This window comes from Microbacterium sp. NPDC056057, assembly GCF_042266945.1.
Lineage (GTDB): Bacteria > Actinomycetota > Actinomycetes > Actinomycetales > Microbacteriaceae > Microbacterium > Microbacterium trichothecenolyticum_C.
Genome location: NZ_JBHJWS010000002.1, coordinates 112,130 through 169,503, shown reverse-complemented (window position 1 = coordinate 169,503; position 57,374 = coordinate 112,130). Strand labels below are relative to the sequence as shown.

Genomic DNA, 57,374 nt, shown 5'->3' with positions numbered 1-57,374 from the left:
AGGGATCGATCGAAGGGTGTCGCACGCTGATGGGCCGTGATTCGCAGGCGGAGAGACCGACGCTGCTCATCCTGTCGTTCTCGGCGATCGCCGGCGACGCACGTGTGCTCAAGCAGGTCGAGGCCTTCCGCGGCGACTACGCCGTGACGACGGTCGGGTATGGCCCGACTCCGGACGGCGTCGCAGAGCACATCCGCATTCCCGACGACGTGCTGCACAACGTCCTCGACGACCGGTACATCACGCGACGCGCGTACCGTCGCGCGTATTGGACGCTCTGGTCGGTGGACTGGGTGCGCAAGAACGTGCCGAGGCGGCGATGGGACGTCGTCCTCGCCAACGATGTCGAGGCCGTGCCGATCGCGCTGCGCCTCCGGCCGAGAAAGGGCGTGCACGCCGACCTCCACGAGTACTCGCCGCTGCTCCACGAGGACTGGGAGGGGTGGCGCGAGCGCATCACCCCGTACGTCGAATGGGTGTGCCGGCGTTACCTGCCGAAGGCGTCGTCGTGGACGACCGTGAGCAAGGGACTCGCCCGCGAGTACGAGAAGAACTTCGGCATCCGGGCTGAGCTCGTCACGAACGCGGCGCCGTATCGCGAGGGCGAGCCGACTCCCGTTCACCACCCCGTCCGGCTCGTGCACTCAGGCGCCGCGATGGGTGACCGCCGGCTCGAGAGCCTCATCGCGGGCGTCGCCGGAGCGTCGATTCCTGTCACGCTCGATCTGTATCTCACCCTCAATCAGCCCGCCTACGTCGAACAGCTGCGCGAGCAGGCCGGGGCTACGAACGGGCGCGTGCGCGTGCTCGATCCGGTGCCCTATTCACAGTTGATCGAGACCCTTCGCGACTACGACATCGGCGTCCATCTGCTCGCGCCCACCAACTTCAACAACACCTGGGCGCTGCCCAACAAGCTGTTCGACTACGTGCAGGCGCGGCTCGGTGTGATCGTCGGCCCGACGGCCGAGATGGCCGAGTACGTCGAGCGCCACGGCCTCGGTGCCGTCGCCGACGGGTTCGAGCCCGACGACCTTGCACGCCTGCTCGACGCGACGACGACGCCCGACGTCGAGCGGTGGAAGGATGCCTCGGCCCGCTCCGCACGCGAACTGTCGGCCGAGTCGCAGGTCGAGATCTGGAAGACCGCGATCGCAAAGCTCGCTCCGCCCGCGGTCTGAGTCAGGCCCGATCGGCCTCGCGCACGACCGCGGCCGGCGCCTGAAGCGCGGCGCGCATTGCCGCACGGCTCGCCGACGCCGAGGCGTGAGTCCTCGCCCATTCCCATCCGCGATCGGCCTGCGCCGCGAGCGCCTGCGGGTGTTCGAGCAGTCCGGCGACGGCGTCGTGCAGCGAATCGACGTCCGCGACGACCCACGCTCCGCGCGACTCCACGCCGAGGTCGGGCTCGTCGTCTGCGGAGGCGCTCGTCACGACGACGCATCGCCGGGCCATCGCTTCGACACCGAAGACGCCGGGCACCGACGAGTAGAACTCGTTGAGCGCGATGTGCGCCTCGTCGAGCGCGGCGAGCACCTCGCTGTGCGGCACACCGATGAGTTCGCGATATTCGACGTGCGGATGAGCGGCGGTGATCCGTGCCATCGCGGCGCGCACGGCATCCGTCCCCTTCAGCACGGGGCTGGACGGCGCGTGCACGATGACGATCGTCGAGAGGTCGTCGAACGTGGCGGACCGGGGAGCGAACTGCTCGTCGGGATGGAAGTAGAGGAACGGATGCGTCGGCGACCGCAGGTACGACAGCTGATCGTTCCTCGCGTTGAAGATGACTTCGGCGTGGCGATCCGCGACGTCCGCGCGCAGACGCCGCGACTCGTCGTAAGCGTCGGTCGCGAAGAGGGGGTCGACCTCGAGCAGCCGTGTGCCGAGATTCGGCCGCCCCGTGCGCGCCGCGAGCTCGGCCATGAGCTTGGGCGAGCGGATGTCGTTACCGGTGAAGTAGCACACGAGTCGCCGGCGGTGCCGGCGGAGGAACGTGAACTCGAAGTCGCGCTCGTCGTGATGGCCTTCGAGGAACGCGCCGCCGCCGACGTAGATGAAGCCACGCGCGCGGTTCGCGAGCCATGCGAGCAGGATCGGCCCGCCGTACAGGCGCCGCCAGGTCGCCCAGCGCCCGCCCAGCGCGGTGCTCGTCGTCTGGATCACCGCGTCGTACGGCACGTCGTAGAACCGGTTTCGCGCGTGGATCGCCGTGTACGAGCGGGGGAGCGCCGACGCGATGTTCGTCGCCATGAGCGCGATGTCCTCAGGACCGACGACCCAGTCGATGCGGCGCGCGAAGAGCGCGAACGGCTTCAGCATCCAGTACATCACCCGCAGGATCAGCTTTTGACGCGAGAAGACCGTCGTGTCGCTCATGACGTGCGGCGAGGGATGCAGAACTTGACGTAGAAGCTCTTCGGGACGCGGTCCAGCTTCCACATGAGCCAGAAGAACGGGCGGAGCAGCTCGAACCGGCGCTTGTACGTCGGATAGTCGGTGTACATCTTCTTCGGCATCGTCATGACGCGCTCGAACTCGGCGTCGTCGAAGCCCATGCGCTTCTTGACGAGCGCGATGAGCTCGGGATCGCCGACCCGTGGCTCGATGAACTGGCCTGCGGCCACGGTGCGGTCCATCTGGCCCGAGCGCACCAGAGCCGACAGCTCGATCTGGCGGAAGTTGATTCCGAACCGTGTCGGCAGGAAGTGCGTGTGGTAGAACGCCGTGAAGCGGTTCTCAAGGTGATGGCCGCCGTACCACTGCCATCCGAATTCGTCGTGCAGGAACGTCTTGGCCGCTTCCTTGTTGTAGTCGATCCAGTACAGCGGTCGTGCGCGCTGTATGCGGCTGAACGCCGACCACTTGACGAAGTTGGCGAAGTCGAGGTTCGGGTACGTCTTCATGGGCACGCGGCCGAACTGCTCATGGACGCCTTTGACGTACCCGCCGTCCATGTAGAGCCAGCCCATGGGCGACACGCCCTCCGTGCGGAACGAGTGGCCCTCGACGATGTGCCGGATCCCGTGCTTCTCGGCCGCGCGGTAAAGCACGCCCATGAATCCGATGTCGGTCGGCGCCTCGATGTCCTTCACGCCGGCCAGCATGAAAGAGCGGTAGATGTCGTCGTACTCGACGTTGTCGACGACGTAGGTCTCGAGGTCGACGCCCAGCTTCTCAAGCACGGCGAAGATGTTCGATGTCGCGGTGGGGGAGTTCCAGGTGTTGTCGAAATGCACTGCGAGCGGGCGTACGCCCTTCGAGACGAGCAGGTGCGCGAGGTACGACGAGTCGGTGCCGCCCGACACTCCCATGATGCAGTCGTACTTCTTGCCCTTGCCCGCGGCCTTCAGCTCGGCGACGAAGCGATCGAGCGCTTCCTCGCTCTCGGGGCCGATCGGGTACTGCTGATCGAGCGAGTCGTGCAGGTGGCAGTAGTAGCACACGCCGTCGGGGTCGAAGTCGGCGCCCGGGACGTCGGCCGTGATGATGCAGCGTGCGCAGATGTCGGCCGTCGCGAGGAAGTCTGCGGCAGCGGCGAGGTCGACATCGTGCGCGACGCCCACCGAGGCCGCCATGTCGCCGCGGCCGGCGAACAGGTGGGCGAACAGCGCGTCGATCCGATCGCGCGTCGGGTAGTTGATGAGCACGCTGTCGCGACCCGCCTGCATGACGAATGCGGTGCCCGCCGCAACGGCGGAAGCGCCGGAGTGCTCGATGGGTGCTACGAGGTCTTCGCGCGTCCCCGCGCCGCCGTGTCCGATGACGGGCACCGACACGGTCTCGGCGACGCGTCGTACGAGCTCGAGGTCGATGCCTTCGCGCGAGCCCTCGCGGTCGATCGACGTGACCAGGATCTCGCCTACGCCGACATCCTCGGCGCGGCTCAGCCACTCGTCGAGGCCGAGGCCGGTATCCCGCTTGCCGCCCTCGACGAACACGCGATAGCCCGTACTCGTCAGGCGCACATCCACCGCACCGACGACGGCCTGCGACCCGAGGGTGGCGACCATCGCCCGCACGGCTTCGGGGTCTTCGACGAGGACGGTGTTGACGACGACCTTCTCGATGCCCGTCGCGATGATCTGCTCCGCCTGCGCGGCATCCGTCACGCCGCCGCCGTAGGCGAGGGGGATGAACGCCTCCGAGACGAGGCGCTCGAGCAGCGAGATCGGAGCAGCCTCGCGCGAGCGCGCGCCGCCGATGTCGAGGAGCATCAGCTCGTCGACCTCGAGGTCGTTGAAGATGCTGATGACGTTCACGGGGTCGCCGACATAACGGGGGTCGCCGAACTGCCGCGTCTTGACGAGCCGTTCGCCGTCGAGGAGGAGCACCGGGATGATGCGGGGGTAGACGTGCATCAGTGGCTCGATCCAGCGAAGTCGCGGAGGATGGCCAGGCCGTAGCGGTGGCTCTTCTCAGGGTGGAACTGGATGCCGAGAACGTTGTCACGCTCGACGGACGAGGCGTACCGGCGGCCGTAGTCGGTCCACGTGAGCACGTCGTCGGCCTCGTCGGCGTCCACGGCGTAGGAGTGTACGAAGTAGAAGCGGCCGCCGTCGCTCAACGCGGGTGCGAGGCGCGACGGCTTGGCTGCGACAGCGCTGCTCCAGCCCATGTGGGGAACGAGCAGGCGATGGCCGTCGATCGTCGCGGGGAATCGGGTCGCCTTGCCGGCGATCAGGCCGAGCCCGGGTAGCGCGCCCTCGTCGCTGCCGTCCAGGAGCAGCTGCATGCCGAGGCACACGCCGGCGAGAGGCGTGCCCGCCTTGGCGGCGGCCGTGATCGCCTCCGCGAGCCCGGTCTCGGAGAGCCGCCCGACGGCACGGTCGAAGGCGCCGACGCCGGGCAGGATGATGCGCTCGGCCACCGCGACGGCGTCGGGGTCGCCCGTGATGTCGGCGGTACGACCGACCTTTGCGAGCGCGTTGCGCAGCGAGCCGAGATTGCCGACGCCGTAGTCGACGATCGTCACGTCCGCGCGCGTCATGCCGTCTCGCGGGTGCTCGTCGCCACGCTCTCACGCAGGGCACGTGCGACGACGTCGAGGTCGTCGTCGGTCAGCTGCGGGTAGAGGGGGAGCGTCAAGGCCTGGTGGTGGGCATGCGTCGTCTCGGGCAGAGCCGAGTCCGGTATGCCGAATCGCTCGCGGAAGTAGGGCTGCAGGTGCATTCCGTACGTCCCGAGCGTCGTCTCGACGTCGCGGTCGCGCATCGCCCGGATGACCGCATCCCGATCGATGTCATCGTCGAGAAGCACGACGTAGGACTGGTACGTGTGCTCGACGCCATCGGGTGCTGACGGCGTGTGCACGCCGGGGATGTCGGCGAGACGCGCCGTGAGCGACGCGGCCGCACGGCGGCGGCCGTCGAGGATCGCGGCCAGCTTCTGCACCTGGGCGAGCCCGATGGCGGCGTGCACGTCGCTCAGCCGGTAGTTGAATCCGGCATCCACGAACTCCATGAACAGCTCGCCCCGCACGGCGCCGTGAGCACGCAGCACCGCGATGCGCTCCGCGAGGGCATCGTCATCCGTCGTGATCATGCCGCCCTCAGCGGTCGTGATGATCTTGCGCGGGTGGAACGAGAAGACGCCGGCGGTGCCGAGCGAGCCGGCGGCTCGGCCGCGATAGACGCCGCCCAGGGCGCAGGCTGCGTCCTCGAGGACGGGAAGCCCATGGCGTCGCGCGATCTCGTTGATCGGGTCCATGTCGGCGCACAGACCGAAGGCGTGCACCGGCATGATCGCGCGCGTGCGCTCGGTGATCGCGACCTCGAGGTGCGTGGGGTCGAGGTTGAACGTGTCACGACGGATGTCGACGAAAACGGGGATCGCGCCCTGCTGCACGACGGCGTTGGCGGTCGCGGGGAAGCTGAATCCGGGGATGACGACTTCGTCGCCGGGGCGGACTCCGAGCCCCACGAGCGCGAGATGGAGTCCCGTGGTGGCAGAGCTCACCGCCTGCGCATGACGGGCGCCTGTTACGGCCGCGATCTCGGCCTCGAACTGTCGCGTACGAGCACCCTGCGTGAGGTAGCCCGACTCCAGCACCTCGGCGACGGCGGCGAGCTCGGCTGCGTCGAGTACGGGGACGTTGAGCCTCATCGCAGGACCGACAGGTACCAGTCGACGGTCCGCTGCAGCGCGTCGTCCGTGAGCGACGGCGTCTCGTGGCCGAGGATGCCCTTGAGCTTCGAGACATCGGCGAGATGGCGCCGCACGTCTCCCGGGCGCTCCTCCGAGTGGAAGGTCGGGTGGTCGGGGCGACCCATGATGCCGAGAATGCGTCGGACGAGCTCGTTGACAGACGTCTCGACGCCGGTCGCGACGTTCAGCACCTGTCCACGGCACTCCGGAGAGTCGTGGATCTGCGCGATCAGGTCGGCCGTGTCTCCCGCGTAGATGAAGTCGCGGGTCTGCTCGCCGTCGCCGTAGATCTCGATCGGCTCGCCCGCGAGCACGCGCCGCACGATGATCGGCACGATGCCGGCGTACGAGCCCGGATTCTGGCGCGGACCGATGTTGTTGAATGGGCGGATGACGGTGGCGTCGATGCCGAACGTCTGCACGTAGGACTCGATGATGTGGTCGGCAGCCGACTTGCTCGCGGCATAGGGGGTGATGGCGTCGTGGGGGTGGCCCTCGTCCATCGGGATGTAGCGGGCGGAGCCGTACGCCTCGGAGCTCGAGACATGGACGAGGCGCTCCACGAGGCCTCGACGGGCGATCTCGCAGAACGTCGTCGCGATGCCGACGTTGGTCTGCACGGTCCACGCGGGATACGTGAGCGATGTGGGCAACGGGATGACGGCGAGGTCGAAGACCGTGTCGACGTCGTACTGTGTGATGACGTCCTGCATCGCGGCGAGGTCCGCGGCGTCGAGTCGGATCACGTCGATGTCGGGCCGAGCGCGCAGGGCCGAGGACAGGTTTTCCATGCTGCCCAGGAAGAAGTTGTCGACCACGGTGATGCGGGACGGCTCGTCGGCGATGAGCCGGTCGACCAGGTGGCTGCCGATGAAGCCGGCTCCGCCGGTGACGAGCACCGATTTCGCGCGCACAGACATGCGTGATTCTCCCGATTCGGTGGGCGGCGGCAGTGAAGGCCGCAGGACCCACCCATCCTAGGCGACGGCTCCTGAGTGCCGAGGCACTGGTGTCAGGACAGGCGTCCGCCGCGCACGCCGATCCATTCCTCGTCGCGCTCGATCCGCAGACCCGTGCCGTGGCCGCACGCGACGACGAGCGCCTCGTCGTCGCTCAGCACCACCTGACCGGGCGCGCCGAAACACGCGAACTCGGTCGCGGTCGCCCGCCATACGCGTCGGGTCTCGCCCTTGGCCTCGGTGAACGCGCCCGGGTATGGGCGGGACTGCGCGCGGACGAAGCGCTCGACTTCGCCTGCGGCCCGAGTCCAGTCGATGCGCCCGTCGGAGGGGAGGCGGGGCGCCGCGTAGGAGGCCCCTTCGCGCGGCTGCGGGAGGAACTCGGCGGTGCCGTCGAGAACCCCGCGCGCCACCCCCACGAGTGCGGGGACGGCCGCGGACGTGAGTCGGTCGAGCGCCGGGCCGATGTAGCCGTCGCCGCGCGGAACCCGCCCCGAGGCCGCGATGGGTCCCTCGTCCATGCCGGACGACAGCCGGAACACCGAGTAGCCGAGCTCGGGGTCGCCGTTGAGGAGCGCCCAGACGACGGGCGACGAGCCGCGGTAGCGCGGGAGCGGCGAGTAGTGCAGGCCGATGAAGCCCGCGGGTACGGCTTCGAGCACATCGTCGGAGATGAGCCAGTACCAGCCGGCGACGAGCACGGCCGCGGGCTGCTGGGAGAGGGCGATGCGATACGCGTCCCGCGGACTCTCGGCGACGATCGCGCGCGCCGCGCGGAGACGCTCGAGCTCGCTGCGCACGTCCGGCGTGTCGTCGACAGTGACGGCCGTGAACGGCAGGCCCGCGCCAGAGAGGGCGCCGACGAGCCGGACGCAGAGCTCCTTCGTGCCGAGGACGACCAGCCCCTGTGTCATCGATCCCTCGCTTCCGGCCTGATGGCGTCCCTTCAGGATAGGGCGACGCCTGCTCGGCTCCCGGCGCCCGCCTAGACTCAGGAACCGTGAAGGTGCTCAGCGTGGTCGGTGCGCGTCCGCAGTTCGTCAAGCTCGCCCCCGTCGCCCGCGCCTTCCGCGAGAGCGGCGTCGAGCACGTCATCGTGCACACGGGCCAGCACTACGACCCGATGCTGTCGGACGTGTTCTTCGACGAGCTCGGGATCGGAAGCCCCGACATCCATCTCGGCGTCGGATCGGGCTCACATGGCGTGCAGACGGGAGCGATGCTCGGAGCGCTCGACGCCGTCATCGAGGAGCACGCGCCGGACTGGGTGCTCGTCTATGGCGACACGAACTCGACGCTCGCGGCAGCGGTGAGCGCCGTCAAGCTGCACGTGCGCGTCGCGCATCTCGAGGCGGGCCTGCGGTCGTTCAACCGCCGCATGCCCGAGGAGCACAACCGGGTGCTCACCGACCACGCGGCCGACCTGCTGCTCGCCCCGACCGAGACGGCCATGGGCCATCTCGCATCGGAGGGCCTCTCGGCACGGTCGGTGCTCGTCGGAGACGTCATGACAGACGTCCTCCTCCGCGTCCGCGCCGGCGTCGGCGACCGCATCGGCGACGCGGCGGCCCGCAACGGCCTGGAGGAGGGCGGGTACTATCTCGCCACGATCCACCGCGCCGAGAACACCGACGACCACGCGCGGCTCCGCGAGGTGGTGGAGGCCCTCGCGCATCTCGACCGGCCCGTGCTGCTCCCCGCGCACCCGCGACTCGCGGCCCGGGCGGCCGCCGCGGGGATCGACCTCTCCGTCGGCACGCTCCGCCCGCAGTCGCCGCTCGCATACGCCGATCTCATCGCGGCGGCGCTCGGGAGCGCGGGCGTCGTGACGGATTCGGGTGGACTCCAGAAGGAGGCGTTCCTGCTCGGTGTCCCGTGCACGACGGTGCGCACCGAGACCGAATGGGTCGAGACGATCGACCTCGGCTGGAACATCCTCGCGCCGGATGCAGCCGACATCGCATCGGCCGTGCGCCGCCCCCGCCCCTCCCCGACGACCGCGACGCCGTACGGCGACGGACACGCCGCACGGCGCGTCGTCGAGGCGCTCAACGCGGCATCCTGAGGCTGCTCCCGCGGCGCAGAGCCGGGGTAGTGGGCCGCATAGAATTGCCCGATGCGCATCGCAGTCGTCGCACTGGGCAAGATCGGTCTGCCCCTCGCCGTCCAGTTCGCCACCTCGGGGCACGATGTGGTCGGCGTGGACACCCAGCAGGCGACGGTCGATGCCGTCAACTCGCTCTCACGCTCCTACCCGCTCGAGGCAGGCCTCGATGATGCGCTGCGTGCGGCCATCGGCGACGGGCGTCTGCGCGCGACCACTGACTTCGCGGACGCGATTCCTGGCGCCGATGTCATCGTCGTCGTGGTGCCGCTCATCGTCGACGAGGCGACGGGCGAGCCGGATTTCACATGGATGGATGCCGCGACCCGCGACATCGCCGCCTCCATGACGCCGGGCGCGCTCGTCGTGTACGAGACGACTCTTCCCGTCGGTACGACGCGAACGCGATGGAAGCCCATGCTCGAGGCGGGCTCGCATCTCGTCGAGGGGTCCGACTTCCACGTGGCCTTCTCGCCCGAGCGCGTGCTCACGGGCCGGATCTTCCAGGACCTCCGGCGCTACCCCAAGCTGATCGGTGCGCTGTCGGACGAGGGCGCTCGACGTACTCGCCGGTTCTACGAGTGTGTCCTCGCCTTCGAAACGCGCGACGACCTCGCGCAGCCGAACGGTGTGTGGGATCTCGGCAGCGCCGAGGCGGCCGAACTCGCCAAGCTCGCGGAGACCACCTACCGGGATGTCAACATCGCGCTCGCGAACCAGTTCGCGACCTTCGCGGCGGCTCACGGCATCGACGTCCACCGCGTCATCGAGGCCTGCAACTCGCAGTTCTTCAGCCACATCCATCGGCCCGGCATCGCGGTGGGCGGACATTGCATCCCGGTCTATCCCAGGCTCTACCTCGCGACCGATCCCGGCGCCACGGTCGTCCGTACCGCTCGCGAGTACAACGAGACGATGCCCGAACGCCTCGTCGCCCAGGCCGAGGCGCTCCTCGGATCGCTCGAGGGCCTGTCGAGCGTCGTGCTCGGGGCGTCGTACCGAGGCGGCGTCAAAGAGACGGCGTTCTCGGGTGTCTTCCCCACTGTCGCGGCGCTCGCCCAACGCGGGGCGACCGTGCGGGTGCACGACCCGCTCTACGCGCCCGATGAGCTGCGCGCGCTCGGCTTCGAGCCCCATTCGCTGGGCGATGCCGTCGACGTCGCAGTGCTGCAGACCGACCACGCCGAATACCGAGCGCTCGTCCCGGGCGACTTCCCCGGCATCAAGGTGCTCGTAGACGGCCGCAACGCGACGGACGCCGCAGCGTGGAGGCACACGCCGCGGCTCGTCATCGGGGTGGGCTCGGCGGCCTGATCGCGCCACGACGCCTTCGATCGGCCAGAGGCGGCGAGCTTGCTTCGGCGCCTGCGCAGACGGGCGGAGTGAGGCTCACTTCTCGCTGAGCCGCCATACGGTCACATCCTGCCCGGGGTTGTCGCTGGGGTGCACGGCGACGACCCCGAAGTCCTCGGGGAACTGCACGCCGCATCCGTCGAGTCCCTCCTGCACCTGGTCGTAGATCGTCACGCCGGGCTCCTGGCTCTCAGACTGGATCACGAAGAAGTCCTCCGGTGCCTCACCTTCGCACGCCCGCGTGATCGCCTGCGCCCAGTCCGGCCCGGGCCAGGGGTTGACCCACCCGCTCGCGTTGAACGCCAACAGGGAGCCGGGGGAGGACATGGAGAGGGCAGGCACGCCCGCGGCGTCGAGTTCCTCGCCGGTCTCGGACAGCCAGGTCACGAGTTCCGCCTCGTCCGCGAGGAGCCTCAGACCCCGGAAGTCGGCGACCGTCACCTCCGTCTTCTGAGCGAGATAGGGGGCGGTGCGATACGGGTGCGTGAAGACATCCCCCGCGACGGCGAGCCCGCCGGCGGCGACGACGGCGCCGGCCAGCAGGAGCGGGATCATGCGCACGGCAGGCGACGCCGTCGAGCGCTCCCACAGGGCCACCAGTGCCACCGCGGCGCCGACCGCCCAGAGCGTCGCGGAGAACACCGTGTGACCCATGATCGAGTTGCTCGTGCCTGCGCCGCTCACGAGGGGGATGAGTGCGAAGAGCCCGATCACGACGCTCATCGTCACGGTGCGGTTGCCGACGATCTCGCCCGGTGCAGGTGTCCCCGGGAACATCACCGCGAGGGCGAGGAGGGCGGCGAAGAAGGTGAAGGAGATGCTCATGCCGAGCGCATCCCAGATGTGGGCACCGCCCGGCGGGAACATCGGGATGAAGACCACGATCAGGAGGAGGACGGCCGCCAGCACCAGCGTCACCTGCTCCAGTCGCGCGACGACCCGCGCCTCTAGCGCGACGCCACGGCCGCGGGGAAGGCCGAAGCTCACCAGCAGTGCGACGGCGGCGAGGATGATCGGCACCGCGAGCGCGCCGAGGGTGGTGGATGCGGACCAGAGGTACAGCTGCGGAAGCCCGCCGACGGAGTAGCCGGTCGCCTCGCGGGCAGCCGGATTGATCAGGAGTTCGATGACGGATCGGGTGTACGCGACGAGCGGCACGCCGATGATCAGCATGACGAGAGCCGCGACGGCCACGCCCGCTGCGAGGAAGCCGATCCTCGGCCAGCGACGACCTGCTCGAGAAGGCATCAGGGCGACGATCACCGCGAGCGTGCCGAAGACCATCGCACCGGTGATCTTGGCCACGAACAGCGTGCCGACGACGAAGCCCACCGCGGCCCACAGCGCGTAGAGAATCCACCGCTCGCGCGTCGAGGGCGCGTCGGGTCGAAGTCGACCGCGGACGATCAGAAGAATGAGGAGCGCGCCGCCGACCAGGGTCAACCACGAGGAGAGCTCGTTATAGCCGAGGTAGCGGGGCGGATAGCTCCACGCGGCGAATGTCCCGGCCTGCGCCACCAGAAGCACGAGGATCCAGCTCGAACGCTTGAGCCGGAAGCCGACCGCCTCCAACGCACTCCTCGCGATCACCACGAGAATGATCGACAGGGCGATGTAGCCGAGGAGGCGGAGCACTCGGAACGCCAGGATGCTGTTCCCGAACAGGACGTAGACCGGGTGCAGCAGAAGCTGGAAGCCCCAGAACTCGCCGCTGGCCTGTCGGCCGCTCGAGTTCATGACGTGGACGAAGCCCTCGTCGCTCCAGTCGAAGCCGCGATTGAGGGTGTACGCGATCACCGCGAGGGTGATCGCCACGACTGCGGCGATACCACCGGTGATGATCCAGAACGCCAGGGTCGTCTGTCGACCGCCGTGCGGCATCGGGCCGCCTGCAGTTCGGGACGCCTTCGTGGCGATGGCCTTCGTCCGCGGGTGCTGGGAGGACACTCGGAATCCTTCGGTCAAGGTCGTTTCTCGGGCCCGCCCGCGCGACACCTGCCGAGCGAGCGCTCCCTACGCCGCTGCACGCCGGTCCGGGGCCTCACCGCGCCGTCCTACTCCGGCAGGCGGACACATCGCGAAAGCTCTCGCTGGAGTGCGGCACGGTGCACCGCACGATTTCGAGATCACGCGCACCGGGTGCAGTGCGGGGCCGAGGAATCGGCCTCGACAATCATATCCGCCGGCCCGGCTCGCGCCGTTCCGGGGAGACCCCACCGGATTGGTAGGGTGAATCGACCCCGAGACCAGGAAACCAGATGTCCCTCACTCAGCCGACGGAGCTCGGTTCGGAGCCCCGCTGGCGCAGAGCGATCTACCCTGCGGCGGCCGTTCTGATCACCCTCGTGCTCGGCGCCGTCCGCCTTGTCGGAACCCGGGCCTTCTACTTCGCTGACGACACGCAGACCGGCGCCTTCGGTCAGTGGTGGGAGCTCGGCCGTCGGATCCTCGACGGGAGCGTCACGATTCTGAGCCCTCAGGCGTGGCAGGCCGGGAACTACCTCGCCGAGGGACAATGGGGCCTGCTGAACCCCGTGGTGTGGCTCATCGCCGTCGGCGCGCATCTGAGCAGCGATGCCGCGATCTACAGCACTCTGGTCAAGCTGGCGTTCCTTGCCGTGATGGCACTGGGCGTGTACCTGCTCGCCCGATCGTTCGGCGCCGATGCGAAGTGGGCCGCGGTCGCAGGCGTGCTCGCCCCCCTCGGCGGGTTCACGGTCTACATGGACGCAGCCTCGTGGGCGACCGGCCTGTTCAATGCGGCGCTCGTCCCCTGGGCGTGGTGGGGTCTGCGGCGCTCGACCGAAGACGCGAAGTCGCCGCTGCCGTACCTGGTGGGCGGCTACATCCTCATCGCCTTCGGCTACGTCTTCGGCGTCATCGTGTTGGCGGTGATCCTCGTCGTGACGCTCGTCGAGAAGGCCCTACGGCGCGACTGGATCGCCTTGCGCCGAGTCATCGCCGCCTCGGTGTACGGCGGCCTCCTCACGGTTGCCCTGTATCTCCCCGGTGTGCTGACCGCTCCGGTCACGGAGCGGGCCGGTCTCGACATCACCAACTCCGGCTTCCTGAACGCCGATCTGACCGACCTCGGCGCGGCGGCCGCGCCCCTCGCCCGCGGGTCGGTCGGCGCGTGGTCGGGAATCTTCACCGATGCGCCGCTGCCGTACATCGCCTGGGTCATCCCCATGTTCGCGCTGTTCCTCCCGTGCTCGCGCGCTGTCGCCCGCACGTTGCTTCCGATGATGATCGTCACCGGGGTGATGCTGCTGGTGGTGCTCGGGCCGAGCCACATCGGCCCCATCCGGTGGCCCATCCGCTTCATCCCGTACGTCGCCATCGGAGTCGTCGTGCTGTTCGCCGTCCTGGCTACCAAGGCCTATCCGGCACAGGTGACCCGACGCAGGATGTGGGCAGCCCTCGTCGTCCTGGTGGTCATGACGTGGCTCGCGTGGACGCAGACCCCGGGCCGCGGGTCGACCGCTGCGCTCGTCGGTGTGGCGCTCGTGCAGGCGTTGGCGATCGTCGCGGTGACGGCCGTGGCGACCAGCCGCCGCCGAGTCACGTGGTCGGAGCGTCGTCGATCTACAGTGGCCGTGGGCGGTGTGCTCGTGGTCACGGCAGCGCTGGTGGCCCCTCAGATGGCGGTCTTCCCCGCCACGCCGCTGCCCACCTTCGCGGTCCCGCACCAGGTCGCGGATCTGGAATCGGTCCTGCCCGACGAGCCGGGCGACGCCATCGTCGTCGGCAACATCTATCAGGACGGCGGCAACGAGGCAGCCTTCGACGAGATCCTCCTCGGCAATCTCTGGTACCTCTCGTCCACATCCGTGTCGAGCCTGTATACGGTGCTGCCGTTCAGCGCCTATGCCGCAGACCTGTGCACCGACCTGCGCGGATCCACGTGCGCGGGCGCCTACGACACGTTGATGAGCACGGATGCCGACACAGGTCTCGCCGTCGTCGACCTCCTCTCCGTCAGCACCGTCGTCGTGATCAAGTCCGCGTTCTCGTCGACGCTGCCGCCGGTGCCGCGCGGCTGGTCGGTCGCCGACGACGGTGACTACACGTGGGAACTGCGCCGCGACGAGCCCGTCGCCCGGGCGGGAGGTCTCGCCTGGTCGAGCCGCGGCACCGAGGTGACCGTCACCGCGCAGACTGATACATCTGTCAGCCTGCGCGTGGATCGGGTGGGCGACAGCCCCCGGGTCGTGCTCAGCAGGCTGGCATGGCCGGGCTACCTCGTCACCGGCGCAACGCTCTCCGACGACCCCGTGCGGGGCTATCTGCTCACCCTCGATCTCTCCGAATCGCGCGAGGGGGACGTCGTGATCGTCGAGTTCCGTCCGCCGGGCTACATGCTGAGCGTCGCGGCTCTCGTGCTCGCGGTCGGGATCCTCGTCGGATGGCCGATCGCGCGCAGCCTGGCACGGCGTCGCGCTGCAGCACGCGCGTAGACGTCTGGGGCGCTCGGGCGGCAGGTCCGGATCCGGCCCGGCGCGGGCGACGGACTCTCAACGCAGCTGCGCCGGCCGACGAGGACGTCGGCCGGCGCAGCGGGGCTCCTGGGGCTTACTGCCCCTTCGAGCTGTAGAACGCCTCGGTGGCCTGCTTCGAGGGCGCCCACCAGTCTTCGTTGTCTCGGTACCACTCGATCGTGCGGGCGAGCCCCGACGGGAAGTCGCCGAATGCCGGCGTCCAGCCCAGTTCGTCTCGCAACTTGCTCGAGTCGATCGCGTAGCGCAGGTCGTGACCAGCGCGGTCGACGACGTGATCGTATGCGTCGCGGGGCTGCCCCATGAGCTCCAGGATGAGCTCGACGACTTCCTTGTTGTTCTGCTCGCCGTCCGCCCCGATCAGGTACGTCTCTCCGATGCGTCCCCGGTCGAGGATCGTGAGAACGGCCGACGAGTGGTCGTCCGCGTGGATCCAGTCGCGGACGTTCTCTCCCGCACCGTAGAGCTTCGGGCGGATGCCGCGGATGACGTTCGTGATCTGGCGCGGGATGAACTTCTCGACGTGCTGATACGGACCGTAGTTGTTCGAGCAGTTGGAGATCGTCGCAGCGACGCCGAAGGATCGCACCCAGGCGCGCACCAGCAGATCGCTTCCCGCCTTGGTTGAGGAGTACGGGCTGGACGGGTTGTACGGCGTCTCCTCGGTGAAACGCGCGGGGTCGTCGAGCTCCAGATCGCCGTAGACCTCGTCGGTGGAGATGTGGTGGAAGCGGCGACCGTGACGACGCGCCGCTTCGAGGAGCGTGTACGTCCCGACGATGTTCGTGTCGAGGAACGGCCGCGGATCGTGGAGCGAGTTGTCGTTGTGCGACTCTGCCGCGTAGTGGACGACCGCGTCGACCTGGCCGAACAGCTCGTCGACGAGCGACGCGTCGGTGATGTCGCCCTCCACGAAAGTGACGCGGTCGGCGGGAAGCCCTTCGAGCGAATCGCGGTTCCCCGCATAGGTCAGGGCATCGAGCACGGTGACGTCATGGTCGGTATGCCCGATGACGTGGTGCACGAAGTTCGAGCCGATGAAGCCGGCTCCTCCGGTGACGAGAAGTCGCGACATCGGATCAACGCCCCTGTTCGAGGATGGAAGTGAAGTATTTGCCGTAGCCCGACTTGTGTAGTGTCGCGGCGTGTCGGCGCAGCTCGTCGTCGGTGAGGAATCCGCGTCGCCAGGCGACCTCTTCCGGGGACCCGATCTTCTGGCCGGTGCGCCGTTCGATCGTCCGGACGAACTCGGCCGCGTCGGTCATCGAGTCGAACGTCCCCGTGTCGAGCCACGCGGTGCCGCGGGGCAGGACCTCGACCCGGAGCTTGCCCCGAGCCAGGTACTCCAGATTCACGTCGGTGATCTCCAGCTCTCCGCGGGGGGAGGGCTGGAGGTTGCGGGCGATCTCGACCACATCGTTGTCGTAGAAGTACAGTCCCGGAACCGCATAGTTGCTGCGCGGCTTCTCCGGCTTCTCCTCCATCGAGATGGCGGCGCCGCTGTCGTCGAACTCCACCACTCCGTACGAGGATGGGTCCGCGACCCAGTACGCGAAGATCGCGCCGCCGTCGATGTCCTTGAACCGGCGCAGCTGCTGGCCGAGCCCCGGCCCGTAGAGGATGTTGTCGCCCAGGGCGAGGGCGACTCGGTCGTCGCCGATGAAGTCGGCCCCGATCGTGAACGCCTGCGCCAAACCGGCCGGCTCCGGCTGGACTGCGTAGGTCAGGCTGATGCCGAACTGCGAACCGTCACCGAGCAGACGGCGGAACTGGTCCGCGTCGTGCGGCGTGGTGATGATCAGTATCTCGGAGATGCTGGCGTTGATGAGCGTCGACAGCGGGTAGTAGATCATCGGCTTGTCGTACACCGGCACCAGCTGCTTCGATACGCCCAGAGTGATGGGGTGCAGCCGCGTGCCCGATCCGCCCGCGAGGATGATGCCCTTCATCGGAAGAACCCTCGCGAATCCTCCCACGTGGGAAGCGAACCCGCGTCGAGGAGGTCTTGCAGCGTAGGGGCCACGATGTCCTTCTCCGAGAGGATGGGTTCACCCAGCTCCTCGGGGAAGGTCAAGCCGATGGTCGGGTCGAGAGGCTGGATCGCCCCCTCGGTCTCGGCGTTGTACACGTTCGAGCAGAGATAGGTGACGATCGAGTCCTCGACGAGAGACACGTAAGCGTGGCCGAGGCCTTCGGAGATGTAGATCGCCCGGCGGTCCTTGTCGTCGAGGAGCACCGTGTCCCACTGGCCGAATGTGGGGGAGCCTACGCGGATGTCGACGACGAAGTCGAGCACAGCGCCGTAGGCGCAGGTCACGTACTTGCCCTGGCCGGGGAGGTCCACGTAATGGATGCCGCGGAGGACTCCCTTGGCCGACCGGGAGATGTTCGCCTGGCGGAGGTCCAGAGGGTGGCCGACGGCTTGCTCGAGCGCTTCGAAGCGATACCACTCGGCGAACGAGCCACGGTTGTCATCGAACTGCCGGGGCGTGAACTCGAAGCTCCCGGGGATCGTCAGGGGGCGGAATTGCATGGGGTCCAGCGTATCAGCGGCGCGCTGGTGCTCACGGAGCGTCCGCAGCCCACGGCCCACGCGCCACGGTCTGCAGCATCGCCTGGAACACTGCGTCGATGCCGACGGGCAGCGATGTCGTGACGAGGCTCTGGAGATCGGTCCACTGCTCGCTCTGCACGCGCAGGTCCAGCGCCTGGCCGGTGGCGTTGCCCGGACCGTACGCCACGAGTGCGCGGCGCCCTCGAACCCGCTCGATGGTGGCGACGAGTTCGCCGATCGACACCGCCCGCCCGGCGCCGATGATCTTCAATGCCGTGCTCCCTCGAGCGAGTGACCCAGCTCTTGCCGCACCCGCGACGATCACCGCCGCGGCATCGTCCTCGAAGATGTAGTCGCGCAGCGTGTCCAGCGACACGTAGATCGTCGCCGCCTGACGTGTGAGGTAGGTCTCGCAGACGACGGAGATCAGGCCTTGGCGCTTTCCCAGCTTCTGGCCCGGGCCGTAGAGGTTCGTGATCCTGCCGACGAAGCCACGCAGACCGCTGGCGGCGACGGCGGCGCCGAGGGCCTTCTCCATCGCGAGTTTCGTCTGACCGTATGCCGACGCCGGCGTCGCGAGCGAACGCTCGCTGAAGGGAGGACTCGGGTTGCCGGCGTAGGCGCCGCCGACCGATGACGCCAGGAACACGACCGTGCGCCGGCGCAGATCATCGGGCAGTTCGGCGAACATGCCCACGAAGGCCGAGAACACGGCCTCCTCCCTCGACAGGGAGTCCGCGGAGCTCGATGTCACGCCGCTGCCTGCGCACCAGAACACCCGGTACTGGTCGCTCGGCGTCGCGTACAGCGCGCGCAGGCCTTCCGCGAGGTCCTCGATGGCCGCGGCGTCGTCGCCCCAGCTCACGCTGCGCCGCAGCGGTGCCCGCGGCAGCGCCCGTGCGACCGCGTTGCCGAGCAGGCCGCGGCCGATGACCCAGTCAGCGGCCGTCGGCGACGTCATCGGGGTCCGTGAGCGGGGACAGGGCGGGATCGCGGACGATGAGGTAGGGAGGCTTGCCCATCGCCATGTTCACCGCGATGCCGATGTACTCCGCGACGATGCCGAGGGAGACGAGGATCGCCCCGACCCCCAGCGACGTGAGCACCATCTGCGACGTCCATCCTTCGGGGATGTCGCCCGAGACGAACCGGGTGATGACGAGGTAGATGGCGAAAAGCACGCCGGCCACGGCGAAGATCACGCCGAGCGTGGTGACCAATCGAAGACCTTTCGTGCCGGTCGAGAGCACCATGCGCCAGAAGTGCCCGAGCAGCCGCATGTACGAATAGCCCGACGGCCGGTCGCCTTCCTCTCTCAGCAGCACGGGCGACGTGACCTGACGATTCGTCACCCAGGTCAGCGCGACGTCCAGGTACACCCCGGTGCCGGTGTAGGCGGCGACGCTTCGACCGATCTCACCCATGATCAGCCGGAAGCTGTTGAAGTCCGAGGCGTTGCCGCTTCCGAACACGGACTGCAGGATGCGCTTGGCAAGCTTCGAGGCGCCGTTGCGCACCGCGCCGTGCGGCGGCTTGTTCGTCGGCTTCGCATACACGACCTCGGCCTGCTCGCGGATGGCCGTGTCGAGCATCGAGCCGATGAACGACGGATCCTGCTGGCCGTCCTCGTCCATCGTGACGATCCAGTCGCCGCCGGTGGACGAGATGCCCGCGAGGGTTGCCGCGTGCTGACCGAAGTTGCGGCTGAGCCAGATCACTTTGACGAACGGATGCGTCGCGGCCAACTCGCGCAGGACCCGGTCGGAGCGGTCCGGTCCGCGGTCGTACGACAGGATGATCTCCTGCACGATCGCTTGACGTCCGTCGGGGGTCGCGAACCCCTCCGTGTAGGGGAGGAGTTCATCGACGACGGTCGGTAGCGTCTTCTCTCCTCGATACACGGGGATCACGATCGAGATGCGGTGCTGCTGCGTCATGACGACATCCTCTTCTTCAGGAGCCGGTAGGTGAGTCGGCGCCGTTGCGCCATCAGCCACGCCTGTGTGTTGCCGATCCGGACGTCCGCTGCGCTGATGATGTCGGGACGCCGTGCCGCCAGCGCGCGGTGGAAGCCTGACACCTGCTCGTACTGGTAGCTCGTCAGCGCCACGCTCCACTGTCCGTTGTTGAGTCGGAAGACGGCCCCCGGCTCGAAGTCGGGGATGAACCGGCCGCGCAGCAGAACATTGATGTAGGTGGCCTCGTCGACCAGATAGGGGTGCGCGAAGTCCCAATAGTCGACGGACTCGAGCGCGCTGCGGCGCATGAGGACGGCTCCGGGCTCGCCGAAGACATTCGAGCCGGCGCGCACCGCGTGTCTGATCGCCGCCTCCCCGGACATCGGGCCGCGGATGCCCTTGAGCCCGTACGAGCGCATGATCGCGTCTCCTCGCGCATCGACGAGCATTCGCCGCCCCGCGGTGAGGACCGCGTCGGGTGAAGCGTCGAGCATCGCGGTCTGGCGGGCCAGCACACCTGGCAGCAGGTAGTCGTCACCGGGGAGCAGCTTGATGTATGTCCCGGTCGCCTCGGCCGACACGCGGTTGAAGTTCGCTTCGGCACCGCCGCCGGCCGGGGTCACGAGCAGTCGCACCCTCTTGTCCGAGGCGTATTCGTTCATCGCCTCCCAGGTGCCGTCGTCCGAGCTGTGATCGGCGACGATGAGCTCGAGGTCCACACCCTCCTGCGACAGGACCGATTCCATCGTCTGTCGGATGAACGACGCCTGCCGAAAGGCGGGGACGACGACGGAGACGCGGGGACTTGTCATTGGCTCTCGTGCTTTCTGCGGAAGGAGAAGTAGTTGTGCCCGACGTAGCTGACAATCGTGGTGATCACGACGATGACGACCTGCGAGACGAGCGGGTTCATGCCGACGACCTCGACCAGCAGCGGGAGGGCGACCAGGTTGATCCCGAACGACACCGCATAGACGGACGAGAAGCGGATGAGGTCGCGCCACACGTGTCCGCGGACCCGGAACACGAACCTCCGGTAGAGCACGAACGCGCACAGCACACTGACGACCTGCGCGGCGACCAGGGCGATCATGTACCCCGCGGGCAGTGAGTGGAACATCCAGAGGAACAGCGTGTACCAGAGGAAGCCGATCAGCGTGTTCGCGGCCCCCACGATCAGGAAGGCCACCCGCTTGTCTTTGATGAAGCGCAGGAGCGGCCCGGGGGGCGCGTCGGGCTCAGGAGGTGTCGAGGTCACGCACCGACCTCTTCCACGACGACGCGGCGGTGCTCGGCAGCCGAGATCCGAGCGGCTTCCATCGTGCGCGCGTGCCGCTCGCGGTTGATCAGCTCGGCGTTGCCGTCACCGTCGCGCACCGCGTCGCGGAAACGTGCCATCTGCAGTGCGAACTGGTCGGCCGCGGCGAGATCCACGCGCTCGCTCGCGGTGTTGCGAGTGATGGTCACGTGCGGCGGGCGATCAGCCGGGATCGAGTAGGCGCGATCGATGTCGATCTGCCCGGCCGATCCCCAGAAGCGGGCCTCATTGCGGTAATCGTGCAGGAATCCGAAGGATGCCGCGGCCGTGGCGCCACCGTCGAACTCGAGGAAGGCAGCGCCGATCACGTCGACGTCGTAGTCCGCGTTGCTCAGGGTCGCGGTCACGGCGGACGGCTGGGCGCCCAGGTAGAACGCCGCCATGTCGAGGCAGTACGCACCCGCGTCGTTCAGCGCCCCGCCCTGCAGCTCAGCCGAGTTGCGGAGATCGTCGCGGGGGAAGGGCGGGAATCCGAACGACAGGCTTGCGTGCCGGATCTCGCCGATCTCGCCGTCCGCGATCGCATCCCTGATGAACTGATTCTGGGGATGCCGCTCGCACATGAAGTTCTCGAACAGTACGAGCTCGCGGGCCCGGGCTTCCTCGATCAGCGTGAGGCAGTCCGCGTAGGACCCGGCCAGCGACTTCTCGCACAGCACGTGCTTGCCTGCGCGCAGAGCTGCGAGCGACCATTCGAAGTGCAGGCCGACAGGCAGTGGCACATAGACGGCATCCACCGAAGGGTCGTCGATCACGTCGGCGTAGGACTCGTAAGAACGGATGTCGTGGCGCGCGGCGAATTCCGCGGCGCGGGACGCGCTCCGCGCGGCGACGCCGACGACCTCCAGACCGTCCGTCGCCTGCATCGCCGGCACTGATGAACGGTCGGCGATCTTCGCTGCTCCGAGAACGCCGATCCTCACAGGTGACACAGGATGCCTCGCACGTGCGGGTTGATGTAATTGTCCTCGGTGAGCAGCGTCTTGATCTGGGAGAGCGTGAACCAGCGATACTCGTCCGGGAACTCGGGAAGGTCGTCCGCATCGACCTCCACGAGCATGTTGAGGTTCGACTTGAGGTAGAAGCGGCCGCCGTCCTCTGCGAGCCACTGGCGGTATACGACAGTGCGGGGCGCGGCACCTTCTTCCAGGAAGAACTCCGCGAATCGGGGGATGCGGCCGCCGTGCGCGGTCTTCAGGTTCGAGTATGTCGCCTGCAACGTCGGGGAGATCTGGTACAGGAGGGTGTTGCCCGGCTCCGCCTTGGCGTGCAGGAGATAGTGCCACACACCTTCGAAGCGTGTGCGCACGATGCCGAGGATGCCGGCTTCCTTCTGGTAGATGAATGGCTGATCCCAGCCGGCGACCTCGCGCGCGGAGTTCGAGATCTCCACGCCGATGATCCGGAAGAACTCACCGGACTCGTGGTAGATCTCGCCGGTGACCGGCTCCACGTGCCAGTTGCGCAGTTCGGGGATGTTCTTGCGCGTCAGGCGGATCGGTGAGGACGCACGGATATCGTCGATCCAGGTCCGCAGCTGGTCCAGCGTATGGAAGGCATTTGCGTCGTCGAGCACGAGGTCGACGTATTCGCGGAGCTTCGCGGCCGCGGCCGGGTCGTCGATCTGAGCGATCGTCTGCAGGAGGTCGTCTCTGGCGGTCATGCTTCCTTCTTCGATTGCGTGGCGGCCGTCAGCACGCGGTTGATCTGATCGGGGTCGCCCCATACGCCCGGCGAGTCGAAGGGGCGGTCGGGGAACGCGCCGTACTCGAGACGGATGGCGAGACCCTCGCGGGCGATGAAACCCTCGACCGCGTCGGCGAGGCTCGTGGGTGTGCCGGTGCAGCATTCGATCGCGCCGACGACGGACTCGTCGAGCGCGGCCGCGACGAGTTGCCGCGCGAGATCGCCGACGTCGATGAAGTCGTAGAGGTTCTTACCCGTCGTGAAGGGGAAGGTTGCGTCTCCGCGGGCCTCGGCGGCGAGGATCTTGCTGAAGATCGAGTTGCTCCGCGCGTCGTCACCGGTGATGTAGTAGCAGCGGAGCCAAGCGAGGGCGGTGTTCGACTCGGCCAGCGAGGAGGTCATCAGGCGGCGCAGCGCGTCTTTGGCGATGCCGTAGGGAGTCGTCGGGTTGGCCGGCGTCGCCGAATCGACGGCGCCCTCCCAGTAGCCGATCTCGTGCATGGTTCCGAGAACCGCGAGCCGTGGCACGCCCTTGTCGGCCGCTCGCATGAGGAAGTCGTAGTGGCGGGAGAGGTCCTCGCCGTGCGCGCGCGATCGGAGGACGAAACCGTCGCGCCAGGCCAGGTGCAGCACCGCGTCGCTCGCCGCGATGCGCTCCCATGCGGCGTCGTCGAGATCGAACGCCCCGCTCGAGATGACCGCGTCCTGTCCGAGGGTGCCGGTCAACCAGGGGTCCTCCGAACGTGTGATCGCCAGCACGTCGTGCCCGAGGCTCTGGAGTCGCTGCACGACGTGGCGGCCGATGTAGCCGCCCGCCCCGGTCACGGTGACGAGCGCGGTCATACGCAGTACTCCTTATCGGCAGGCTGGGACATCCTCAGGCAGGCTCGGACATCGCGACTGCCGCGGTCCAGGGTACTAGTTGTGCCAGGGAACCCCGCTCGGAGAAGCCTCAGGGACCGACGCTCTAAGCTGTCCTGGGCGAAAGCGCCCCGGAAGGGCAGTGCACTGTATGGATCTCCTCGTCGTCGGTTCTGGATTCTTCGGCCTCACGATCGCCGAGCGAGCGGCAGCGGCCGGACGCAAGGTCACGGTGATCGACCGACGGCACCACATAGGCGGCAACGCGTACAGCGAGGACGAGCCCACGACGGGCATCGAGGTCCATCGGTACGGTGCACACCTCTTCCACACGTCGAACCCTGGTGTGTGGGAGTACGTCAACCGCTTCACGACGTTCACGGACTACGTGCACCGCGTGTACACGAACCACAAGGGCGTCGTGTTCCCGCTCCCCATCAACCTCGGCACGATCAACCAGTTCTTCCAGGCCGCCTACACGCCCGACGAAGCGAGGGCGCTCGTGCACGAGCTGGCCGGAGAGTTCGACGCGAAAGACGCCGCGAACCTTGAGGAGAAGGGCATCGCCCTGATCGGCCGCCCGCTCTACGAGGCCTTCATCCGCGACTACACCGGCAAGCAGTGGCAGACGGACCCGAAGGAGCTGCCCGCCGAAGTCATCAGCAGACTTCCCGTCCGCTACAACTACGACAACCGGTACTTCAACGACACGTGGGAGGGGCTGCCCGCAGACGGCTACACCGCGTGGCTGGAGCGCATGGCGGACCACCCGAACATCGAGGTGAAGCTGGACACGGACTTCTTCGACGGGGCCCAGCCCCTGAACAAGGCGGCAACTGTCGGCCAGCTTCCGATCGTCTACACCGGTCCCGTCGACCGCTACTTCGACTACGCCGAAGGGGCGCTGTCGTGGCGCACGCTCGACTTCGAAGAGGAAGTGCTGGAGGTCGGCGACTTCCAGGGCACCCCGGTGATGAACTACGCGGACGCAGGCGTGCCCTACACACGCATCCACGAGTTCAAGCACTTCCACCCGGAGCGGTCCGACCGGTACCCGGCCGACAAGACCGTCATCATGCGCGAGTACTCGCGCTTCGCCTCGCGCGAGGACGAGCCCTACTACCCCGTGAACACGCCGGAGGACCGCGCCGGCCTCGTCGCCTACCGCGAACTCGCGAAGGGCGAGCAGGACGTGCTGTTCGGAGGCCGGTTGGGCACGTACCAGTACCTGGATATGCATATGGCCATCGGGGCGGCGCTGTCCATGTGGAACAACCAGCTCGCCTGACTGGGCCCCATAGACTCGACACGTGACCACCGCCGCCGTCGGCGCCCCCGGATCGCCCCGGCGCTACCTCCATTCGCTGTGGCTGCTGTCGGCGCGCGACCTCAAGGTCCGCTATGCCACGAGCGCCCTCGGGTACTTGTGGTCGATCCTCGACCCGCTCGTGATGAGCGCCATCTACTGGTTCGTCTTCACCCAGGTGTTCCAGCGCACCGTCGGGCATGAGCCGTACATCGTGTTCCTCATCACGGCGCTGCTGCCGTGGGTCTGGTTCAACTCGTCGGTGTCGGATTTCACCCGGGCGTTCAGCAGGGACGCACGACTGGTGAGGTCGACGTCGATTCCACGCTCCATCTGGGTGAACCGCATCGTGCTCAGCAAGGGCATCGAGTTCCTGTGTTCACTCCCTGTCCTGGCGCTGTTCGTGATCTTGTCGGAGTTCTCCGACACCCCGGCCCAGCTCAACTGGGGCCTCCTGTGGATTCCGGTCGCGATCATCCTGCAGGCGGTGTTGCTCGTCGGGCTGGGGCTGCTCGTTGCGCCTCTCTGCGTGCTCTGGGCGGATCTCGAGCGGACCACGAAGCTGATCCTGCGTGCCCTTTTCTACGCCTCGCCGGTGATTTACGGCGTAGAGGACCTCCCGGGCGCCTTCGAGACCCTCGCCGCCTTCAATCCGCTGTCAGGCATTTTCGCCCTGTACCGCGTCGGGTTCTTCGCGGAGGAATGGGACCCGTGGGTCATCGGGATGGGCGCTGTGATGTCATTTCTGTTCCTGGCCCTCGGCGTCTTCGTCTTCCGGCGGCTCGAGCGCCCCGTGCTGAAGGAGCTGTGATGACGGCGTCCGACCTGGCGATCGAGGTGCAGGGCCTCGGCGTACGCTTCCGCCGCAATCGGCGGGGACGGCGCAGCATCAAGGACCTCTTCTCGGATTCGACCCGTCGCTCCAAGCCCGGCGAGTTCTGGGCGCTGAGAGACGTGAGCTTCGATGTGCGGCCCGGCGAGTCCATCGGCGTCGTCGGCCGCAACGGTCAGGGCAAGTCGACCTTGCTCAAGCTCGTCGCCGGTGTGCTCCTGGCCGATGAGGGGACCGTGTCGGTCAACGGCGGCGTGGCTCCCTTGATCGAGATCACCGGCGGCTTCGTCGGCGATCTCACGGTGCGCGAGAACGTCCGGTTGACCTCGGGACTGCATGGGATGTCGAAGGCCGAGGTCGCGCGGCGATTCGACGGCATCATCGACTTCGCCGAGCTCGGCGACTTCGTCGACACCCCGTACAAGCACTTGAGCAACGGCATGAAGGTGCGCCTCGCGTTCGCAGTCGTGTCTCAACTCGAGGAGCCGATTCTGCTCGTCGACGAGGTGCTCGCTGTCGGCGACAAGGCCTTCCGTGAGAAGTGCTACACGCGGATCGACGAGCTGCTCGCCGACGGTCGCACCCTCTTCTTCGTTTCGCACAGCGAGCGCGACCTGCGTCGATTCTGCACGCGCGGGCTCTATCTCGACAAGCACCGCCTGGCCATGGATGCGCCGATCGCCGAGGTGCTCGACCGCTACAACGCGGATTACCCGACGGGGTGAGTCGCCCCCGCGGAGCGAGCCTCGTAGGCTGGAGCGATGCGTGTTCTTCTCTCGGGCGGTGCCGGATACATCGGCGCGCACACGGCTCTCGCACTCATCGAGGCTGGGCACCACGTGATCGTGGTCGACGACCTGTCGAACTCGTCTGCTGAGGCGATCGTACGTGTGCAGCAGCTCAGCGGGGTCGCCGTCCCGCTGCTCGTCGCCGACGTCAGGGACGAGCCCGCGCTCCGCGCGTTCGTGCAGGCACACTCTCCCGTCGACGCCGTCATCCACTTCGCCGGCGCGAAGGCGGTCGGCGAATCAGTTGCCGATCCCATCCGCTACTACGACGTCAATCTCGGCTCGGCAATCGCCGTGCTGAAAGTGATGGCCGCCGAACGCATCTCCGCGATCGTTTTCTCGAGCTCAGCGACCGTTTACGGGCAGTCCGAGAGCCTTCCCCTGTCGGAGTCTTCGCCGACGGGTATCGATCTCGCGAACCCGTACGGCAAGACCAAGCGGATCATCGAGGCGATCCTCGAAGACGCCGCCAGCGCCGACCCGGGGCTGGCGGCGATCGCTCTTCGGTACTTCAATCCCGTAGGCGCCCACCCCAGTGGCCTCATCGGCGAGGACCCTTCGGGCGTGCCGAACAACCTGATGCCGTATGTTGCCCGGGTCGCTGTCGGCGCGCTCGAGAGAGTCGGTATCTTCGGCGACGACTACGACACCCCCGATGGAACCGGACAGCGCGATTACATCCACGTGCTCGACCTCGCCGCAGGTCATGTGGCGGCGCTCGAGCACGCCCGAGCCGGCTACGACGTATTCAATCTGGGAACCGGTGTCCCGGTGAGCGTCCTCGAGCTCATCGCCGCGTTCGAGCGCGCAGCCGGCAGGAGCATCCCGACAGAAGTGCTCGGAAGGCGTCCCGGTGATGTCGCAGTCTCCTACTGTGACCCGAGCAAGGCCGGTCGAGTACTGGACTGGATCGCCTCACGGACGATCGACGATGCCTGCCGCGACACGTGGCGCTGGCAGTCCCGGAATCCTGCAGGCTATGGCTCTGCCGCCGATCGCCGCGCAGCGGCGAGCGGGTCTCAGCTGGGCGCCGGAGCAGCCTGAAGCGGCGGCATCGGCCGCCAGGACGCGTCCCTCGCGATCGCCCTGCCGTCACGCAGGCCCCGGAAGAGGTTCGACGTCCCCCGCACGGTGCGCTCGACGAATACCAGCCGGATGAGTTCCTTGCCGAATGTCAGCGCGGTGCCGAGGCCGAAGAGAAGTGGGTTGTAGACGTCGAGCGACCGGTAGTACTTCTTGATGTATGCGCGATTGCGCATGATGTAGTACCGGTACGCGTTGCTCGATGCGTTCATGTGGCGGATGCCCATGTCCCACTGCTTGATCTCGCGCGTGCGCCGCAGCACGAACTCGTCGACGATCACCGACTGGGTCTTACGAGACGCGAGCCAGCCGTACATCTGGTCGTCCCAGTAGATGAAGAATCGCGGATCTGGCAGACCGATCTGCTGCACGATTTCGCGGTGGATGAACATGCCCTCGAAGCATCCGGAGTTCATCGGCTTGTAGCCGGACTCGTCGAACTCGGCGGGCGCGAACGGGATCGGGATACCGAGGGGCTCGGCGACGCGGTACTGCCAGTAGAAGGCGCTGCCGTCGTAGTCGTACCGACGCCCCTGGATGCTCTTGAATCGCGGGGCCCACTTGCCCATCTTCGCAAGCCCATCAGGGAGCACCTCGACGTCGTCGTCCATAAGCCAGATCCACTCGGAGTCAAGCTCGTACGCGACGCGCATGCCCTCGCTGAACCCGCCGGAGCCGCCGGTATTGGTCTCCATGCGGTGGTAGACGAGTGTCGCAGGCTCGAGGCTATCGCGGAACGACTCCACGACGTCCGTCGTGTCGTCGGTCGACGCGTTGTCGATCACGACGATGTGCCCCGGCTTCGGATCCATCTTGGTGATGCTCGTCAACAGGCGGGTCAACAGACCCGACCGGTTGTAAGTCACGACGGCGATGGTCGCGGTGGAGGCGTCGAACGACGGTCGCGTGACAGGCGGGTTCACGATGCTTCCTCGAACGTCCGCTGCCACGCGGCCGGCGAGGTCAGCTCTGGCGCCGCGGCACGATAGCTCGCTGCCAGTCGCGGCCAGTCGCGGCGCAGACGTCGGTGCAGTCCGACGGAATCGAGAAGCATCTTGCGGAACTTCCGGCGATCGCGCGTGTAGACGTTCTTGCCGGATCCGTCGGCCGAACTGACGAGCGCGCTGTCGTACAGGGGGAGGCGCCACCAGTGCGCGTCGCCCTTGCCGAACTCGACTTCAGGCTGTTCGAGGTTCGCAGGCTTCGGCGCGTGCAACCAGTGCGAGATCAGGGTCGTCGTGGTGAACCACCGGAGCCGGAGTCCGGTCGGGCTGTCGAACGAGTGCTGCTTCATGCGCTTGAACACAAGGCGGCCCCGCCGCGATCGCAGCGGCACCCCGCTGTCGCGGTGTACGACGGTCTCGGGGTATTCCTTGGCGACGGCGCGGGCCGCTGGCATCGCCGTCGCAAGGTTGGCCCGCATATGCTCGGGCCCGGACAGCACGTCGCGAAGCGCCTGGTGGCGCAGCGCTACGGGGTAGTACTGCATCATCATCAGGTGTTTCAAGTCCACCCGCATGCTATGGCGGAGGAGCGTCCCGCCGTTCGGCGCGGGCGAATGCAGGAGACCAGCGACGATGCGATTGCGTGCATGGAAGTACGCCTGCCAGTCGATCGAGTCGTCCTTGCCCACCCAGGAGACATGCCACAGGGCGACGCCCGGCATCGAGACGGTCGGGTATCCGGCCTCACGCGCCCGAAGGCAGAACTCGGCATCGTCCCACTTGATGAACGCGGGGAGCGATAGTCCGACGTCGCGGAGGATCGACACGGGGATGAGACACATCCACCACCCGTTGTAGTCGGCGTCGAGCCGCATGTGGAGCAGTGGCGACTGGCGCAGATTCGCCACGCTGAAGTCGTGAGGGAGCTTCTCCTGATACAGCGCACGCCACATGAACGGCGTGTCGTCCACGACCTCCGCCCAAGCGTGGAGCTTGGGTCGGTCCAGCAGGTCGAACATGTGGGCGCCGACGATGGTCGGTACAGTGGCGAACCTGCCGAAGACAACCGAGCGGCGGATGGACTCGGGCTCGATGCGCACGTCGTCGTCCAGGAGCTGCACGAACTCACTCTCCGGGCGAGCAAGGGTCTCGGTCATCGCTCTGGCGAATCCGCCCGAGCCGCCGAGATTCGGCTGAGTGACCACCTGGAGCGTCTCGCCGAGTCTCGCGGCGACCTCGCCGAATTCGGGTTGCGCGTCCACGCGTCGATCGCCCTGATCCACGAGGAAGATGCGGTCGACCACGTCCAGGACTTCGGGAGAGTCCGCGAGGTTCATCAGTGTCCACACGCAGTAGTCCGGCTTGTTGAACGTGGTGATGCCGATGGAGGCCTTGCCGTCGCGCATCGGGTCCAACTCGGTGGTCCACTCCGCGCCCTCGAACAGTGCGCTCTTCTCGTCGGCGACGATGTCGAACCAGATGAATCCCCCGTCGCTGTACTGGTCCAGCACGAGTTCGAACGTCGACGTCGCGGCGCCGTCGACTTCGCGCGTCTCCAGCCGTTGCTTGACGCCAGCACCGTTCGAACGGTAGACGAGGATCGTCGCAGGACCGACGGTCCTCACGGTCAGCGTCACATTCCGCACCGCCGTCCAGTGCTGCCAGTAGGAGGCAGGGAACGCGTTGAAGTACGTGCCGAACGAGACGCGTCGCCCCGCGACGATCCGGGCCGACGTGCGGCTCAGGATGTTGCCGAGCTGGGCGCGGTTGGAAACCCGGACAGGCTCCTCGTCGATGACCGACCACGTTTCGGGGTCGACGTACAGGGGCAGCAGATCAGGGTCGCGATCCAGCGGGAAGACGACGTTCTGAAGGACGTGGGTCACGGGGATGATCTCCGGAAAACGATGGCTGGCGCCGAGACGTCGGGCCGGAGAGAAGCCTACCCTGCCGTCCCTTGCTCTCCCTGGGCGTGGGGGAGCCCCGAACCCGCCGTCGCACCAGGGCCGTCGGCATCCGTCCCGCTGTCGAGCTTCTCGCGCCACGAACGCGACTGGCCCGCGCGCACCGCGCACAGGACGAGCATGAGCCACCCGAGCCCGGTCAAGGTGAAGCTCTCGAACATCGAGTCCACGAGCAGCGCGACGAGCATCAACGGCGTCCATGCGTACACGACAGACCGGCGCTCGCCCGCAACCAGCCACGACCGCCCCAGCGCGAGCGCACCCAGCGCGAGGAACAGCACCAGCCCGACCCATCCGAGCTGCAGCGCCACATCGAAGTACGCGTTCAGGCCGGTGGCGTGGTCCTTGTTCAACCAGAAGTTGATGGCGTTGAAGGGGTACTCGTCCCGGTCCCAGGCGCCGAACCAGCCGAAGCCCTGGACGGGCTTCTGGCGGAGGATGTCGACCATGAAGTTCCACAGCTCGACGCGCATCGAGAAGTCGGTGCCGGCGCCGAGCAGGGCGATGATCTGGTGCCGTGCCGTGTAGCCCACGACCACTCCGACCACGACGAGGGCACCGAGAGCGAGCTGCAGGCCGGCGCGGCGCTCGGGGCGGGTGTGGCGCACGAGCGCGAGGGCGCCGACGGCGAGTCCGACGCCCAGGGCGAGCACGACGACGGTGGGGGAGTCGCTCAGCGCCGCGAGGCCTCCCGCCAGCACCACGGACGCCACCGAGACGCCGGGGCGCACCGACTGCGTGCGGTACTCGATGAGGAAGGTGATGAGCGCCATCACGGCGACGAAGCCGAGCAGGTTGCGTGTGCCGAAGATGCCCTGCACCGGTCCGAGCTCGGCGATCTTGCCCTGGATGCCGAGGAACGTGAACGGGATGTCGAGCAGGATGCCCGAGAGCACCTCGAGCGCGAGCGAGACGCCGAGGAGCACACGCAGCACATCGCCGAGAGCGCGCACGGTCTGCAGCGTGTCACGGACGTGGCCGATGACCACCGCGAGGAACGCGAGCGCTGCCATCGACACCCAGTTCCAGAACGAGGTGGTGGCATCGCTCGACCAGAAGATGCTGGCGAAGGCCCAGGCGACGAACATCAGGACCGTCGTCGGCACGAGCCGCAGCAGCGAGAGCTCGCGGCGACGCGAGATCATCGCGGCGAGACCGAAGACGCAGAGCCCGGTGACGATGGTGACGTAGGTGACACGGCCGGCGATCCGCTCGATCGCGTACGCCGAGAAGACGGTGGCGAAGACGACGACGGTGAACGCGCGGGCGAAGGATGCCGAGGCCAGCAGTGTTCCCAGCCACCCGGGCGCTGCGGCATGCGGCGAGTCGGTCACGCGCCGCGCCCTGAAGCCCGGGGCTGGCGGTCCGCTGTGGCCGCGGCAGTCCCCGGCTCGCGTCCACCGGGTTCGTCACGCGCGACGGCCTCGCCGCGCTCGATCGCGACCGTCTCCTCGGCGGGGCCGACGCCGACATGGGGCGACTGCTTGATCTTGGAGCCGAGCATCACGAGGAACAACCAGCCCCACAGCAGCAGCGGGCTCGATTCGGCGAGCCCCTGCACGAGCAGGATGGCGCCCACCAGTGTGGGAAGCAGGGTGAGCGGCGAATACGGGCGATCGGCGCGGAGGTCCCACCGGGGTCGGTCGATCGCGAAGAACCATGCGCGCCACACGAACGCGAGGTAGAGGAACGCGAGCAGCACGACGCCGATGATGCCGAGCTGCATCGACACGTCGACCCACATGTTGTGGGCCTGCATGACGAGTTGCCCGTGGTCGATGATGCGGATGTCGAACGCCGGGTCGGCGGTGACCCAAGGAGTCGCGAAGCCCCATCCGGTCCACGGGCGCTCGCCGGTGCGCGCCAGCACCTCCTCCCAGATGCCCTCGCGGCCCGTGAGGTCGGCGCTGCGGCCCAGGGTCGAGAAGATCAGGTCGCGCACGAGCCACAGCGTCAGCAGCCCACCGAGGCCGACGACGACGTAGGCGACGTAGTACTTGGTGCGCTCGCCGGGTTTCGTCGCCGTCCTCATCAGCAGCACCGTGACCAGCACGACGACCACCGCGGCAGCGGTGAGGTACGCGGTCGCCGACCCGGCGCGCACGAACAAGAAGGCCGACAGCCCGATCCAGATCCACAGGAAGGTGCGTCGTGGGGCACCGGAGGCGAGACGGATGCCGAACACGATGATCGCCAGGAGAGCCACCGGGGCGAGCAGATTGGCGTTGCCCATGATGCCCTGGATGCGCCTGTCCCACTCGAACAGGTTGCCGCGCGACCAGTACTCGATCGGGTCGTCGGCCCTCTCGATGATCCAGCCGGGCATGATCGGTCCGCGGATGAACACCCAGACCCACAGCTCGAACACGAAGGAGAGCGCCACCACCCATTTGAGCGCCGAGGCGGCGGCGCGCACGAGCTCGCGCCAGGTCAGCACGCTGCCGATGAAGAGCGCCTGCAGCGTGGTGATCCACAGGAGGAGCAGGGTGAGCGCGGTCGTTCCCGGCCAGGCCGACCACGTCAGCGAAAGCGTGGCCCACGCGACGTACGCGACCACGAACCAGGGCAGCCGCCGCCACTGCACGGGAGGCCGCAGCACGATCCAGAGGACGGCGGAGAGAACGCCGCCCGCGATCGTGATGACCGTCGCCGCCGTCTGACCGAAGGCGTTCACCCACGCAGTACCCGACAGCGACATGAAGAGCACGAAGATGCACCAGCCGCGCAGCATGAGGTGGCCGGTCTTCTCGCGGACCGGCGGTTCCGGCGGCGCCGACGCCGGATGCTTCGAATGGACGGCCATCGCTCTCAGGGTACCCCGGGCGCCCGTGCGATCTGCGAGCCCGGGAGGCGGGGTCCCGACCGCGCCTGGCTAGGCTGTTCGGGTGCTGATCCCGCTCGCGAACGAACCCCGTGATTACGCCTGGGGCTCGACTTCCCTGCTCGCCGATCTCGAGGGGCGCGAGGCGTCCGGTCGTCCCGAGGCGGAGGTGTGGTTCGGCGACCACCCCGGCGATCCTTCCGAGACCGCCGACGGTCGCACGCTCGACCGCTGGATCGCGGACGAGGGCGCCGCGTCGGGTGTCGGCGAACCGCTGCCGTACCTGTTCAAGCTGCTGGCCGCAGCATCCGCTCTCTCCATCCAGGCTCACCCGTCGAAGGCCCAGGCCGAGGAGGGCTTCGCGCGCGAGGAGGCCGCGGGGATCCCGCGCGACGCGGGTGATCGCACCTACCGGGACGCGAACCACAAGCCCGAGCTCATCGTCGCGCTGAGCGACGAGTTCCGCGCGCTCGCGGGCCTGCGCGACCTGGCGGCGACACTGCGGCTCGTCGCAGCGCTCGGGCAGGGTGCAGCGCCGCTCGCCGAGCGTCTGCAGGCGACGGATGCTGCGCTCTCGGCCGTCATCGGCTGGCTGCTGTCCGACGGTGCCGACGCCGCACGCGACGTCATCGCGGCCGCTGTCGCGGCCGAGTCCGACGAGTTCGCCGCCGAGCTCGCGCTCGCACGCACACTGGACACCGCGTTCCCCGGCGACCCCGGAATCGTCGTCGCGCTCCTCATGAACCTCGTGACCCTGAAGCGCGGCGAGGGCCTCTTCGTTCCGGCCGGCGTGCTGCACGCCTACCTCGAGGGTCTCGGCGTCGAGCTGATGGCGGCGAGTGACAACGTCCTGCGCGGTGGCCTCACCCCCAAGCACGTGGACGCCGCCGAGCTCGTGAGCGTGCTCGACGCGACGCCGGGGCTGCCGCCCGTGATCCGCCCTCGCGAAGTCGCGGCGGGCGTGCGCCGGTACGACGTCCCGGTCGCCGACTTCGCGCTGCTCGCGGTCTCGCCGAGCGCCGAGGGCGTCGAGGTGGCGCTCGAGGGCCCGGCGATCGCGGTCGCGACGGCGGGCGCTCCGGCGGTCGCGGGTCTGGCCAGCGAGGAGGCCGCGACACTCTCCCCGGGAGCAGCTGTGCTCGTCACCCCGAACGAGGGCGGCCTGCGCGTGCGGGGCGGCGGCGAGCTCTTCATCGCCCTTCCCGGGCGCTGACACGCCGCACCTCATCATCGCCTCATCGCTTTCTCATCGGACCGTTATGACAGAGCGACACGCCGTCGGCGCGTCGTGGAGGTTCAAGAGGAGGTTGAGCATTTACTATCTGCGACTTGACCTCGTCGAACTACACGGGTGTAATTAGCCCTACAACACGCACCAGCGTGGAGCAGGATCACGGGGGGTGAGAACGACATGACGGTTTCGCAATACCGTTCCGGCGTTCCCGACGACTGGTTCGTCGATCCGGTTCAACTGGGGGTTCCGGGGGTACGCCGCAACATCGATGCGGAAGAAGACAATCCGCTCGCCTGGCAGACCGACGCACTGTGTGCGCAGACCGATCCGGAGGCGTTCTTCCCTGAGAAGGGCGGCTCCACGCGTGATGCCAAGCGCATCTGCACGTCGTGCGACGTGCGAGGCGAATGCCTCGAATATGCGCTGCAGAACGACGAGCGGTTCGGCATCTGGGGCGGTCTCAGCGAGCGCGAGCGTCGCAAGCTGAAGCGTCGAGCGGGCTGACGCGCACGCCGGGCGGCCGGTCGATCCGGCCGACCCGGCGCGTGCGCCCGGCGTGAGCTTCGAGCGCCACCTAGGCTGACCAGGACATGCCCACCGCCACGTCGAACACCGTCACCTCGAACCGCGTCCACGCCATCCTGGTGGTTCGTCCCGATGGTCGTACCCCGGCGGCATTCCATCTGAAGCGCACCCTTGCGGCGCTCCGCGAGCAGACGCGTCCTGTCGACGTCCTCACCATCGTGGTGTGCGGGGGCGACGACCATCTCTTCGAGATCGCGGATGCCGCGGGCGCCGAGTTCGTCTTCCGGGCCGGCGCGTCCACCGGCTATGCCGCGGCGACCGCCCTGGTCGCGCCGCGTCTGGACGGTGATGCCGTGTGGCTCCTGGCGCAGGACACCGCGCCGGAGCCCGACGCGCTCGCCCGCCTCGCCGGCGCCCTCGAGCTGTCGCCGTCGGTCGCCTTCGTCGCCCCCAAGCTCGTGCGCTGGGACGACCGCACGGAGATCGTGTCGCTCGGAGTCGGGATGACGCGGTTCGGCCGCACGGTCGGGCTCGCCGACGACGAGCTCGACCAGGGGCAGCACGACGCGCGGGAGGACGTGCTCGGCGCCGACGTCCGCGGCATCCTGGTCCGCACCGACGCGTGGCAGCGGCTCGGCGGCCTCGATCGGGGACTCTCCGGCGCCGACGAGGGGTTGGACCTCGGCGTCCGGGCCCGCCTGGCGGGCGGGCGCGTCTCGCTGGTGCCGAGCGCACTCGTCGCCACGGCGGGCGACGGAGTCGCGGGTCTGCCGACGCCGCTCACGCCTCAGCGGCAGCGCCGCGCGGTGTACGCGGAACGGGTCGCGCAGCTGCACCGCCGGCTGGTGTACGCGCCGGCGGTCGTCGCACCGCTGCACTGGCTCACCATCCTTCCGCTCGCGCTGTGGCGCTCGATCGTGGATCTGGCCCGCAAACAGCCCGGACGCATCGCGGCGGAGTGGGCGGCGGCCGCCGTCGCCCTCGTTCGCCTCGTGCCCGTCTGGCGCGCACGCCGTCACCTCGCGCAGGCGCGCACCGGGTCATGGGTGCAGGTGGCACCACTGCGCACGACGCGGAGTGAGCTTCGCGAACGACTCGACGACGACCCGGAGGTCATGCTCGGTGGTCACCGCCGCAGCGATCTGAGGTTCTTCGCCGGCGGCGGGGCGTGGCTCGTGCTCGCCGCGCTCGTCGTCTCGGTGGCGGCGTTTCCTGCGCTGCTGGCGTGGCCGGTCCTGGGCGGGGGAGCGCTCCAACCGCTGGCGACCACGGTCGGGCAGCTCTGGGACGACGCCATGTACGGCCAGCGTGCGCTCGGCCTCGACACGGTCGGTCCTGCCGATCCGTTCGCCGCGGTGGTGGCCGTGCTCGGCTCCCTCTGGGCCTGGGCGCCGTCCCGCGCGCTCGTGCTGCTCTGGGTGCTGGCACTGCCCCTCGCCGCGCTCGGCGGATGGTTCGCCGCGACCCGGGTCACCGAGCGGGCGAGCCTTCGACTTCTCGGCGGGGCGGTCTGGGCGCTGTCGCCCGCGCTGCTCGTCGCCCTGACACAGGGCCGCCCGACCGGGGTGATCCTGCACCTCTTGCTGCCGTGGCTGTTCTATGCGGGCGCCGTCGCGCACCGCTCGTGGGCGGGCGCCGGTGCGGCGTCCATCCTGCTGGCGGGAGTGGTCGCCACCGCACCCTCGCTCGCACCGGCGATGCTGGTGGTGTGGATCGGCGCGGTGCTCGCCGCCGTCATCCTGCGCGCGGGTCGTGGCGTCGCACGTCTGATCTGGACGCTCATCCCGTCCGCGGCGCTCGCGCTCCCTCTGGTCTGGAACGCGCTCGCGAACGGCCAGGCGTGGAGCCTCGTCGCCGACCCCGGCGTGCCGTGGGCGGGCCCGCAGGTGGCCGCGGACGCCGCCGGGCGTGCGCTGCTGGCAGCCGGCATCCCGACCCCTGACCTCGCCGGGTGGGCGACGATCCTGCCTGACGGGCCCACGTGGTGGGTACCGCTGCTCTCCGTGCCACTCGCGCTGCTCGCCCTCGCCGCACCCCTCACGCAGCGCTGGGCGGCCGGGATCGTGCTGCTCGTCGTCACGGCGCTCGGCCTGGGTACGGCGTTCGCCGCGGTGGGGATCTCGGTCGCCTTCGCGCAGTCGATCACCGTGCCGCTCTGGCCGGGCACCGGGTTGAGCCTGGCGTGGCTGGGCGGCCTCGGCGGCGCCCTCGTGGCGCTCGACGCCGGGCTGGCGCCTCGCGTCGCCCTGGTTCGGGGCGTGGCGGCGGTGCTCGTCTTGGCGGCCACGGCGGTGCTCGCGGTTCCCTCGCTCACCGCGTTCACCCGAGGAGCGGCCACCATCGCCGACGGGCCGGCGAGCACGCTTCCCGCCTTCGTCGCCGCGGAGGGGCGCGAGGATCCCGACGTCGGGACGATCGTGCTCACCCCCCAGGCGGACGCCGGGGTCGCCGCGCAGGTGGTGTGGGGCGCGAGCGAGACGATCGGCGGGCAGACGACACTGCTGTCGACGCGAACCGAGCCGACCACGCAGGACGCCGAGCTCGCAGGGCTCGCCGCCGATCTCGTCACTCCCTCCTCGGAGGACGTCGTCGGACAGCTTGCGGACCGCGGAGTCGGCTTCATCCTGCTCGCCCCGAGTACGCAACCGGAGACGGACGCCGCGCGCACGATGCGGCTCTCGGCCATGACCGCGCTCGGCCAGCGGGACACGCTCGTCGTGGTGGGCGACACCGCCAAAGGCGAGTTGTGGCGCGTCGTCGACGAGATCGCGCCGAGACCCGAGGAGGCGGCATCCGTCTCGGTCCTCGGTCGCTGGATCGCGTTCGGGCAGCTCGCGATCTTCGGCATCGCGCTGCTGCTGGCCGTGCCGACAGCCGCCTCGATCCGGGAGGCCAGGCGCACCCCGCGCGTCGTGGGACCCCACTGGCAGGAGGGTCGATGAGTGACCGCCGCGTGTTCCGCTGGGCGACGACGAGCGCCCGCCTGCTGATCGGCACCGCTGTATCGGTCGCGGCGGCGGTCGCGGTGGTGACCGCAGTCTCGGTGCCGTGGCCGACCGTTGTGCGCGAGCCCCTCAGCATTCCCGCAACCCCGGCGCCGGCCGCATCCGTGATCGCCTGCGACGGCGGGCTGCTTTCGATCGGACGCAACCCCACCGCAGCGTCCACGGTGACCCTCGCCGCGCCCCAGTCCGTCATCGGAGGCACCGCCGACGGCGAGGGGGCCACGGAGCAGCAGATGCAGACGACCGGGGTCGGACCCGGCCCGCTCGCGTACACGGCGCAGCCACGTGACGGCGAGGCGGTCGACATCGCCGCGACCGGTTCGGCGACCGCCAACGCCGACGACCTCTCGGGCTTCGCGGTCTCGGCTTGCCGCCCGCCGCTCCTCGACTCGTGGCTGGTCGGCGGATCGGGAGCCACCGGCGCCGCGGATCTGGTGCTGCTCGCCAACCCGGGCGCGGTCCCCGCCACCGTGCAGCTGACGGTGTACGGGGTGGACGGACCGGAGACACCGCCCGGCGGAGCCGACCTCGTGATCGCGCCGGGAACGCAGCGCGTGGTGCCGCTCGCCGGCCTTGCGCTCGGCGAGGAGACGCCGGTCGTCCGCGTGTCGGCGATCGGTGCGCCGATCCACGCGTCGCTGCAGACGAGTATCACCCGTACCCTGACGCCCGGCGGGGTCGATCAGGTCGGACCGATCGCCCATACCGAGAACACGCAGATGATCACCGGGATCACGGTCACGCGTCCGACCGACGAGGATGGCGCGACGAACGAGACGACGGTGCTGCGGATGCTGTCGCCCAACCTTCCCGCGACGGCACGTGTGTCGGTCAACTCCGCCGGCCGCACCGAGACGGTCGGAGAGCCCCAGGAACTGTCCCTCGAGGCCGGCAAGCCGCTCGAGCTCGCCCTGAACGGGCTGCCGCCCGGTGCCTACACGGTCACGGTCGAGGCGGACGCCCCCGTGGTCGCAGCCGTGTGGCAGGCGACGGGCATCTCGGCGGGCGACGACTTCGCCTGGTACACGCCGGCGCCCGAGGTGACGGTGCCGTCGCTGTTCGCGACGCCCGGTGGCCCGACGCCCTCGCTCACGGTGGTGAACCCTTCCGGCGAGCCCGTGACGGTGAACGTGACCCCGACCGACGGCGGGTCGGCCATCAGCCTGACCGTTCCGGCGAACGGGTCGGTCGCGGTGCGCCTGGCGACCCGAACGCTGTACCTCTTCGAGCCTGCGGCTCCGGTGCGAGCAGGATTGTCGTTCGCGGGCGATGGCGCGCTCGCCGGTGTGCCGGTGTGGCCGGCCGACGTCGCCACCCCGGAGATCGTGGTCTACCCCTGACCTGGAGTCGGACCCCAGGGGGAGTCAGAAGTACCTGAAGCGCTCCGGTCCGAGGTCCCACGGGTCGCGATCGAGGTACTCGGCCGCCGCACGGAAGACGGCACCCTCCACCAGCATGCGCCGGTGCAGCTCGTCGTCGCGATGCAGGTGGCTGAGGCGCTCGATCGGCAGGCGGTAGAGGATGATGCGGCCCGCGTCGGGCAGCACCGTCCACCGGGGGATTCCGTCGTCGTCGGTCGCGGCGGGCATGTCGGCGACCTCGAAGCGGACGTCGCGCAGCTCCGGCCAGGCCGACCGCAGGAATTCGGCCGCGGTGCCGACCGCCAAGTCGAACCGGTCGACGCGCGTGTCGAGCGGTGGCAGGGGCGGGCGGACGACGGAGCTGCGCCCTTCGCGTCCGTGGCGTCCGTGACGGGACGCGCGCCGCGGCGCGCGCTCGCTGGTCTTGCTCCGACGCCACGCCATGCCCCCATCCTAGGTCTGGTTCCCGCGCTGCTCGCCTGTCACGAACTGCTGGTTCGGGCGGCACATCGTGACAGGTGAGCAGTGAGGGGTTCGGGGAGTCGTGGGCGCGGCATCCGTCCCCGTGTCGGCCGTGCGCGATAGCGTCTACCCGATGCGCGAGAGAGTCTGCTCCAAGGTCGGATGCGCCCGTGAGGCGGTGTCCACGCTCACCTACGACTACGGCGACCAGATGGCGGCGCTCGGTCCGCTCGGCGCCGCGGGCGATCCGCACGCCCACGACCTCTGCGCGATCCACACCGACCGCCTCTCGGTGCCCAAGGGCTGGGTCGTCGTCAGGCACGAGACCCTCCGCGCCTGATCCTGCTCTTCTCCTGGGTCCGCGGCGGGCGTGGGAGAATGGGCGGATGCCGACCCACACGCCCGTCGCCACGCCTGCTGCCACCGAGGTCACCGAGTCCCGCGAGGGCTTCGAGTACGAGGTCGCCGACCTCTCGCTCGCGGAAGCGGGGCGCCATCAGCTGCGCCTCGCCGAGAACGAGATGCCGGGGCTCATGGCGCTGCGCGAGGAGTTCGGCGCGTCGCAGCCGCTGAAGGGCGCCCGCATCGCGGGGTCGCTCCACATGACGGTGCAGACCGCGGTGCTCATCGAGACTCTGGTGGCCCTGGGCGCGCAGGTGCGCTGGGCGAGCTGCAACATCTTCTCCACGCAGGACGAGGCCGCCGCGGCCGTCGTCGTCGGACCGACCGGCACCGTCGACGCCCCCGCCGGTGTCCCGGTCTTCGCGTGGAAGGGCGAGACCCTCGAGGAGTACTGGCGCCTCGCCGACCGCATCTTCGACTGGACGGCCGAAGGCTTCGACGGCCCCAACATGATCCTCGACGACGGCGGCGATGCAACGCTCCTCGTTCACAAGGGCGTCGAGTTCGAGAAGGAGGGTTCGGTTCCGGATGCTGCGGCCGACGACTCCGCCGAGTACCGCATCGTCCTCGAGACCCTGCGTGCCAGCCTCGCGCGCGACCCGCAGCGTTTCACGCGCATGGCGGATGGCCTGCTCGGCGTCACGGAGGAGACCACCACGGGCGTTCACCGCCTCTACGAGCTCGCGGCATCCGGCGATCTGCTGTTCCCCGCGATCAACGTGAACGACTCGGTGACGAAGTCGAAGTTCGACAACAAGTACGGCATCCGCCACTCGCTCCCTGACGGCATCAACCGCGCCACCGACGTGCTGATGGGCGGCAAGGTCGCGTTCGTGTGCGGCTACGGCGACGTGGGCAAGGGCGCCGCCGAGGCGCTGCGCGGGCAGGGGGCGCGCGTCATCGTCAGCGAGGTCGACCCGATCTGCGCGCTGCAGGCCGCGATGGACGGCTACCAGGTCGCGCGGCTGGACGACGTCGCCGGCGAGGTCGACATCGTCATCACCGGCACCGGCAACAAGGACGTCGTCACGACCGCGGACCTGCTCAAGCTCAAGCACCTCGCGATCGTCGGCAACGTCGGCCACTTCGACAACGAGATCGACATGGCGGGCCTCGAGTCCCTCGCCGGGGTCGAGAAGATCGAGATCAAGCCCCAGGTGCACGAGTGGCGCCTTCCGAACGGGCGCAGCGTGCTGGTGCTGAGCGAGGGCCGTCTGCTGAACCTGGGCAACGCGACGGGCCACCCGTCGTTCGTCATGAGCGCGTCGTTCACGAACCAGGTGCTCGCTCAGCTCGAGCTCTTCACGAAGCGCGACGAGTACCCGACCGCGGTCTACGTGCTCCCCAAGCACCTCGACGAGAAGGTCGCGCGTCTCCACCTCGACGCGCTCGGCGTGCAGCTCACCGAGCTCACCCCCGAGCAGGCGTCGTACATCGGCGTGCCGGTCGAGGGCCCGTACAAGCTGGAGCACTACCGCTACTGAGCGCGGCCCCCGGACTCAGCGCTCGGGGAATCCGCGCGGCGGCGCCGAGACCGGACCCGCGAGCGCATCAGCGCGTGCGGTCTCGAGCCGCAGCGCCCGCAGCTCGCGCTCGCGGCGGACGGCGACGACCCCGATGAGGAACGTCTCGGGGTCGACGGACGGCACCGGTGAGACGTGTTCGGCGGCTTCTCGGGCGAGGGATGCGGCGACCCGCGCGCGTGCGGTCGGCTCCATGCTCGCCGCCGACCGGGCGAACTGAGCCAGGCGCCGGGAGAGGCGTTCGGGGAGTCGCGCGACGTCCGCGACGGCTGCCCATTCGGCGAGCTGAGGCGGGATTCCGAGCTGCGGGTCGGGGAGGCGCGGCGTGCGCGTGCGCTCGGAGTAGGTTCCGGCGAGGAGGTCGCCGAGACGCTGCGACCGAGGGGTGAAGGCGCCGACGAGCGCAGCGACGGCGCCCACCGTGAACCACAGCTCGAACACGCCCACGAAGGCGCGGATGAAGGCGTGACGGAAGCCGGAGGCGCCGCCGTCGGCCCGCACGATGCGGCCGCCGACGGCGAGCTTGCCGAGGCTGCGACCGTGGCTGGTGGTCTCGACGACGGTCGGGATCACCACCATGACGAGCACGAGAAGCACGATCGTGAGGATCGGCATCACCGCCTCGTCCACGGCGCCGATGCCCGCGAGCCAGGTGATGCCCCACACCAGCAGCAGGAACACCGCGACGCCGAGGATCATGTCGATGATCACCCCGAGTGCACGCATGAAGAAGCCGAGCGGCTGCACGTCGAGCGCGACGGCCTCGCCGGTGAGCACCTCGTCCTGGTGGATGTCGACGATGGCGGGCTGCTCGGCGGGCATGGCTACAGTAAAGCGCATGGACCTCGACGCGCTGACGGCGGCTCGGCGCGAGGAGTGGGCGCGCCTCGACGAGCTCAGCCGCGCCCGCCGCCTCTCGGGCGCCGAGGTGGACGAGCTGGTCACCCGGTATCGCGCGGCCTCCGCCGACCTCGCCGATGCGAAGACATCGGCGGGCCGCAGCGTCCAGGGCGATCACATCTCGACCATGCTGGGCCGCGCACGGCTGCGGCTGACCGGTGCGCCCGAGAACGTCATGCGCCAGATCCCGCGCTTCTTCGCGCTGCAGCTGCCGGCCGCGCTGTACCGCGTGCGCTGGACCACCCTCGCGATCGCGGTCGGCTTCGTCATCGTGATGGTCGTCGTCGCGCTGTGGGTCTCCGGTGATCCTGCGCTGATCGCGAGCCTCGGAAGTCAGGCGCAGCTCGAGAAGTACGCCGAGAACCAGTTCACGGACTACTACAGCGAGAACCCCGCGGCGGTGTTCGCCGGAACGGTGTGGACCAACAACGCCTGGATCGCCGCGCAGTGCGTGCTGTTCGGCATCACCGGCATCTGGCCGATCATGGTGCTCGTGCAGAACGCGGTCGGCGTCGGCACCGCGGCGGCGATCATGGCGGCGTTCGACCGGGGCGACGTGTTCGTGCTGTACATCCTCCCGCACGGTCTGTTGGAGCTCACGTGCATCTTCGTGGCCGGGGCTGCGGGGCTGCAGATCTTCTGGGCCTGGGTCGCACCCGGGCCCCGCTCGCGCGGCGAAGCCCTCGCCGCGGCCGGTCGCTCCCTCGCGACGATCGCGATCGGCCTCGTGATCGCGCTGGGCGTGTCGGGCGTCATCGAGGGCTTCGTGACGGCGCAGCCCTGGCCCTGGCCGGTCAAGATCGGCATCGGTGCGGCGGCGCTCTCCCTGTTCCTCGTCTACATGCTCGTGGTCGGCCGGCGTGCGCACCGCCTGGGGGAGACCGGCGATCTCACCGAGTACGAGGCGGGAACCCCGACGCTCGTCGCGGGCTGATCCCGGAGACGGATGCCGCATATCACTGTTTTGAGTTAATCAAAACAACGCTAAGCTCAGGGTATGACCCCGCACACCGACGTCGATGCGCGCGCCGTCGACACGGCGACGCGACTGCGTGCCGCGGGGCTGCGGGTCACCGATTCGCGGCGCGCGGTCGTCGATGCGCTGATCGAGCGCCCTCACGCGAGCGCCGACGAGCTGTTCGCCGTCGTCGCCCGGACGCTTCCCGCCACGAGCCTGCAGTCGGTGTACAACGCCCTCGGCGACTTCGTCGACGCCGGCCTCGCGCGCCGCATCGAGCCCGCGGGCCGCCCTGGTCTGTTCGAGCTGCGCGTCGACGACAACCACCACCACCTCATCTGCTCGCAGTGCGGCGCCGTCGAAGACGTCGACTGCGTCGTCGGCGCGGCACCGTGCCTCACGCCCGCCGATGCGCACGGCTACGCGGTGCAGGTGGCCGAGGTGACGTTCTGGGGCATCTGTCCCGCATGCGCGAACGCGGCATCGACGGCCGGCGAGCCGGCTGCCTCCGTCGCGGCGCGACCCTGATCCTGTCCGATTCCCAGCCCATCCGATTGGAAGGAAGCCATGACCGACACCAACGACACGATCCCGGAGATCGGTGAGAACCCGACCGACGCCGATCAGGCGGTCACCCCGATCGACACCCCGGTCGACGAGCGCGAGGACGGCGAGACCCGCCCGCGCCCGAACGAGACCGAGGGCTGCCCCGTCATCCACGGCGGCCAGCCGCATCCGACCACCGGCAACGCCAACAGCGTCTGGTGGCCGAACCAGCTGAACCTCAAGATCCTCGCCAAGAACCCGGCGGTCGCCAACCCGCTCGGTGAGGACTTCGACTACAAGGCGGCCTTCGAGTCGCTCGACCTGGCCGCGGTCAAGGCCGACATCGCCGAGACCCTCACCACGTCGCAGGACTGGTGGCCCGCCGACTTCGGCAACTACGGCCCGCTCATGATCCGCATGGCGTGGCACAGCGCCGGCACGTACCGCGTGACCGACGGCCGCGGCGGCGGCGGCGCCGGTCAGCAGCGCTTCGCACCGCTGAACAGCTGGCCCGACAACGTCAACCTCGACAAGGCGCGCCGCCTCCTCTGGCCGGTGAAGAAAAAGTACGGCCGGTCGCTGTCGTGGGCCGACCTCATGATCCTCGCGGGCAACGTGGCGCTCGAGTCGATGGGCTTCGAGACCTTCGGCTACGCCGGTGGCCGTGCCGACGTGTGGGAGCCGGACGCCGACGTGTACTGGGGTCCCGAGACCACCTGGCTCGCCGACGAGCGCTACTCCGGCGACCGCGATCTCGAGCGCCCGCTCGCCGCCGTGCAGATGGGCCTCATCTACGTGAACCCGGAGGGCCCGAACGGCGAGCCCGACCCGCTGAAGTCGGCGCGCGACATCCGTGAGACGTTCGGCCGCATGGCGATGGACGACGAGGAGACCGTCGCGCTCATCGCCGGTGGCCACACCTTCGGCAAGACCCATGGCGCCGCGCCCGACACGAACGTCGGCGACAACCCCGAGGCCGCCGGCCTCGAGGAGCAGGGTCTCGGCTGGAAGAACGGCCACGGCACCGGCCACGGCGACGACACCATCACGTCGGGCCTCGAGGTGACGTGGACGTACCACCCGACGCGCTGGGACAACGAGTTCTTCCACATCCTCTACGCCTACGAGTGGGAGCTCATGCGCAGCCCGGGCGGAGGCCACCAGTGGCGCCCGATCAACGGCGGCGGCGCCGACATGGTGCCTATGGCGCACTCGAACGGCCGTCGCGAGCCCCGCATGCTCACGAGCGACCTGGCCCTGCGCACCGACCCCGCGTACGACGAGATCTCGCGGAAGTTCAAGGACGACCCCGAGGCGTTCGCCGACGCGTTCGCGCGCGCCTGGTTCAAGCTCACCCACCGCGACATGGGCCCGATCGAGCGCTACCTGGGCGCCGAGGTCCCCGCCGAGGAGCTGCTCTGGCAGGACCGCGTGCCCGCGGTCGACCACGAGCTCATCGACGCGGCGGACGCTGCGGCGCTGAAGGCGCAGATCCTCGACAGCGGGCTGAGCGTGTCGGAGCTCGTCGAGACCACGTGGGCGGCAGCATCCTCGTTCCGCGGCAGCGACAAGCGCGGGGGCGTCAACGGCGCCCGCATCCGCCTCGCCCCGCAGAAGGACTGGGAGGTCAACAAGCCCGCCCAGCTCGCCACGGTGCTCGCGAAGCTCGAGCAGATCCAGGCCTCGTTCAACGACGGCCGCGCCGACGGCAAGAAGGTGTCGCTGGCCGACCTCATCGTGCTCGCGGGCAACGCGGCGGTCGAGAAGGCGGCGAAGGACGCCGGCGTCGACGCCGAGGTGGTCTTCCACCCGGGCCGCACCGACGCCACGCAGGAGCAGACCGACGTGACGTCGTTCGCGTTCCTCGAGCCGACCACCGACGGATTCCGCAACTACTACGGACCGCAGGCGTTCATGCCCGAGGAGCACCACCTCATCGACCGCGCGAACCTGCTCACGCTGAGCGCGCCGGAGCTGACGGTCCTCGTCGGCGGCCTGCGCGTCCTCGGCGCGAACTGGGACGACTCGGAGTACGGCGTGTTCACCGACCGCAAGGGCGAGCTCACGAACGACTTCTTCGTGAACCTGCTCGACCTCGGCACGACCTGGAAGCCGCTCGACCCGGGTGCGCACGCGTTCGCGGGCGCCAAGGACGGCTCGGGCGCGCCGGTGGGCATCGGCACGCGCGTCGACCTGCTGTTCTCGTCGAACTCGGAGCTGCGCGCCGTCGCCGAGGTGTACGCGTCGGACGACGCGAACGAGAAGTTCGTGCGCGACTTCGTCACGGCGTGGGGCAAGGTCACCGAGCTCGACCGGTTCGACCTCGTCTGACACCCGCCGACCCGCAGCAGAGCGGCCCGTCCCCGAAAGGGGGCGGGCCGCTCTTCGTGTTGTGTGCGGAGACTACTTGACGCGCGCCTCGGCCTGCACCGGAGGCAGCGTGCCCTTGGGCTCGAAGAGCGCGCGGTGCAGGACGCCGGCGATGAGGCCGCCGACGATCGGGAACACGATGAACACCCAGAGCTGCGACAGCGGGCCGGGACCGCCGTAGATCGCGGCGGCGATCGAACGGGCCGGGTTGACCGACGTGTTGTCGATCGGGATCGAGATCAGGTGGATCAGGGTCAGCGTGAGGCCGATCGCAAGCGGAGCGAGCGCCGCCGTGCCCCGGGTCGAGTGGGTGACACCGAGGATGATGAGCACGAAGATCGCCGTCAGCAGAACCTCGGCGATGATCGCCGCGCCCAGCTCGAAGCCGCCCGGGGAGCCGAATTCGCCGGTGCCGTAGCCGTTGGACGCGAAGCCGCTGTCCTGGGCGTTGGCGAGCCAGTTGTCGGTGCCGAAGATGCCGATCAGTACGATGAGCGTCGTGCCGAGGGCGCCGCCGATCACCTGCGCGATGATGTAGCCGATCGTGTTCTTCCACTCGAAGCGGCCCGCAGCGGCGAGGCCGAGCGTGATCGCAGGGTTGAAGTGGCCGCCGGAGATCGGCCCCCAGGCGTAGGCGCCCGCCACGACCGTCAGACCGAACGCGAGCGCGACCCCGACGAAGGCGATGCCCAGCGGGTTGCCCTCGTCACCGGCCGGGAAGTTGGCCGCGAACAGCGCCGCGCCGACACCGCCGAAGACGAGCAGAAACGTTCCCAATGCCTCCGCGACGAGCCTGTTCACCGTGGTGGGCGGGATGGTGGTATCCGACATGGCGGACTCCTTTCCTCGCCGCGAGGCTAGCGGCATGTTCAGCGGTTTCCCAGGAACCGCACGCGGAGTGTCTGCGTATAACGCCTGATCTCCACAAGTTTCCTCAGCGGTTCAGGCGGTGGTCGCGACCCGTTTGCGGTGTCGGATGCTGCTCCTCGACGTCTCAGAGACGACCGGCGGCCTTCAGCGCGAGGTAGCGGTCGGCGATGCGGGGCGGCAGGTCCTCGGGCGTCGCGGCGATCGCCTCGCCTCCGGCGCGGCTGATCGCCGCCGCGACGACGGCGGCGTCGTGGGCGCTCTGCTCGATGGCGGCGGCGCGGTACACGTCGGCGGCGTCGGGCCGCTCCGCGGGCGCGTCCTGTTCGTCCGTGACCGTGCCGACCAGCACGTGCGCCCCCTGCGCGAGGGCGGGCAGCGACCCGAGGAATCCGCGCGCCGCCTCGGCGGCGTCCTGCGCGGTCAGGAGCACGACCAGGGACGGGCGGGAGGTGAGCGCGCGCACCTGCGCGAACGCGGCATCCCAGTCCGTGTCGATCAGCTGGGGTTCGACGGGCGCCATCGCGTCCACCAGCGCGGGCAGCAGACCGGGTCCGTCCACGCGTGTGGCGCGGGCGCGGATCGTGCGGTCGAACATCAGCAGGTGCACGTGGTCGCCCGCCCGGTTCGCCAGCGCCGCCAGGAGGAGCGCGGCCTCCATCGCGGCATCCATCCGCACCCCGTCGCCCACGCGCGCGGCCGCCGTGCGCCCGGTGTCGATCACGATCACGACGTGCCGGTCGCGCTCGGGGCGCCAGGTGCGGAGCATGGTCGTGCTGGCGCGCGCCGTCGCGCGCCAGTCGATCGATCGCACGTCGTCGCCGCGCACGTACTCGCGCAGGCTGTCGAACTCGGTGCCCTGACCGCGCACCTGCACGCTGGTGTTGCCGTCGAGCTCGCGCAGCCGGGCGAGCCGCGATGGCAGATGACGTCGGGCGGTGAAGGGCGGCAGGACGCGCACGGCGCCGGGCTCGTCGAGGCGGGCCTGTCGTCCGGCGAGGCGCAGCGGTCCGTCGGACCGTACGACGACGAAGCGTGAGCGCAGCTCGCCCCGGCGACGGGGGAGCAGCGGGACGGCGATGGTCCGGGCCTCGCCGGGCGGGATGACGACGGCCGGTCGTTGCGCAGGAGCTCCCGCCGTCGGCTGCCACGCGTCGCGGATGCGGCCCCGCAGCGTGCGCTCGCCGCCGTTGCGCAGGACGAGTTCGGCGACGACGGGCTGGCCGAGGAGCACGCGCCCCGGCATCCTTCGCGTCACCGCGATCCTGCGGGGATCCGGTGCCGCCGCGGCGTCGCCGAGCATCGCGACGAGGCACAGCAGCACCCACCCCGTGGCCGCGATCCATGCGTCGACGCCCGCCGCCGAGAGCAGCGCGACGGGGAGCGCTCCGACGGCGAGGAGCAGCGGCAGACGACCGGTGACGTACATGCGGCTCAGATCGGGACGCGGGTCTGCTGCAGCACCGAGCCCAGCACGGCGTCGACGGACACGCCCTCGAGCTCGGCGTCGGGACGCAGCCGGATCCGATGGCGCCACGTCGGCAGCAGCATCGTCTGCACATGATCCGGCGTGATCGCCGGGTACCCACCCAGCCATGCCCACGCCTTCGATGCCGCGAGCAGCGCGGTCGCCGCACGCGGGCTCACCCCGAGCTGCACCGAAGGGCTCCGGCGCGTGGCCTGCGCGAGATCCACCACGTAGCCGAGCACGTCGTCCGAGACGGTGACGGATGCCGCGGCCCGCTGTGCCGCCCGGATCTCGTCGGCGCTCGCCGCACGGCGCAGGCCCGCGCCCGCGAGGTCGCGCGGGTCGAAGCCGCTCGCATGGCGGCGCAGCACCGCGAGCTCGGCATCCCGTGCCGGCACCTCGACGATGAGCTTCAGGAGGAACCGGTCGAGCTGCGCCTCGGGCAGCGTGTAGGTGCCCTCGTGCTCGATCGGGTTCTGGGTGGCCGCGACGAGGAACGGGTCGGGGAGGGGCCGGGTCACCCCGTCGGTCGAGACCTGGCGCTCCTCCATCGCCTCGAGCAGAGCCGCCTGCGTCTTGGGCGGCGTGCGGTTGATCTCGTCCGCGAGCACGACGTTCGTGAAGACCGGGCCCGCGCGGAACTCGAACTCGCCGGTCTTCGCGTCATACACGAGCGAGCCCGATACATCGCCCGGCATGAGGTCGGGCGTGAACTGGATGCGCTTCGTGTCGAGACCCAGCGCCGTCGAGAACGCCCGGACGAGAAGGGTCTTCGCGACGCCGGGCACCCCCTCGAGGAGCACGTGACCACGCGACAGCAGGGCGATCAGCAGGCCCGTCACCGTGCCGTCCTGCCCGACCACGGCCTTGCCCACCTCCAGGCGGACGCGGTTCATCGCCTCGCGCAGCGCGGCGTCGTCGAGGGGTGGGCGGTCCGTCGCGGCGGGCGCCTCGGTGCTCGCGGTGGCGGGCGTGTCCGTCATCGGGGACTCCTTTCGGGGCGGACGGCCGTGCGCACGGCGTCCTCGAGGTCTCTCAAGCGTGTGCTCAGTGCGACGAGATCCGCGTCGCTGCGGGGGATGTCGTCGATCAGGATGCCGCGCGCGATCCTCCGGTCGAGCCCGGTGCGGCCCGCGGCGGCGTCGGCGATCTCGGGGGCGGCGGCGTTCGCGCCGAGGCCGAGGAGGCCGGCGATGCGCCGCAGCGCGCCGATGCGCAGGCGGTCCGCGGCGTGCAGCGGATCGCCGGCGCGCGCGTAGAGGCGGGCGCGGCCCTCGGTCGTCTCGGAGGCGCGCACGGTCACGGGCAGGGTCTCCGCGACGAGCGGGCCGAACCGACGGCCGCGCCAGACGCCCGCGGCGACGCCCGCGATGAGGAGGAGCACGATGACCGCGCTCACCCAGGGCGGCGTGAGGTCGCCGAGCGACGGGTTCGCGTTCGCGAGGTCGGTGTCGCCGGGATTCGGGACGTACCAGACGACGAGCGGATGCCGCCCCAGCAGGTTCACCGCGAGCGCGGCGTTGCCGTTGTCGGCGAGGTGCTCGTTGGCGAACAGCGGGCGGGCATCGATGGCGGCGACGCGGCCGTCCTCGGCGGAACGGACGAGCAGACCGGACCCGGCGTCCGCCGGATAGCACGCCGCGGCATCGCCCGTGCTGTAGACGGCCCCCGGGGCGACGGCACCGGCGCGCAGCGCCGCGTCGACGTCGCAGTCGGGCTCGATCGCCGTGTCGGGGGCGACCCCGGCGGGCGCGGAACCCGGGAGCAGGAGATCGAGCGTGCGGGCACGTGGCTCGATGAGCACGATGTCGGTCGCGTCGGCGGCGAGGTCGGCGATCGCCTCGTCCGAGAGCGCCGGCGCGTCCGGGAGGACGAGGGTCGCGGGCGCCGTGCCCAGAACCTCCGATGCGGCCGCGCGATCTCGCACCACTCGCACGTCGACGCCGTGGTCGCGCAGGATCTCGGCGAGAGCGCGGGTGCCGCCAGGGCCGGTCGAGTCCGGGTCGAGCGCGTCGCGCTGGGCCCACTGGTTGACCGCCGACACCGCCCCGCCGATCCCGCCGATCACGAGCAGCGCCAGCCCGATCGAGACCCACGCCGCGATCCGCCGGCCGCGCCGGGGTCCAGCTGGGCCCACGCGCCCGGAGGCTCCGCCCGGCGCGCCAGCGCCGGGTGGAGGGGACGCGGGGACCGGAGTCGACGTCTCCAGCGGGGTCGCCGTCGCTGTGCTCACGCGGGGACCTCCTCGCGGATGACCGGGCGGGCCGCGGCGACGGCGTCGTCGGCGGACTCGACGAGACGGTAGAGGTCTTCGCTCCCCGGACGCCGCAGGTACCGGACGTCGTCGAACGCGGTGGCCGCGGCTTCGAGTCGGGGCTCGAGCGCGGGGAAGGCCGCCCCTGCGGCCCGAGCGAACGCGTGCACGGTCGCGCCGGGCGGCGGGTCGACGACACCGCGTTCGAGGCAGCCGCGCGCGAGAGCGCGGAAACGCAGCACGATCGCCGCGTCCCAGTCGGCCGCACGGGCGCGCTCCGCGGCGGCCGCACGAAGCTCGGCGGCCGAGCGGTGCTCGGCCTCGCCGAACAGGAGCGGCGTCCGCGGCGCGGCGCGCCGGGTCACCCGCGGCACGCCCCACAGCAGAAACGCGGCGATGATGACCACGGCGACGACGATCGCGGCGACGAGCGCGAACGTCGAGCCCCACCCGCCCGAGAGGTCCGGGTTCAGAAGCGACGCGATGAAGTCGCCGACGGCGCGCGCGATGCGGTCGAACGGCGTCGGCTCGGCGATGTCGTAGGCCGGGTCCGACAGCTCCTGCTCCGCCCACCGCCGCGCCTCGTCACCGTCCGGCGTGAGCGGTGGGACGGCGTCGGACGCGCGCGCGAGCGTGCGCAGAGCGGCGGGGATCAGGCCCACGGCGACTCGCGGTCGGCGCCGTCGGGTGCGGCGCCGGGGGCGGTCCAGCGAGTGGGGGAGGGCTCGTCCGCGGGCGCCGGGGTGGCGGGGTCTGCGGCGGGCGGAGCGACAGGCGGCTGCGCAGGCGCCGGGGCCGCTGGGCCGGGCTGTGCGGCTGCGCCGTACACCGGTTGCGCGGGCGCACCATTCGCCGGCTGCGCCGGAGCACCGTAGGCAGGCTGGGCCGGTGCGCCGTAGCCGGGCGGCACGCCGTAGCCCGGCTGGGCCGGTGCGCCGTACCCCGGCTGGGCCGGTGCGCCGTACCCGGGCGGCATGCCGTAGCCCGGCTGCCGTCCGTATCCTGCGGGCGGCCCGTAACCCGGTTGCGCCGGTGCCGTGGAGAACACCGCGCCCGCCGGCGGCGGCGGGTACCCCGGGGTCGCATATCCGGGCGGGTACGGCGCGTAACCGGGCGCCGGGTATGCCCCGGGAACGCCCCGCGGCGCGATCTCGCGCCCGATGTGCTCGCGGTAGGGATCGGCGAGGGCGGTGGCTCCGGAATCGCGGCGCTCCACGTACGCGAGCAGGTCGAGGTCGAGCCCTTCGCGCCGCATACGGCAGTCGATGTAGATCAGAGCGGTCGCGGTCGACTGCACGACGACGGCGACGGACTGCAGGAGCAGCGTGAGCACCTGCGTGAGGAGGGTCGCGGCGATGAAGCCGATGATGGCCGTCGGCTCGGGGTCGCCCGTGGGGGCGATGATCGTCGTCAGCCCCATCGAGAGGAAGCTCATCGGCAGGCTCACGACCTGCGCGACGGCGGCGAAGATGACGCTGATCACGATGATGATGCCGAGGGCCGGCCAGAAGCGCCGGCGCGTGAGGGTCCACGAGCGCGACAGCGCCCGGAGGATCGTGGCGTGCTCGACGATGATGGCGGCCGGCACCAGCAGGAGCTTGATCATCAGCCACCACGTGAGGGGGATCGCGGCGAGGATCACGAGGACCGTCAGCAGGATCGCCGCCGGCGGCGCCGCGATCGCGATGCCGACGATCCCGAGCACGACCACCGCGACGACCGCGACGACCGCCAGGACGACGAGCAGCGAGTAGCCGATGAGGCGCCAGGCGATCGGCTTGACCTGACGCCAGAGCGCGCCGAGGGTCTGCTTCTCGGCGACGGCCGCGCGCGTCACCTCGACGACGACGATGCCCTGCACGATGACGCTGAGCGCGCCCGCGGCGAGCGACAGCACGATGCCGGCGACGGCGGTGAGCGCGATCGACCCCGCCATGACGGTGTCGTACTCCTCGGTGCCCGGCCGCAGTGTGTCGAGGCGGGAGAACGACGCCCAGCCGATGGCGAGCACGCCGCCGAGGACGACGATGTACGCGAGCGTCTGCACGACGAGCGCGAAGCCCAGCAGCACGCGCGGGTTCTGCCGCAGCGCCGAGAACGAGCGGCCCAGGATCGTGCCGAACGACAGCGGGTGCAGCGGGATGATCCCGGGGCGTGACGCCGGCGTCCAGGCCGGGTATGCGGACACGATTCCCCTCTCGGTCGGCGGCGCGTCATGGGCTGTGCGGCGCGTCGGCCGCGCCCCTCAGGACGGCGCTTGCCCCTATCGTTCCACATCGGAAGGATGCCGCAGCCGCCGTGTGGATGAGCCTCTCGTCGTCCGTTCGGGCGAGCTTCGGCCGGTCCACAGCCCTGGTCGACTACTCTGTGGGAAGCGCATGGGGACGCGCACGTCGTCCTCTGCGCCTGGACAGAAGGAACGAACGCGCGCGATGACTTCACGCATCCTGGTGGTCGACGATGACACCGCCCTTGCCGAGATGATCGGGATCGTGCTGCGCACGGAGGGATTCGAGACGGTCTTCTGCGCGGACGGTGCCGAGGCCGTCGACGCGTGGCGCACCGAGCGTCCCGACCTCATCCTCCTCGACCTGATGCTGCCGGGCATGGACGGCATCGAGATCTGCACCCGGATCCGCGCGGAGTCCGGCATCCCGATCATCATGCTCACCGCCCGCACCGACACCGCTGATGTCGTGAAGGGCCTCGAGTCGGGCGCCGACGACTACATCGTCAAGCCGTTCAACCCGAAGGAGCTCGTCGCCCGCATCCGCACCCGGCTGCGTCCCGCGAGCCAGCCGGCGAACGACTCGCTGCGGATCGGCGACCTCACCGTCGACGTCGCCGCGCACGAGGTGCGCCGCGGCGACGGGCCGATCGCCCTGACGCCCCTCGAATTCGAGCTGCTCGTCGCCCTGGCATCCAAGCCGCAGCAGGTGTTCTCGCGCGAGATGCTGCTCGAGCAGGTGTGGGGGTACCACTACAAGGCCGACACGCGCCTGGTGAACGTGCACGTGCAGCGGTTGCGGGCGAAGGTCGAGAAGGACCCCGACAACCCCAAGATCGTGACGACCGTGCGCGGTGTCGGATACCGCGCCGGCGCCGTCGTCTAGACGGCCATGACCGCGCCCATCACGGCCGTGACGCCGGCGCGCGCCCGCGTCCGGTGGTGGCGCCTCTGGCGGGCATGGCCGAGGGACATCGCGGGCCTCTGGCGGCGCTCGCTCCGGTTCCGCACGATCCTCGTCACGATCGGCCTCACCGCGCTCGCCGTCGTGATCGCCTGCGTGTGGATGGCCCTCGCCATCCAGAACGACCTGTTCGCCTCCCGCAAGGACCAGGTGCTGATCGACGCCGAGCAGGCGCGCGCCGCGGCGCAGCGGACCCTCGACGCCTCGGTGCAGAACGACTCCATCCAGCTGCAGAACGTCATGACCCTGGCGTTCACGGCGCTGCGCGACCAGTCGTCGGCCACGATCGTCGGCGCCTACCGTATCGGCCCCCTCGTGCCCAACGCGCCGCAGGACTTCAGCACCAACGAAGAGGTGATGAACGAGCTGCTGACCCCTCCGATGCGGGCACTCGTGCGCACCAACCCCGACCAGCAGATCTGGCAGCCCGTCGCGCTTCCCGTCGGTGACGACTCCACGGTCCCCGGGATCCTGGTGGGCCAGCAGCTCACGATCGACAATGTCGCGTCGTACGAGCTCTATCTCGCCTACGACCTCGCCAACGCCCCGGAGACGCTCACCTTCGTGCAACGGACCCTGTGGGTGGTCGGCATCGGTCTCGTCCTCCTGATCAGCGGCATCGCGTGGTTCGTGCTGAGATCCGTGACGACCCCGATCAGCGAGGCCGCCGACACCAGCGCCAAGCTCGCGTCCGGGCGCCTCGACGTGCGTCTGGAGGTGCGCGGCGAGGACGAACTCGCGACCCTCGGCCGGTCGTTCAACGCCATGGCCGACAGCATGGAGTCGCAGATCAAGGAGCTCGCCGACCTCTCGCTCGTGCAGCAGCGCTTCGTCTCCGACGTGTCGCACGAGCTGCGTACCCCGATGACCACGATCCGCCTCGCCGCCGACATGATCAACGACCAGCGCGAGGACTTCGATCCGGCCACCGCACGCGCGGCCGAGCTGCTGAATGCGCAGGTGCAGCGATTCGAGACCCTCCTCACCGACCTCCTCGAGATCAGCCGGTACGACGCGGGCTCCGTCCAGCTCGAACTCGAACCGACGAGCCTCGCCCACCTTGCGGAAGACGTGATCGGCTCGATGCAGCAGCTCGCCGAGCAGCACGGCACCGACGTCCGCCTGGTGGCGCCGGGAGGATATTCCCCCGTCGACATGGACCCCCGCCGCGTGCGCCGCGTGGTGCGCAACCTGCTCGGCAACGCGATCGAGCACGGCGAGGGCCGGCCCATCGTGGTCAGTGTCGACAGCAACCAGCAGGCCGTCGCCATCGGCGTGCGCGACTACGGCATGGGGATGAAACCCGAGGACGTCGAGCACGTCTTCGACCGCTTCTGGCGCGCCGATCCCTCGCGCAAGCGCACGATCGGCGGCACGGGCCTCGGCCTGTCGATCGCGCTCGGCGACGCGAAGCTCCACGGCGGCGAACTGGCGGTGTGGTCCGAGGTCGGCCGCGGCACGAACTTCGTCCTGACCCTCCCGAGACAGGCGGTGCCGCTCGCGGGGGAGTCGCCGATCCCCGTCGATCCGGGCGACGACGCGGTCGCCGCCCTCGATGACCTCGGTCTCACCACACCGATCGAGCTGCCACCGGGCGGCGCGACCGACACGGATGCCGGCACCCGAGGAGGATCCGCATGACCCGGGTACGCGGCATCCTGGCCCTCGTCCTCGCGCTGTGCGCGGTCGTCGTGACCGGCTGCGCGGGCTTTCCCACGAGCGGGCCGCCGGAGTACGGGCTCGAGAACGGCAACACCGGCAACGGATCGCAGAACGTCGTGTTCATCCCGAACCGGCCCCAGCCGGGTGCCACGCCGCAGCAGATCGTCGAGGGGTTCATCGACGCCGGTTCGGGTCCCGGCGTCCGCGGCAATTGGGCCGTCGCGCGCGAGTTCCTGGCACCGTCCCTCGCCGAGACATGGAATCCGGATGCGGGGGTGATCGTGGACGAGCGAGCCGAGCGCGACTATGTCGAGACAGGCGAGGGCATCGTCGATTTCGCCTCCGAGGTGGCCGGGACGGTCGACGACAGCGGTGCCTACCAGCGGGCGGACCTCTCTCCCGGCAACTGGACGTTCGAACTCGCACAGCAGGACGACGGCGAGTGGCGCATCACCGAAGCGCCAGACGGGGTCTGGCTTGATGAGGCGCAGTTCCCGCAGGTGTTCCACCGCTACCCGCTCATGTACTTCGACCCGTCGTACCAGTACCTGGTGCCCGACGTCCGCTGGTTCCCGGTCACCAAGGCGGCGGGAAGCATCGCTCTGGCGCTGGTCAACAAGCCGAAGAGCGAGTGGCTGGCCGAATCGGTCGAGACAGCGTTCCCAGATGGCGTGTCAGCGGTCACTGTCGTGCCCACCGCCGAGGAGGGGGTGTCCGACGTCGCGCTCACAGGCGACGCGATGCTGGCAGCGAGCAGTGAAGCGCGTAACCGCATGCTCACGCAGCTCGAAGAGAGCCTGCGCGCCGCGGGCGTGGCCGAGGTGGTGATGACCGTCGGCTCCACCCCGATCGACGCGGAGCCCGTCGCTGTGCGCTCCACCCGCGTGCCGGCCACGCCCCTGGTGCTGACGCAGGCCGGATTCGGATTCCTCACGGGCGACGAGATCGACAAGATCCCCGGTCTCTCGGCTGCCGTCGAAGCTGCGTCGCCGCTGAGCGTGCAGGTCGGGGCCGAGCGGGACCTCGCCGCAGCGCGCCTCGCCTCGGGAGCAGTGGTGAGGCTGAACTCCGCCGGCACCGAGCCTGAGGTGCTGGACACCCGGCCGGGATTGGTCGATCCGGTGATCGACCAGTACGGGGTCGTGTGGAGCGTTCCCCAAGACGACCCGGCTGCGCTGCGGGCGTACCTGCCCAACGGCGATGTGATCGAGGTCGCAGAGGCGTGGGGCGAAGGGACGGCCGTCGCCGGCATGGCGCTGTCGCGGGACGGCACGCGCCTGGCCGCCGTGGTGAGCGCGGGCGGGCGCTCGGTGGTGTCGGTGGCCGGTGTCATCCGCGACGACATCGCGCCGGTGCGCCTCGGTCAGCCGATGCAGCTCGCCGTCGCGGGCGGCGCGGTGATCGGCGTCACGCGGATCGGCGTGACGTGGATCGACGACGTCTCGGTCGGCGTGCTGACCAGCGGCGCCGAC

49 protein-coding genes (1 of these 49 cut by a window edge) are annotated in these 57,374 nt (G+C 69.5%); 20 read left to right on the top strand and 29 right to left on the bottom strand.

The features are described 5' to 3' along the window. Positions 1–29: 29 nt before the first annotated feature. Positions 30–1,181 (top strand): glycosyltransferase, encoded by a 1,152-nt coding sequence (locus tag ACFC1K_RS08615; RefSeq protein ID WP_375871291.1) that lies wholly within the window; start codon positions 30–32, stop codon positions 1,179–1,181. Between the two features lies 1 nt (position 1,182). On the opposite strand, the gene ACFC1K_RS08610 is transcribed toward ACFC1K_RS08615, so the two are convergent. The 6 genes from ACFC1K_RS08610 to ACFC1K_RS08585 form a co-directional block, all read right to left on the bottom strand. Beyond that, positions 1,183–2,379 (bottom strand): glycosyltransferase, encoded by a 1,197-nt coding sequence (locus ACFC1K_RS08610; protein ID WP_375871290.1) that lies wholly within the window; start codon positions 2,377–2,379, stop codon positions 1,183–1,185. Beyond that, positions 2,376–4,361: a HisA/HisF-related TIM barrel protein gene (locus ACFC1K_RS08605; protein WP_375871289.1), complete on the bottom strand. Its 1,986-nt coding sequence runs from the start codon at positions 4,359–4,361 to the stop codon at positions 2,376–2,378. The genes ACFC1K_RS08610 and ACFC1K_RS08605 overlap by 4 nt, the downstream gene beginning before the upstream one ends. Next, entirely contained in the window at positions 4,361–4,990 is a 630-nt protein-coding gene (gene hisH, locus ACFC1K_RS08600; protein WP_375871288.1) for an imidazole glycerol phosphate synthase subunit HisH, read from the bottom strand. The genes ACFC1K_RS08605 and hisH overlap by 1 nt, the downstream gene beginning before the upstream one ends. Beyond that, positions 4,987–6,105, bottom strand: coding sequence for a DegT/DnrJ/EryC1/StrS family aminotransferase (locus tag ACFC1K_RS08595; protein ID WP_375871287.1), 1,119 nt, complete (start codon positions 6,103–6,105; stop codon positions 4,987–4,989). The genes hisH and ACFC1K_RS08595 overlap by 4 nt, the downstream gene beginning before the upstream one ends. Then, complete coding sequence (locus tag ACFC1K_RS08590) at positions 6,102–7,067, bottom strand: dTDP-glucose 4,6-dehydratase (RefSeq protein WP_375871286.1); 966 nt, start codon at positions 7,065–7,067, stop codon at positions 6,102–6,104. Before ACFC1K_RS08590 ends, ACFC1K_RS08595 begins: the two co-directional genes overlap by 4 nt. A gap of 92 nt (positions 7,068–7,159) precedes the next feature. After that, positions 7,160–8,020, bottom strand: coding sequence for a methionyl-tRNA formyltransferase (locus ACFC1K_RS08585; protein WP_375871285.1), 861 nt, complete (start codon positions 8,018–8,020; stop codon positions 7,160–7,162). An 86-nt stretch (positions 8,021–8,106) separates the two neighbouring features. Between ACFC1K_RS08585 and wecB the strand changes: the two genes are divergently transcribed. Further along, positions 8,107–9,171: a non-hydrolyzing UDP-N-acetylglucosamine 2-epimerase gene (gene wecB, locus ACFC1K_RS08580; RefSeq protein ID WP_375871284.1), complete on the top strand. Its 1,065-nt coding sequence runs from the start codon at positions 8,107–8,109 to the stop codon at positions 9,169–9,171. Between the two features lie 51 nt (positions 9,172–9,222). Further along, positions 9,223–10,524, top strand: a complete 1,302-nt coding sequence (locus tag ACFC1K_RS08575; RefSeq protein ID WP_375871283.1) for a nucleotide sugar dehydrogenase — start codon at positions 9,223–9,225, stop codon at positions 10,522–10,524. Between the two features lie 75 nt (positions 10,525–10,599). On the opposite strand, the gene ACFC1K_RS08570 is transcribed toward ACFC1K_RS08575, so the two are convergent. Further along, positions 10,600–12,510: a hypothetical protein gene (locus ACFC1K_RS08570; RefSeq protein WP_375871282.1), complete on the bottom strand. Its 1,911-nt coding sequence runs from the start codon at positions 12,508–12,510 to the stop codon at positions 10,600–10,602. Between the two features lie 311 nt (positions 12,511–12,821). On the opposite strand from ACFC1K_RS08570, the gene ACFC1K_RS08565 reads away from it, so the two are divergent. After that, positions 12,822–15,020: a hypothetical protein gene (locus tag ACFC1K_RS08565; RefSeq protein WP_375871281.1), complete on the top strand. Its 2,199-nt coding sequence runs from the start codon at positions 12,822–12,824 to the stop codon at positions 15,018–15,020. A gap of 115 nt (positions 15,021–15,135) precedes the next feature. On the opposite strand, the gene rfbB is transcribed toward ACFC1K_RS08565, so the two are convergent. Genes rfbB through ACFC1K_RS08515 form a run of 10 tightly spaced genes read right to left on the bottom strand, consistent with a single transcriptional unit; the run spans position 15,136 to position 23,418 of the window. Beyond that, on the bottom strand, positions 15,136–16,134 hold the full coding sequence (gene rfbB / locus ACFC1K_RS08560) for a dTDP-glucose 4,6-dehydratase (RefSeq protein WP_375871280.1): 999 nt from the start codon (positions 16,132–16,134) through the stop codon (positions 15,136–15,138). A 4-nt stretch (positions 16,135–16,138) separates the two neighbouring features. Further along, a complete protein-coding gene (rfbA, locus tag ACFC1K_RS08555; protein WP_375871279.1) occupies positions 16,139–17,008 on the bottom strand; it encodes a glucose-1-phosphate thymidylyltransferase RfbA in 870 nt (289 codons plus the stop codon). After that, complete coding sequence (locus ACFC1K_RS08550) at positions 17,005–17,592, bottom strand: dTDP-4-dehydrorhamnose 3,5-epimerase family protein (RefSeq protein ID WP_375871278.1); 588 nt, start codon at positions 17,590–17,592, stop codon at positions 17,005–17,007. Before ACFC1K_RS08550 ends, rfbA begins: the two co-directional genes overlap by 4 nt. Before the next feature lie 31 nt (positions 17,593–17,623). Further along, positions 17,624–18,574, bottom strand: a complete 951-nt coding sequence (locus tag ACFC1K_RS08545; protein WP_375871277.1) for an NAD-dependent epimerase/dehydratase family protein — start codon at positions 18,572–18,574, stop codon at positions 17,624–17,626. After that, positions 18,552–19,550: a glycosyltransferase gene (locus tag ACFC1K_RS08540; protein WP_375871276.1), complete on the bottom strand. Its 999-nt coding sequence runs from the start codon at positions 19,548–19,550 to the stop codon at positions 18,552–18,554. The genes ACFC1K_RS08545 and ACFC1K_RS08540 overlap by 23 nt, the downstream gene beginning before the upstream one ends. Then, on the bottom strand, positions 19,547–20,383 hold the full coding sequence (locus ACFC1K_RS08535) for a glycosyltransferase family 2 protein (RefSeq protein ID WP_375871275.1): 837 nt from the start codon (positions 20,381–20,383) through the stop codon (positions 19,547–19,549). Before ACFC1K_RS08535 ends, ACFC1K_RS08540 begins: the two co-directional genes overlap by 4 nt. Next, positions 20,380–20,829: a GtrA family protein gene (locus ACFC1K_RS08530; protein ID WP_375871274.1), complete on the bottom strand. Its 450-nt coding sequence runs from the start codon at positions 20,827–20,829 to the stop codon at positions 20,380–20,382. Before ACFC1K_RS08530 ends, ACFC1K_RS08535 begins: the two co-directional genes overlap by 4 nt. Next, positions 20,826–21,755: a Gfo/Idh/MocA family protein gene (locus ACFC1K_RS08525; protein WP_375871804.1), complete on the bottom strand. Its 930-nt coding sequence runs from the start codon at positions 21,753–21,755 to the stop codon at positions 20,826–20,828. The genes ACFC1K_RS08530 and ACFC1K_RS08525 overlap by 4 nt, the downstream gene beginning before the upstream one ends. A 53-nt stretch (positions 21,756–21,808) precedes the next feature. Continuing rightward, positions 21,809–22,552 carry an NDP-hexose 2,3-dehydratase family protein gene (locus ACFC1K_RS08520; RefSeq protein WP_375871273.1) on the bottom strand — a complete coding sequence of 248 codons (744 nt, stop codon included), beginning with the start codon at positions 22,550–22,552 and terminating at the stop codon, positions 21,809–21,811. Next, positions 22,549–23,418 carry an NAD-dependent epimerase/dehydratase family protein gene (locus ACFC1K_RS08515; RefSeq protein WP_375871272.1) on the bottom strand — a complete coding sequence of 290 codons (870 nt, stop codon included), beginning with the start codon at positions 23,416–23,418 and terminating at the stop codon, positions 22,549–22,551. Before ACFC1K_RS08515 ends, ACFC1K_RS08520 begins: the two co-directional genes overlap by 4 nt. Positions 23,419–23,587: 169 nt before the next feature. Between ACFC1K_RS08515 and glf the strand changes: the two genes are divergently transcribed. Genes glf through galE form a run of 4 tightly spaced genes read left to right on the top strand, consistent with a single transcriptional unit; the run spans position 23,588 to position 27,406 of the window. Next, complete coding sequence (gene glf, locus ACFC1K_RS08510) at positions 23,588–24,724, top strand: UDP-galactopyranose mutase (RefSeq protein WP_375871271.1); 1,137 nt, start codon at positions 23,588–23,590, stop codon at positions 24,722–24,724. A 22-nt stretch (positions 24,725–24,746) separates the two neighbouring features. Beyond that, positions 24,747–25,553: an ABC transporter permease gene (locus ACFC1K_RS08505; protein WP_375871270.1), complete on the top strand. Its 807-nt coding sequence runs from the start codon at positions 24,747–24,749 to the stop codon at positions 25,551–25,553. After that, complete coding sequence (locus tag ACFC1K_RS08500) at positions 25,553–26,299, top strand: ABC transporter ATP-binding protein (protein WP_375871269.1); 747 nt, start codon at positions 25,553–25,555, stop codon at positions 26,297–26,299. The genes ACFC1K_RS08505 and ACFC1K_RS08500 overlap by 1 nt, the downstream gene beginning before the upstream one ends. Before the next feature lie 36 nt (positions 26,300–26,335). Continuing rightward, positions 26,336–27,406 (top strand): UDP-glucose 4-epimerase GalE, encoded by a 1,071-nt coding sequence (gene galE, locus ACFC1K_RS08495; protein ID WP_375871268.1) that lies wholly within the window; start codon positions 26,336–26,338, stop codon positions 27,404–27,406. Here the strand turns inward: galE and ACFC1K_RS08490 are convergent. Genes ACFC1K_RS08490 through ACFC1K_RS08475 form a run of 4 tightly spaced genes read right to left on the bottom strand, consistent with a single transcriptional unit; the run spans position 27,382 to position 33,156 of the window. Next, positions 27,382–28,368, bottom strand: a complete 987-nt coding sequence (locus ACFC1K_RS08490; protein ID WP_375871267.1) for a glycosyltransferase family 2 protein — start codon at positions 28,366–28,368, stop codon at positions 27,382–27,384. The genes galE and ACFC1K_RS08490 overlap by 25 nt on opposite strands. Then, complete coding sequence (locus tag ACFC1K_RS08485) at positions 28,365–30,275, bottom strand: glycosyltransferase (RefSeq protein WP_375871266.1); 1,911 nt, start codon at positions 30,273–30,275, stop codon at positions 28,365–28,367. The genes ACFC1K_RS08490 and ACFC1K_RS08485 overlap by 4 nt, the downstream gene beginning before the upstream one ends. Positions 30,276–30,331: 56 nt before the next feature. Continuing rightward, positions 30,332–31,687: an O-antigen ligase family protein gene (locus ACFC1K_RS08480; RefSeq protein ID WP_375871265.1), complete on the bottom strand. Its 1,356-nt coding sequence runs from the start codon at positions 31,685–31,687 to the stop codon at positions 30,332–30,334. Next, on the bottom strand, positions 31,684–33,156 hold the full coding sequence (locus ACFC1K_RS08475) for an O-antigen ligase family protein (RefSeq protein WP_375871264.1): 1,473 nt from the start codon (positions 33,154–33,156) through the stop codon (positions 31,684–31,686). The genes ACFC1K_RS08480 and ACFC1K_RS08475 overlap by 4 nt, the downstream gene beginning before the upstream one ends. Positions 33,157–33,238: 82 nt before the next feature. On the opposite strand from ACFC1K_RS08475, the gene manA reads away from it, so the two are divergent. The 4 genes from manA (at position 33,239) to ACFC1K_RS08455 (ending at position 39,278) form a co-directional block, all read left to right on the top strand. Continuing rightward, entirely contained in the window at positions 33,239–34,387 is a 1,149-nt protein-coding gene (gene manA, locus ACFC1K_RS08470; protein WP_375871263.1) for a mannose-6-phosphate isomerase, class I, read from the top strand. Positions 34,388–34,585: 198 nt separating this feature from the next. Beyond that, positions 34,586–34,912 carry a WhiB family transcriptional regulator gene (locus ACFC1K_RS08465; RefSeq protein WP_163616798.1) on the top strand — a complete coding sequence of 109 codons (327 nt, stop codon included), beginning with the start codon at positions 34,586–34,588 and terminating at the stop codon, positions 34,910–34,912. Between the two features lie 86 nt (positions 34,913–34,998). After that, on the top strand, positions 34,999–37,875 hold the full coding sequence (locus ACFC1K_RS08460) for a glycosyltransferase (protein WP_375871262.1): 2,877 nt from the start codon (positions 34,999–35,001) through the stop codon (positions 37,873–37,875). Continuing rightward, positions 37,872–39,278 carry a DUF5719 family protein gene (locus ACFC1K_RS08455; protein ID WP_375871261.1) on the top strand — a complete coding sequence of 469 codons (1,407 nt, stop codon included), beginning with the start codon at positions 37,872–37,874 and terminating at the stop codon, positions 39,276–39,278. Before ACFC1K_RS08460 ends, ACFC1K_RS08455 begins: the two co-directional genes overlap by 4 nt. A 24-nt stretch (positions 39,279–39,302) precedes the next feature. Here ACFC1K_RS08455 and ACFC1K_RS08450 read toward each other — a convergent pair whose 3' ends face one another. Then, positions 39,303–39,743, bottom strand: a complete 441-nt coding sequence (locus tag ACFC1K_RS08450) for a metallopeptidase family protein (RefSeq protein ID WP_310289382.1) — start codon at positions 39,741–39,743, stop codon at positions 39,303–39,305. A gap of 151 nt (positions 39,744–39,894) precedes the next feature. On the opposite strand from ACFC1K_RS08450, the gene ACFC1K_RS08445 reads away from it, so the two are divergent. Both ACFC1K_RS08445 and ahcY read left to right on the top strand, forming a co-directional pair. After that, on the top strand, positions 39,895–40,101 hold the full coding sequence (locus tag ACFC1K_RS08445; protein WP_045301176.1) for a DUF3499 family protein: 207 nt from the start codon (positions 39,895–39,897) through the stop codon (positions 40,099–40,101). Between the two features lie 46 nt (positions 40,102–40,147). Next, a complete protein-coding gene (gene ahcY, locus ACFC1K_RS08440; RefSeq protein WP_375871260.1) occupies positions 40,148–41,647 on the top strand; it encodes an adenosylhomocysteinase in 1,500 nt (499 codons plus the stop codon). Positions 41,648–41,662: 15 nt separating this feature from the next. On the opposite strand, the gene ACFC1K_RS08435 is transcribed toward ahcY, so the two are convergent. Continuing rightward, complete coding sequence (locus ACFC1K_RS08435) at positions 41,663–42,508, bottom strand: RDD family protein (protein WP_375871259.1); 846 nt, start codon at positions 42,506–42,508, stop codon at positions 41,663–41,665. Positions 42,509–42,524: 16 nt separating this feature from the next. Between ACFC1K_RS08435 and ACFC1K_RS08430 the strand changes: the two genes are divergently transcribed. The 3 genes from ACFC1K_RS08430 to katG all read left to right on the top strand — a co-directional run bounded on the left by ACFC1K_RS08430 (position 42,525) and on the right by katG (position 46,421). Then, entirely contained in the window at positions 42,525–43,520 is a 996-nt protein-coding gene (locus tag ACFC1K_RS08430; protein ID WP_375871258.1) for a stage II sporulation protein M, read from the top strand. Positions 43,521–43,583: 63 nt separating this feature from the next. Then, a complete protein-coding gene (locus tag ACFC1K_RS08425; RefSeq protein WP_375871257.1) occupies positions 43,584–44,072 on the top strand; it encodes a Fur family transcriptional regulator in 489 nt (162 codons plus the stop codon). A 39-nt stretch (positions 44,073–44,111) separates the two neighbouring features. Further along, complete coding sequence (gene katG, locus ACFC1K_RS08420; protein ID WP_375871256.1) at positions 44,112–46,421, top strand: catalase/peroxidase HPI; 2,310 nt, start codon at positions 44,112–44,114, stop codon at positions 46,419–46,421. Between the two features lie 72 nt (positions 46,422–46,493). Here katG and aqpZ read toward each other — a convergent pair whose 3' ends face one another. The 6 genes from aqpZ to ACFC1K_RS08390 form a co-directional block, all read right to left on the bottom strand. Continuing rightward, positions 46,494–47,291 carry an aquaporin Z gene (aqpZ, locus tag ACFC1K_RS08415; protein ID WP_310289395.1) on the bottom strand — a complete coding sequence of 266 codons (798 nt, stop codon included), beginning with the start codon at positions 47,289–47,291 and terminating at the stop codon, positions 46,494–46,496. A 163-nt stretch (positions 47,292–47,454) separates the two neighbouring features. Beyond that, entirely contained in the window at positions 47,455–48,756 is a 1,302-nt protein-coding gene (locus ACFC1K_RS08410; RefSeq protein WP_375871255.1) for a DUF58 domain-containing protein, read from the bottom strand. 5 nt (positions 48,757–48,761) lie between these two features. Next, entirely contained in the window at positions 48,762–49,778 is a 1,017-nt protein-coding gene (locus tag ACFC1K_RS08405; protein ID WP_056370478.1) for a MoxR family ATPase, read from the bottom strand. Further along, positions 49,775–50,932: a DUF4350 domain-containing protein gene (locus tag ACFC1K_RS08400; protein ID WP_375871254.1), complete on the bottom strand. Its 1,158-nt coding sequence runs from the start codon at positions 50,930–50,932 to the stop codon at positions 49,775–49,777. The genes ACFC1K_RS08405 and ACFC1K_RS08400 overlap by 4 nt, the downstream gene beginning before the upstream one ends. A gap of 92 nt (positions 50,933–51,024) precedes the next feature. Then, entirely contained in the window at positions 51,025–51,711 is a 687-nt protein-coding gene (locus ACFC1K_RS08395) for a DUF4129 domain-containing protein (RefSeq protein WP_375871253.1), read from the bottom strand. Beyond that, a complete protein-coding gene (locus ACFC1K_RS08390) occupies positions 51,702–53,237 on the bottom strand; it encodes a glycerophosphoryl diester phosphodiesterase membrane domain-containing protein (RefSeq protein ID WP_375871252.1) in 1,536 nt (511 codons plus the stop codon). The genes ACFC1K_RS08395 and ACFC1K_RS08390 overlap by 10 nt, the downstream gene beginning before the upstream one ends. A 244-nt stretch (positions 53,238–53,481) precedes the next feature. On the opposite strand from ACFC1K_RS08390, the gene mtrA reads away from it, so the two are divergent. The 3 genes in view from mtrA to ACFC1K_RS08375 are tightly spaced (at most 6 nt apart) and all read left to right on the top strand, a layout consistent with a single transcriptional unit that may run on beyond the window. Continuing rightward, positions 53,482–54,162 (top strand): MtrAB system response regulator MtrA, encoded by a 681-nt coding sequence (gene mtrA / locus ACFC1K_RS08385; protein WP_045297395.1) that lies wholly within the window; start codon positions 53,482–53,484, stop codon positions 54,160–54,162. Positions 54,163–54,168: 6 nt separating this feature from the next. After that, positions 54,169–55,881 carry an MtrAB system histidine kinase MtrB gene (gene mtrB, locus ACFC1K_RS08380; protein WP_375871251.1) on the top strand — a complete coding sequence of 571 codons (1,713 nt, stop codon included), beginning with the start codon at positions 54,169–54,171 and terminating at the stop codon, positions 55,879–55,881. Continuing rightward, positions 55,878–57,374 carry the 5' portion of an LpqB family beta-propeller domain-containing protein gene (locus ACFC1K_RS08375; protein ID WP_375871250.1) on the top strand. The gene runs 213 nt beyond the window's last position, so the window shows 1,497 of its 1,710 coding nt (coding positions 1–1,497); its start codon is at positions 55,878–55,880; the stop codon falls past the right edge of the window. Before mtrB ends, ACFC1K_RS08375 begins: the two co-directional genes overlap by 4 nt.

Bases quoted from the DNA above. Each gene is read 5' to 3' on its own strand.
- ACFC1K_RS08425 (WP_375871257.1), top strand. From the start codon at position 43,584: ATGACCCCGCACACCGACGTCGATGCGCGCGCCGTCGACACGGCGACG.
- ACFC1K_RS08410 (WP_375871255.1), bottom strand. From the start codon at position 48,756: ATGTACGTCACCGGTCGTCTGCCGCTGCTCCTCGCCGTCGGAGCGCTC.
- ACFC1K_RS08615 (WP_375871291.1), top strand. From the start codon at position 30: ATGGGCCGTGATTCGCAGGCGGAGAGACCGACGCTGCTCATCCTGTCG.
- mtrB (WP_375871251.1), top strand. From the start codon at position 54,169: ATGACCGCGCCCATCACGGCCGTGACGCCGGCGCGCGCCCGCGTCCGG.
- ACFC1K_RS08575 (WP_375871283.1), top strand. From the start codon at position 9,223: ATGCGCATCGCAGTCGTCGCACTGGGCAAGATCGGTCTGCCCCTCGCC.
- ACFC1K_RS08540 (WP_375871276.1), bottom strand. From the start codon at position 19,550: ATGACGCAGCAGCACCGCATCTCGATCGTGATCCCCGTGTATCGAGGA.
- ACFC1K_RS08430 (WP_375871258.1), top strand. From the start codon at position 42,525: ATGGACCTCGACGCGCTGACGGCGGCTCGGCGCGAGGAGTGGGCGCGC.
- ACFC1K_RS08520 (WP_375871273.1), bottom strand. From the start codon at position 22,552: ATGACCGCCAGAGACGACCTCCTGCAGACGATCGCTCAGATCGACGAC.
- ACFC1K_RS08525 (WP_375871804.1), bottom strand. From the start codon at position 21,755: ATGCAGGCGACGGACGGTCTGGAGGTCGTCGGCGTCGCCGCGCGGAGC.
- ACFC1K_RS08455 (WP_375871261.1), top strand. From the start codon at position 37,872: ATGAGTGACCGCCGCGTGTTCCGCTGGGCGACGACGAGCGCCCGCCTG.
- aqpZ (WP_310289395.1), bottom strand. From the start codon at position 47,291: ATGTCGGATACCACCATCCCGCCCACCACGGTGAACAGGCTCGTCGCG.
- ACFC1K_RS08595 (WP_375871287.1), bottom strand. From the start codon at position 6,105: ATGAGGCTCAACGTCCCCGTACTCGACGCAGCCGAGCTCGCCGCCGTC.
- ACFC1K_RS08590 (WP_375871286.1), bottom strand. From the start codon at position 7,067: ATGTCTGTGCGCGCGAAATCGGTGCTCGTCACCGGCGGAGCCGGCTTC.
- galE (WP_375871268.1), top strand. From the start codon at position 26,336: ATGCGTGTTCTTCTCTCGGGCGGTGCCGGATACATCGGCGCGCACACG.
- ACFC1K_RS08515 (WP_375871272.1), bottom strand. From the start codon at position 23,418: ATGACCGCGCTCGTCACCGTGACCGGGGCGGGCGGCTACATCGGCCGC.
- glf (WP_375871271.1), top strand. From the start codon at position 23,588: ATGGATCTCCTCGTCGTCGGTTCTGGATTCTTCGGCCTCACGATCGCC.
- hisH (WP_375871288.1), bottom strand. From the start codon at position 4,990: ATGACGCGCGCGGACGTGACGATCGTCGACTACGGCGTCGGCAATCTC.
- rfbB (WP_375871280.1), bottom strand. From the start codon at position 16,134: ATGTCGCGACTTCTCGTCACCGGAGGAGCCGGCTTCATCGGCTCGAAC.
- ACFC1K_RS08565 (WP_375871281.1), top strand. From the start codon at position 12,822: ATGTCCCTCACTCAGCCGACGGAGCTCGGTTCGGAGCCCCGCTGGCGC.
- ACFC1K_RS08450 (WP_310289382.1), bottom strand. From the start codon at position 39,743: ATGGCGTGGCGTCGGAGCAAGACCAGCGAGCGCGCGCCGCGGCGCGCG.
- mtrA (WP_045297395.1), top strand. From the start codon at position 53,482: ATGACTTCACGCATCCTGGTGGTCGACGATGACACCGCCCTTGCCGAG.
- ACFC1K_RS08610 (WP_375871290.1), bottom strand. From the start codon at position 2,379: ATGAGCGACACGACGGTCTTCTCGCGTCAAAAGCTGATCCTGCGGGTG.
- ACFC1K_RS08435 (WP_375871259.1), bottom strand. From the start codon at position 42,508: ATGCCCGCCGAGCAGCCCGCCATCGTCGACATCCACCAGGACGAGGTG.
- ACFC1K_RS08405 (WP_056370478.1), bottom strand. From the start codon at position 49,778: ATGACGGACACGCCCGCCACCGCGAGCACCGAGGCGCCCGCCGCGACG.
- rfbA (WP_375871279.1), bottom strand. From the start codon at position 17,008: ATGAAGGGCATCATCCTCGCGGGCGGATCGGGCACGCGGCTGCACCCC.
- katG (WP_375871256.1), top strand. From the start codon at position 44,112: ATGACCGACACCAACGACACGATCCCGGAGATCGGTGAGAACCCGACC.
- ACFC1K_RS08460 (WP_375871262.1), top strand. From the start codon at position 34,999: ATGCCCACCGCCACGTCGAACACCGTCACCTCGAACCGCGTCCACGCC.
- ACFC1K_RS08535 (WP_375871275.1), bottom strand. From the start codon at position 20,383: ATGACAAGTCCCCGCGTCTCCGTCGTCGTCCCCGCCTTTCGGCAGGCG.
- ACFC1K_RS08465 (WP_163616798.1), top strand. From the start codon at position 34,586: ATGACGGTTTCGCAATACCGTTCCGGCGTTCCCGACGACTGGTTCGTC.
- ACFC1K_RS08545 (WP_375871277.1), bottom strand. From the start codon at position 18,574: ATGACGTCGCCGACGGCCGCTGACTGGGTCATCGGCCGCGGCCTGCTC.
- ahcY (WP_375871260.1), top strand. From the start codon at position 40,148: ATGCCGACCCACACGCCCGTCGCCACGCCTGCTGCCACCGAGGTCACC.
- ACFC1K_RS08550 (WP_375871278.1), bottom strand. From the start codon at position 17,592: ATGCAATTCCGCCCCCTGACGATCCCCGGGAGCTTCGAGTTCACGCCC.
- ACFC1K_RS08500 (WP_375871269.1), top strand. From the start codon at position 25,553: ATGACGGCGTCCGACCTGGCGATCGAGGTGCAGGGCCTCGGCGTACGC.
- ACFC1K_RS08475 (WP_375871264.1), bottom strand. From the start codon at position 33,156: ATGGCCGTCCATTCGAAGCATCCGGCGTCGGCGCCGCCGGAACCGCCG.
- ACFC1K_RS08445 (WP_045301176.1), top strand. From the start codon at position 39,895: ATGCGCGAGAGAGTCTGCTCCAAGGTCGGATGCGCCCGTGAGGCGGTG.
- ACFC1K_RS08585 (WP_375871285.1), bottom strand. From the start codon at position 8,020: ATGACACAGGGGCTGGTCGTCCTCGGCACGAAGGAGCTCTGCGTCCGG.
- ACFC1K_RS08605 (WP_375871289.1), bottom strand. From the start codon at position 4,361: ATGCACGTCTACCCCCGCATCATCCCGGTGCTCCTCCTCGACGGCGAA.